A 57,671-nucleotide genomic window follows, 5' to 3' on the forward strand; every position below is an offset into this window, starting at 1 on the left:
GACGGGCACGATCACCGATGCGAGCAGCCTCAGTGTTGACAGTGTGAGCAGTGACAGCCAGGCGGAAGGCAACACGCTGACGCACACGGTGACGCTGAGCGGATCGAGCGTGAACGCCGAAACCTTCGCGTTCAGCATTGCGGGCAGCGGCACGAACCCGGCGACTTCGGGCACGGACTTCAATGGCACGCTGACGTTCAGTGCGGGCGTGACCGACAATGGCAATGGCACGATCACTGTCGATGCGGGCGTGAGCTCGTTTACGGTGACGGTGGCGAGCACCGAAGACAGCGACGTTGAGAATGATGAAACCTACACGCTGACAGTAGACGGTGAGGCCGCGACCGGCACGATCACGGATGACGATACAGTGCCAGAATTTCTTTCTGGTTCGGATGTGTCAGGTAGTGCGCCTAACGTTGATAGTTACGATTTTGCCAGCTTGCCTGAAGGAAGTACTGCTGGAACAACGGTGGGAACAGTTGTGGCCGAAGACTTAGATGGCGGCACTCTTAGTTATCGCTTCAGTAATGGCACGCAAACCGATGGCGTATTTACAATTAATGCATCGAGCGGTGAAATCACATTAAATCAAGATATTGATGATCCGGATCTAGGTGAATTTAATCTAAATGTTGTTGTATCTGACGATGGGTTTGTAACAATCGGTGATACGGCGAGCGTTGCTATTAATTTAGTGAATAGCAATGACGACCCCGACGCAGTAGACGATGACCTAACAACCGCTGAAGATACCCCCATTACATTGACGGCTGCTGATATTGTCGAAACTAACGATACAGACCTCGATGGCGATAATTTGGTCATTATCGGTGTTAGTAATCCTGTTAATGGCACCGTCGTACTCAACAATGGCATTGTTACTTTCACTCCAACCGAAAACTTTGTAGGTGATGCAACCTTCGAGTACACAATCAGTGATAATAATGGTGGCACTGACTCTGCCACTGTAACTATTGCAGTTACGCCCGTGAACGATGCCCCAACAACGACTAACGGTTCAGTAGAAACCGATGAAGATGTTCCCTATGTTTTCTCGCTATCTGACTTCTCATTTGATGATGTCGATGATGGTGACTCTATCGCGTCAGTGACAATTGAGACGGTTCCAGGTGAAGGTGTTCTTCAATTTTTCGATGGCAGTAATTGGGCTGCGGTAAGTGCAGGGCAAGTTGTTTCGCAATCGGATATTGCAGACGATAACTTACGTTATGAACCACTCGCTGATGCTCCCACCGGGGCGGATAGCGGTACAGGCAATGGAAGTTTTACTTACAGTGTTTCTGACGGTTCGGAAAGCAGTAACATTGCTACCATGACTGTTTCTGTTAATGCTGTAGCTGACGATCCAAACTTGACCTTGGCCGATGCAGGTATTGACGTTTCCAATGAGGCGAATTTCGACTTGCCAACGGGCAATGGTCTTGTATTAGATCGTTTTAACAATGTACCAACTGTTGACACGACCATAGCGGCAGACGCTGATGTGCTGGAAAGTGCATTGAGCGGACTTACGCCTGATTCGACTCAAGTAGTGAGCGAGCTGGGCGATGGAACAACCAGTGGTGATTCAGAAAATATTCCCCTTGATGGGGCGGTGCGCTTAACCGGGTTGATTTATCTCGAGCCAGGTGACTATGAAGTGGAAGGCTACCAAGACGATACATTGCACATTGAAATTGGTGGCAACATACTGTGGTCTGCGGGGTATAACACTTGGGGTAGTTACACTAGCGATACGCTTACGGTTACCGAGTCTGGCTACTACACTTTCGAACTTTACGCCTACAACGGTGCAAATTCGGAAGAAGGTTGGGTAAGCGCGTTGATTGCTACCGATGGTGGCAGCGCACAAACTCTGGATAATTATTCATTGTTTACCGATATTCAAGCGGTTACCGATGCCGGCGGTCAGTATTCTACGTATAGCGATAATGGTGGTGATGGCGGTTACTACCCAGTGCGTTTGAACGAAGGCTTGGAAGATACGCCAATACAGTTGCAAGACATTAGTGCATCTTTGAATGATTTGGATGGCTCTGAGTCTCTGGCTGTGGTGATCTCTCAAATTCCTGCCGGCTCAGTGTTGTCCGATGGTTCAAATGACTTTACTGCAACATCGGGCGCAACCAGTGTCGATGTTACCGGTTGGGATTTAACCTCTCTGACGATAACTGCGCCTTCCGGTTACTTTGGCAGTTTTGACCTTACTGTCTCTGCAATTGCAACCGAAAGCTCCAACGGTGACCAGGCGACTGTTGATGAGGATTTCACTGTCGTAGTATTGCCAGCACCGGATGTTTTGGTGCCTGATGCTGAGGACGATACTTATACCGTTGCCGAAGACGATGTGTTAACTGGTAATGTCAGTACAAACGACACTCAGAGTGTTGATGCCCCTAATGTATACACTGTAGAAGCAGGCGACGGCCCAGCGAACGGTGTAGTAACAATGAATACTGATGGTACCTTTACCTATACGCCCAATTCGGACTTTAATGGCAGTGATAGTTTCATCTACACCGTAACAGATAGTAATGGCGATTCAGACACAGCAACGGCCGGTATTACTGTAACGCCTACCAGTCCTGCTATTGATGCGGTAGATGATTCCGTTATTATAAATGGTGGCTCGAGCTTTACAGGAAGTGTCGCTGGTAATGATCTGCTCGGGGAAACCCCTTCCAACTTTACGATAGCTACCAATGTTTCAAGCGGAACCTTGGTGCTGAATAATGACGGCAGTTATACCTATACACCCACTACAAACTTTAGTGGATCGGACAGCTTTACCTACACAATTGTCGATGCCGACGGTCAAAACGATACAGCCACGGTAAACATAACTGTCGTTGAATTGAATGATAATGCGGGAACCGTGTTCGAAGAGGCATTGCCGAGCGGAAGTAATAGTGCAAGCAACGCAGAAGTTACCAGCGGTAACTTGTTAAGTGATGATCAATCACTGCCGAGCAATCTGAGCCTTGCTGTCAGCATTCCCGCCGGTTCGGTTGACAATAGCGTTGCCGGGCAAAGCACCATTACGACCGCTGAAGGAAATGTGCTGGTTGTCAATACAGACAATACGTCAGCAGGGTTTGGCGATTACACTTACACATTGGTTAATCAACTGAACCACTTGTTAGCAGAGAACGACTTTGCTTCGGGAACGGATGGCTGGACTGGCTCTGGAGTATCGAACAATACTGGAAGTTTACAAATAGATAGGGATTCCATCGCCACCCAAACGTTTAACTTTGACGATACGCTTGGTGGTCAGCAAGTTACCTTGAGCTTTACGTTAAATGTGAGTGGCGGTTGGGATACGTCGGGCGGATCACAAGATTACTTTAGTGTTTCTGATAACAGCGGAGTGATCTATTCAGCTTCTCCGGCAGATGGCAGTACGTCTATTGTATCTGTGCCCGTTACGTTAGATGCGAATGGCGATGTTACTTTGCAGTTGAATGTTAATACAACGGCAGACGCTGAAGTTGCGACTATCGATGATCTTACAATTATGGCTCCGCAATTGACTGATACCTTTACTTATACCTTGACGGATGGTACAGGATACTCGGGAAGTGCAAACCTGAATGTGGCCGTTGTGGACGATTTGGGGGATACACCAAGAGACTATGACGAGTCAATAGAGATTAATGAGAATCAAGATATCGGTGTTGGATTATTCAATCTATTGGATAATGCATCGCCGGAAAGTGGTGCGACAGTTAGTTCGGTGAATGGAATTAGTATCGTTAGCGGCGGCCAGAATATTACCAATCAATTCGTCATTATCGAAAATGCCACTGCGTCTGAACCCGGGAATTATCAATTGGCGCATATCGACGGTTATCGCGTTGGGGATTTGATTGTGAATTCCGATGGTAGCGTGAGTTTTACCAATACCAGCGAGCATGTATTTGACTTTTTGGCCGCAGGTGAGAGCGCGACAATCAATATCGACTATACCGTTGCGGTCAATGGTACTGATCTGGATGAATCGTCAAACGCTCAAATTGAAATATCCGGTGTCAACGATGCCCCTGTCGCTGTCGACGACAGTGGCTTAGTCGAGGGAGCCTTTTCGTCGCAGTTCTGGATATATGAGGAAGGTGCAGGGAATCCGAACCTTGAAACCATCGCTCAGGTATTTAACTACGCCAATAACAATACCCCAGATGCGGTGTTTACCACTACAGAGTTGAATTACGGCGAAGCTGGTGGTGACTTGGGTGCTAACGGCAACTTAGCAAGCTGGATTGGCGATGATGCTGACTCTCTGGTATGGCAGACGGCTTCAGGTACACAAGAGCGAACGGCTGAAGACTCTATTGTCCGATTTAATGGTGTGTTTAATGTTACAACTTCCGGAGTACACACGTTTAATGTTACCCACGATGACGGATTTATTATCCTAGTTGACGGTGAAGCGGTCATGCTGGCGGACTTTATTACGCCTCCTTCAGAAAGGTCGGCAACGGTGACTTTGAGTGCCGGTACTCACAACGTAGAAATTTACTATTGGGATCAGGGCGGCCAGTACGTGTTTGATGCTGAGCTTGATGATCCCTCGGGCAATAATATTTGGGTGCCGGGTAATATTGCGTATACTGCCGGTGGTATTGAAGCTACTCAGAATACCGACGTTACTGTCAATGTATTGGCCAACGATTGGGACATTGATGGCTCCAATACATTGTCCGTACAGTCGGTTGGTACTCCTGGCAATGGTTCAGCTGTTGATAATGGGAATGGTACTATCACGTACACGCCTGCCGAGAACTTTGTAGGTTTGGATAGTTTCCAGTACACGATAGTCGATAGTAATGGTGCTACCTCCAGCGCCACGGTCACGATTGATGTCCAAGCTCTGGATGTATTGCCGGTACTTGACCTCGATGGCAATGACAGTACGGCTACCGGTAACGATTTCGAAACCAGTGTGTTGCCTGGTGAATCAACGGCAGTTGCTGATACTGATTTGTTGTTAAGCAATGAGTCTGAGCTGCAGGGTGCTATATTTACTCTGACAAATCCCGCAGACGGCGACTCTTTGTCTATTGATGCATCGGTATTGGTGGGTACCAACATTACAGTGACAGAATTTGCGGCTGACGGCACGTTTGTTTTGTCCGGTAATGCCAGCGTGGCTGATTATCAAGCTGCTATTTCTCAGGTGGTTTACAACGCTGGAGATGGCACCGATTCTTCTGATCGCGTTATTGAAATAACAGTAGAGGATGCCAGTGGTACCAGCAATACGGCCTCTGCGACGGTTAATTACTCCTCTGCTCCTGCGGCGGCGCCGGCAAGTGCATTTGCTGCGTCAACAGATAATGTGGTTGAAGGAACCTCAGGTGATGATGTGCTAGAGGCTACCGCTGCCACAGATACCTTAAGTGGTCTGGCCGGTGCCGATACTTTTGCCTGGTCTCTGGGGGATGAGGGCACCGCTGGCACTCCGGCATCGGATACCGTCAGTGACTTCAACCTGTCTGAAGGCGATGTGTTAGCTCTGGGTGATTTGCTACAGGGTGAAAATAGCGGCAATTTGACAGAGTACCTGCACTTCGAAACAACAACAGATGCTACTATTGTTCATATCAGCAGTACCGGAAGCTTTGATGGCAGTAACTACACCAGCGCTACGGATCAAACGATCACCCTTGAGGGAGTTAGCTTGAGTGGCAGTGATACGGAGATCATCAATCAGCTGCTTACCGGTAATCACCTAGATGTGGAATAGTAGACGCATATGTTTGTAAGGCGGGATTTCAGTGGCGCTATTTGTGCCATTAGCAAAACCGAGTCGGTCGACTGTTTTGAAGCGGTCGGTTCCGACTCGGCGGAACTTTTGGCCTTTTTGCGTGAGTTTCAGCCGGAGGTGGAGCAGTCTCTGGCCGAATCCGACTTGCAAATGGCGCGGGTCATGGAGGATGTGGTTAATGTGCTGATCGATAAATCGGTGATTTGCTTCACCGATTTGCCTGAGGCGGCGCAAAGTAAATTAATGCACCGTAAAGAAATGCGCGGGCACTTTCAGGCCATTTCTTTGTTGGATGATGACGACGATATAAAATTCTGATCTCAAATTAAAAACCAAAGCCCGTGTTTGCCAGAACACTGAACACGTGTTTTTGGGTTGTCACTGTTTTACATAAGCTAGTCGACACCTGGGCCGGTTACGACGTCAATATCCAGCTCGCCCAGCGTCTCTATTTGGGCCGTGTTGGTTACGCCCTCTGCGATCATAACCATACCCAGTGAATGTCCTATGCTACTCAAGCTTTTAATAAACGCATGGTTGATCGAGTTTGTTTCGGCGTCTCGTACAATGGCGCTGTCTAATTTCAAATAGTCCAGGCCAATGCCTTCCAGCTCTTTAATTTGGGTAAATTCTAAACCGACGTGTTCTAAACCAACCTTGCAGCCACGCTCCCGTAGCTCCCGGCTCAACTCTTTTAATAAAGGCATTTGTCGAACTGCACAACTTTCCGGAAATTCTATGTGCAACATGGCGACTTGAATCGGATTTTGCTGTGCAAGTCCAATGATCTGCGCTCTAAATGTAGGGCTAAGTAGTGCATTTTCGGAAACGTTAATAGCCGTTACCTCTTGATTTTGACGTATCTGTGCGACCGCTGCACGCGCCACCTGCCAATCTATTTCTTCGAGTATGCCAAGCCGCTTGGCCCAGCCAACAAAGTAACCGGCGGTTTGCCAGCTGCCATCTAGTTGCAAGCGTACCGGGCGTTCCCAGTGAAAAATTTCACCAGCTATGCTGCGCACTGCAAATCGTCCGAGTTCAACCCCAGGGTTGGCCAGCGCTTTGGTAAGGCTAACGCGCCAATCGTTAAGATTGAGCTGTGCGCCGACGCCCCTTGGCCCGTCAGCGTTATACAGCACAACAGCCCGATTGCCTTTTTGCTCGGCATTGGCAAGCAGGCCGTCGAGACGTGAGAGTAATTGACCGCGACTTTCCTGGTGAATATGTGTGCAAGCAATAGCCAGCCCTATTTTTACCTCTTCGCTCTCATATCGGGTTATGCATTGATACAGCGCTTTGGAAAGGTCTTCACTGGTATTTTTAATGGAAGCCGGCTCAAAACTAACAAAGGCAAAGTCGGTCCCGTTGAGCCTGCCGGCATAATGAGGCGAGTCTTCCATTTTGTGATATAACAAATTTGCTATATCGACGATGAGTGCGTCAACCTGGTCGCGGCCCAACTTTTGGTTGAGCGATATTAAATCCATTAAGCGTAGCAGATAAACAACGGCATTCTTTTCACTGTCCTCACGGGTTAGTGTGCTATCCAGTAAGTTAAGAAAATGTTCCCGGTTAGGCAGTTTAGTAAGTTCGTCTTGTTGAGATTCTTGTCGCAGTTTTTCCAGCTTTTCCGTTTCTTTTTCTAACATGGCCTTAACGCTGGAGGAGAGCGTGTTCATCGCTCGCACTAACCGGCGAAACTCTCGTGTACGAGGCTCTTTTGACATGACAAAGCGGCGCTGGCCAATCGATTCGGCCTGATTCACCACGTAACCCAGAGGCCGTGTGATCAGTTTGAGAATAACGGTGCCAATACCACCAAATACAATTGCGGCAAATAATAGCCACTGCAGAAGTTTTTTACTGGATTGCCATAATTCTTCTTTGGCGTAACGCGAATGACTAATGACTTCGATGGTCGCGAACTGTTGCCAGCCATCTTGTATTTGCGCATGCCCGGGTGACACCTCTATGTTCAGTAGCTGGTCAAACCATTGGGGTATAGGGCTTTTTATATCCCCTTGGTATTCACGTTCAACCAATAGGTCGCCGTTCGGGTCAATCAGCCGAATACTTTGATAGTGGCCTGAGTCGAACTGAGCAGCCACTAACAGCTCGAGCGTCACCAGATCTTTATCCATTTGCGTAATTGACAGCGCGAGTGAGGTCGCGTTATCAATGTTTTTCAACTGCAGCTGTTGCTCTAGATACTGCTTGGCCGCGAAGGTGGTAATAAAAAAACTACCGGTCAACGCGAGAATAAGAATCAGGCATATACCTATCCATAATTGTTTTATCAGTGACATGGTGAGTGAGCTCCCACGGTTTTTCGGTTAGCCGATTGCATCATTGATTGAAGCCTTCTTCTTGCATACGCTGTAACACATCGCGCCAGCGCGAGAGGCGCGCGGTCGGGTCAGTATTGGATTTTTGCCCGCCCAACCACAAACCTTCGCTATTAAAGCTAAAGACGGGGGTCAGGTCGGCTCTTTCATTGGCGGGCAGTATTTTGGGGTTGAGATTGTCGAGAATCAAAGGAATAGCGTCGGGGTTGGGAAAGTAGCCGAGTACCATATGGGCTTGTAGAATGCCGCCGGTGGTGGCCTTCACGTATATCAGGCGCAAATCGTTGGCGGGTATTCCCATCTCAAGCAGCGAAAAATACTTTGCAATGCTGTAGTCCTCGCAATCGCCACCGCGCATTCCCATGGTTTGCAAAGGTGTCGCCCAGTAGTCTTTTGCTTTCCACAGTAGTCGGTCGTCAGTGTAGGTCAGGCCGCGGTTAAAAAAATCGTTTACCACCGTCAACTTTTCGGTCGTAGTGATATCGGTTTTTAGCAATAAATTGGTCCAGGCGCGCAGGTAGGCGAGCCCATCCTCACCGTAGCGGGACTTCATGGTTTGCTCTAGACGATCCGCTTGCAACGCAACGACAGTTGTAGCCAATAAAAAGAAAGCGGCGGAAATGGTAACCGAGAGGTTGCGACTCAAGACTTTGAACGTGCTGCCAGTACCCAATGGCCAACTCACCCCGGTGAGATTGGTATTAAGTAAAGAATTAGGCTGCCTATTCAAACGTGGTGTCCTGCTCACTGCATGTCATACCCCAGTATAGCAGGATGAGCCATGAGTTGAGTTGACTGTGCAGACCAGATTATTGCGAAAATAAGGTTGCGAGGTCACCCAGAAGTTGGCCCTTGGGTGGGGAGAGCTCTAGCCCGTTTTTGTTAGTGCAGAGTGCGTCGGGGCTTTGCGGGCGGTGCCGTATCTATAGATTTAGCGCTAGCTGGGGCAGGGCGGTCAGTTGCCGCCTCTTGAATTTGCATCAACTGACGTTTGAGGCGAGATACAACGCGCCCCATAATCTCAGTGGTCTGTTCAAGCTGATCCAGGGTAAACAAAAGCTCTTCCGGATCGACCTTATTGATGTTATTCCCCATGAGTTTTACCCCTTGTGACTAAACGAGGCCTGATTGTAAACAAGCCCCGTAGTCGCAGTTTAATCCCAGCTCAGTGCGCCGCCAGTTTGATATTCAATCACGCGGGTTTCAAAGAAGTTTTTCTCTTTGCGCAAATCCATGATTTCACTCATCCAGGGGTACGGGTTTTGTGCACCCGGGTACTGTTCTTTAAGTCCCAGCTGCGCCAAACGGCGGTTGGCGATAAAGTGCAGGTATTCTTCCATGGTGGCGGCGTTCATACCCAGAATGCCACGCGGCATAGAGTCGCGAGCGTACTTAATTTCCAGTTCGGCGCCCTCCAGAATCATCTGTGTCACTTCTTGCTGGAATGATTCCGTCCAAAGCTTGGGGTTCTCTAGCTTAATTTGGTTGATAACGTCGATACCAAAGTTTAAGTGCATGGACTCATCGCGCAGAATGTACTGAAACTGTTCCGCCACACCGGTCATTTTATTACGGCGGCCCATGGACAAGATTTGGCTGAAACCACAGTAGAAGAAAATGCCTTCGGTGACCACGTAAAAAGCCACTAGGTTGCGCAGCAATTCCTGGTCATCTTCTATAGTGCCAGTGTTAAAGGTTGGATCGCCTAAGGATTGTGTGTGCTTAAGGCTCCAGGCCGCTTTTGCCGCTACTGACGGTAATTCGCGGTACATGTTAAACACTTCACCTTCATCCATACCCAGAGATTCAATACAGTACTGATAGGCGTGTGTATGGATCGCTTCTTCAAACGCTTGGCGTAAAATGTATTGACGGCACTCAGGGTTGGTGACCAGACGATAAATCGCCAGCACCAGATTATTGGCAACCAGTGAGTCGGCCGTGGAGAAATACCCCAAGCTGCGCATGATTACGCGGCGCTCGTCATCGGTTAGGCCATCTGCGCTTTTCCACAACGCGATGTCGGCTGTCATGTTCACTTCCTGCGGCATCCAGTGGTTGGCGCAGCCGTCCAGATACTTCTGCCAGGCCCAGTCATACTTAAAGGGCACCAGCTGATTGAGGTCAGCGCGGCAATTGATCATGCGCTTGTCGTCTACCTCAATACGTTCAGCGCCCATTTCCAGCTCTTCTAAACCGGGGGCAACGTCAAGATGCTCGAGCGATTCACGTGCAGCTTCGAGTGCTCGTGATGCTTCTTCCGCACTGGCCTGTTCAGCCGTTTGCGCAGCGGCAGGCTCTTCCACCTTGGGTGGAGCTGCGGGCGCAGGTTTACTTGGTGCAATGCTTTCTTCGGTATTAAAATCGTCCCAACTCAACATGATGATACGGTCCTTTCGGTGAGTGGCTTTTGGTATTTGTTCCGCGCCCGGTGCCTAACAACGGGCGTTTTCAATCGTTGTTATGTTTACTGACAGGCTTCGCAGTCTGGGTCGTCCAGTGAGCAGGCCTGGGGCACCGGCGCGGCGCTAGCACCCGCGGCGGGCTCAGACGCACTTGCCGAAGCGGCACCCGCAGTGCTTCCACCTGAAGAAACCGCGTTCAGAGAGCCGGTGTTAATGGTGGACTTCTCGGTAGAGGTGGCCGCCAGTGCGCGCAGGTAGTAAGTGGTTTTTAAACCCTGGAACCAAGCCATACGGTAGGTAACATCCAATTTCTTACCATTGGCGCCTGAGATGTACAGGTTGAGGCTTTGCGCCTGATCGATCCACTTTTGGCGACGACTGGCTGCTTCCACAATCCAGCGCGGCTCAACCTCGAAGGCTGTGGCGTACAGCTGCTTGATTGCGGCCGGAATACGGTCGATTTTCTGCAGTGAGCCCTCGTAGTATTTGAGATCGTTGACCATTACGCTGTCCCACAATCCTTCAGCTTTTAGGTCGCGCACCAGCGCCGGGTTTACCACGGTAAACTCACCAGACAGGTTCGATTTTACATACAGGTTTTGGTAAGTCGGCTCGATGGACTGACTGACACCGGTAATGTTGGCAATAGTCGCAGTAGGTGCAATGGCCATAACGTTCGAGTTACGCATACCCTGAGATTTCACCTTATCGCGCAGTGTGTCCCAGTCGAGGCGTTGGCTGCGATCAACTTGAATAAAGTCAGCGCCGCGCTCACTGGCCAGGATTTCAATGGAGTCAATGGGCAACTGACCTTTGCTCCACAGTGAGCCTTCGAACGTTGAATAACGTCCGCGCTCGGCGGCCAGATTGGAAGACTCTTCAATGGCGTGATAGCTGATGGCTTCCATTGATATATCGGCAAACTCGACCGCTTCTGGCGAGCCGTAGGCGATGTGCTGTGCGTAGAGCGCGTCCTGGAACCCCATAAGGCCAAGGCCAATAGGGCGGTGACGCAGATTCGATGTGCGAGCACTTTCCACTGAGTAGTAGTTGATGTCGATGACGTTATCGAGCATCCGAATGGCGGTTTTTACAGTGGCTGCCAGTTTTTCCCGGTCGAGCTTACCGTCGACAATGTGTTGAGCCAGATTCACCGAGCCCAGGTTACAAACGGCAATTTCTTCGTCGGCCTTGGTGTTCAGGGTGATTTCTGTACACAGGTTAGAGGAGTGCACAACACCGGCGTGTTGTTGCGGGCTTCTTAAGTTACAGGCGTCTTTAAACGTAATCCATGGGTGGCCGGTTTCGAACAGCATGCCCAGCATCTTGCGCCACAAATCCAATGCGCGCAGTTTTTTGTGCAATTTGATTTTGCCTTCGGCCGCTTGTTGCTCGTAGTACGCATAGCGCTCTTCAAACGCCTTGCCGTACAAATCGTGTAAGTCCGGCGCGTCGCAGGGTGAGAATAACGTCCACTCCTTGTCTTCGAACACGCGCTTCATAAACAGATCGGGCACCCAGTTTGCGGTGTTCATGTCGTGGGTGCGGCGGCGGTCATCACCGGTGTTTTTGCGCAGCTCGAGAAATTCTTCAATGTCCAGGTGCCAGGTTTCCAGATAGGCACATACCGCGCCCTTGCGCTTGCCGCCCTGGTTTACGGCTACGGCAGTGTCGTTTGCAACCTTAAGAAAGGGAACTACACCCTGTGAGCGGCCGTTGGTGCCTTTGATGTAGGAGCCCAGCGAGCGCACCGGAGTCCAGTCGTTACCCAAGCCACCGGCAAACTTCGACAACATGGCGTTGTCTTGCATGGCGCCATAAATGCCGTGCAGGTTGTCGGGAATGTTAGTCAGGTAACAAGAGGACAGCTGCGGGCGCAGGGTGCCTGCGTTAAACAGAGTCGGTGTCGAGCTCATGTAGTCAAACGAGCTGAGCAGACGGTAGAACTCAATGGCGCGCTCTTCACGGTTGTCTTCTTCAATGGCGAGGCCCATGGCCACACGCATGAAAAAGACTTGCGGCAGTTCAATGCGTACATCGTTGCTGTGGATAAAGTAGCGATCGTACAGAGTCTGTAAGCCTAAGTAGGTAAACTGCAAGTCGCGCTCGGCCAGCAGTGCTTTGCCCAGCTTATCCAGATCGAAATTAAGCAGGTCAGCATCTAGTAGCTCCAGCTCTACACCTTTACTGATGTAAGCGGGAAGGGCGCGAGCGTATAAGGTTTCCATATCGCCTTGAGTGGCGGCATTGGCAATGCCCAAGAAGCCCAGCGCTTCGGCGCGGAGCTTGTCGAGTAGCAGGCGAGCGGTGGCGTAGCTGTAGTTAGGCTCTTTCTCCACCAAGGTGCGCGCGGTGATGACCAAAGACGTGTTGACGTCGTCGAGCGAAACACCGTTGTATAGGCTGCGCATAGCTTCGTCGAGAATGGCTTTTTCGTCTACGTCTTCCAGGCCAGCGCAGGCCTCGCGTACCACCGTGCGTACCCGGGCCATATCCAGCAGGGCGCTGGAGCCATCGTCCAGAGTGATTTGCAGGGCAGGGTAATCGGGGTCGGCTTCAACGTCTGTTACTTCTGGTTTCTTCTCGGCACGGATGCGCGCGTGCTCTTCGCGGTAGAGCACGTAATCGCGCGCGATTTTTTGCTCGCCAGAGCGCATCAGTACCAGCTCGACCTGATCCTGGATGTCTTCAATGTGCACAGTGCCGCCAGAGGGCATACGGCGCTTAAACGTTGCTGTAATCTGCTTGGTGAGGTTGTCTACGGTTTCGTGGACACGGCTTGAGGCCGCGGCTGTGCCGCCTTCGACTGCCAAAAACGCTTTAGTCATTGCCACTGCGATCTTACTCGCATCAAAAGGCACAACGGTGCCGTTGCGCTTAATAACGCGCAATTGACCTGGGGCGGTAGCCTCCAGGTCGTTGTTGGCCTCGGTAGAGGCGCCAGCTTGTACCTGAGCGGTCTTCGACTGATCGGTTTCTGTGTACATTAATGTCTCCGAGAATAATTCCCTGGTGGTGAAAGTGCGAGCGCTAGCACTCGATATCACTCGATATTGTTGTTTACGTTTTACAGCGCCAACGCTCTTCATGAACGTTGGTGACAGGTGTGGCCTGTCTACCAGATGATGGGGCGACACTTGCGGTTTTACCGACGGTAATCACCCAAGCCCCGTACTTCTTTACTGCTCAAACTCTCATTCAGTAGAGTTCTAAAAAATCTGGATCTTCCAACATACCCCGCACGATGGCGCGCTCAGCATGTTGGTAAACACTTACATTTGGGGCAATTTCAGACCTTTGGATGGTCGGATAGAGAAGGTATCCTTTCGACCGCGTCTGGTGGAGGAATTCGCCCCAAACCCAATATATGGGTGTTTTCAAATTTCGGGATACAAGATAATGCGGTTTACTTGGGAATGCAAGTGCAGAAACGAGCGGCTAAGCTGTGGATAAATTGTGGGTAGATTGATAAGTTGGCATCCACTAACTTCTCGGGCCTGTAACGAGCAGGGCGAGGCTGTTTTGAACCTATTGCGGTGGTTATAGAATAATTATTTATGACAAAGTTGCTGCTTAATAAGTTCGCCGTCGTGCCGGCGAAAGAATAAACAGCATGCCGTGGGGTGGTGGTTATAACGGTCGACACCCACGTGATTTTGCACTGCCGTCGCACTTGAGGGGCATGTTACACTGGGCCTTGCTTGGCGAGGGTGTTGCTCGCTGAATTTGTCGATTGGCTTTCCATGATTTTCTTCAGTTTATTACCCATTTTGGCGCCGGTGTTTATAGCCACGGGCGTCGGTTTTGTCTGGGCGCGTTTGGGGAAAGAGTACCCTTCAGATTTCATCGGTCGTCTGGTGATCAATATAGGTACTCCCTGCCTTATTATTGTCTCCATGGCGCAAACCGATGTGCAGTTGGCGAGTATTTATCGCGTCGCTCTGGCTGCGGCGGGTGTTTTCGTCGTCACGGGTGTCGGTTTTGCGGTTTTGCTAAAAGCTTTCGGCCAGTCTATCCACACTTACTTGCCACCTACAGTATTACCTAACAACGGCAATATGGGTTTGCCGGTGTGCCTTTTTGCGTTCGGTGAAGAAGGTTTGGCCCTGGCACTGGGCTATTTCTTGGTGATGATGTTGTTTACCTTTACCGCTGGTATTGCCGTGGTCGCAGGCGGTGGTCGATGGCGCGATTTCGCTCTGTCAGTTGTTCGCCAACCGGTTTTGTGGGCAATGGCCATCGCCGTTGCGGTGCTGATATGCAACTGGCAATTGCCTCTGTGGTTAAGCAATACCCTCGAATTACTGGGTGGTTTTGCCATTCCGCTGATGATGATTACACTCGGGGTCTCGCTGGCGCAGCTTAAAGTCAGACGATGGCACCGAAGTATAGTGTTTAGCATGATGAGGCTAGCAGGAGGCCTGTTGGCTGGTTGGTTATTGTGTTGGGCGCTGGACCTAAAGGGGGTGGAGCGAGGTGTGGTGCTGTTGCAGTCGGCTATGCCCGTCGCCGTATTCACCTATTTATTGGCGCTTCGCTATGAGCGCGACCATCAGGAGGTGGCGGCGATTGTTATTGCCTCAACCATTATGGCTTTTATAGGCATGCCGGTACTGCTGTGGTGGGTCTTGCCCCCTGCCTAAGCATGCTATAGGCTTGGCGCGGCATTGAGTAGACGGAGACCAACATGGCCGGTGTGCGCGAAATTATATTAACCTTTAGTTGTCAGGATAGCCTCGGACTCGTTGCCCGGGTTGCCACTGTGTTCGCCGAACGCGGCTTTAACATTACCGAGTCTTCCCAATTTGAAGACACGTCGGCAAAGCGCTTTTTTATGCGCACGGTTTTCGATTGCCCCGATAACGTCTCTATGACAGAGATCGAGGCATTGTTTGAGCCGGTGGCCATTGACTACAGCATGGATTGGCAAATCAGTGATACGGCCTGTAAGCCCAAAGTGTTGATTGCGGTGTCCCAGTGGGGGCACTGTTTAAGCAGTCTGCTCAATAGTTGGAAGGTGGGTTCTCTGCCCATCGATATTGTTGGAGTCGTATCCAATCACGAGGTGATGCGCCCGCTTACTGAATGGTATGAACTGCCTTTTCACTATCTGCCGGTTACGCCAGACACAAAACCAGAGCAGGAAGCGGCGATTTGGTCCCTGATGCAGACCACGGACGCTGATTGTTTGGTGCTTGCTCGCTACATGCAAATTCTTTCCGATGATTTGTGTCAAAAGCTGTCTGGCCGGGCTATTAATATTCACCATTCCTTTTTGCCTGGTTTTAAAGGGGCTAAACCGTATCACCAGGCGTATGAGCGCGGCGTTAAGCTGATTGGTGCGACCGCCCACTTCGTGACGGCGGATTTGGACGAGGGGCCGATTATCGAGCAGGCAGTGGAGCGCGTATCACATGTCAACGCCCCAGAGCAGATGGCGGAGATCGGTCGCGATATTGAAGCGGTGGTACTTAACCGTGCATTGCGCTGGCACGCTGAGCATCGTGTGCTACTGAACGGCACAAAAACGGTGGTCTTTTCCCGCTAGAAAAATAAGAACGCCAAGCCCTCAGGCTGGTTAACCGCTGTAAAAAAAGCCGCACTAAACAGTGCGGCTTTTTTATAACCCAGTTTAGTGGGGCATTGGGTTTTGGCTAGGGTCTTCGGGTGTCATGCGCTCGGGGTAGCGGATGGATTCCACCAGCTCCTGAATTTCAGCCGGGGCGGGTTTGGTGACACTCCAAATCGCCAATGCCACCAGCACATTTATACACATACCCAAGGTGCCAATACCTTCCGGAGAAATACCGAACAGCCAGTACTCGGCCGTATTGGGCAGTAAGGGCTCCATAAAAATACCCTTGAATACCACAATATAGGTAGCGGTAAAGAGCAGGCCTGTCACCATACCGGCTATGGCGCCTTCGCGGTTCATCGACTTAAAGAAAATACCCATAATAATTGCCGGGAAGAAGCTCGATGCCGCGAGACCAAAGGCGAAGGCCACCACCTCGGCGACAAATCCGGGTGGATTGATCCCTAAGTAACCCGCAACGCTCACCGCCACGGCGGCTGCTATTCGGGCGAACAATAGCTCCTGCTTTTCAGTGATATTGGGCATGAGATTTCGTTTCAGCAGATCGTGGGATATCGAGGTGGATATCACCAATAACAGCCCCGCAGCGGTGGACAGTGCCGCGGCCAACCCACCGGCGGCAATTAGGGCAATCACCCAGGCTGGCAATCTGGCAATTTCCGGCGTGGCCAAAACCATGATGTCGCGGTCAATGGTCATCTCATTGCGCTCATCGCCGCTGTAAAACAGTCGGCCATCTTCGTTCTTGTCTTCCCAGCTGACCAGGCCCGTGGCTTCCCAGCTTTCAATCCACTGCGGCGCTTCTGCGGCGGCAACACCTTGGGCGTCGGGCCCGTTGATGGTATCGATCATGTTGACGCGGGCAAAAACAGCAACGGCCGGTGCAGTGGTGTAGAGCGCGGCGATAAAGATCAGTGCCCAGCCCGCACTGCGACGGGCATCACGTACCTTGGGTACGGTAAAAAAGCGCACGATCACATGGGGCAGGCCAGCGGTGCCGACCATCAGTGCGGCGGTAATAAAGAACATGTCGATGGTGGATTTCTTGCCCTCGGTATAGGCGTTAAACCCGAGAGACTCACTGAGACCGTCTAGCCGTTCGAGCAGAAATTGCCCCGAGCCATCGGCCAGCGTACTGCCCATACCAATCTGCGGAATCGGGGACCCTGTCATCAAAATACTCAAAAAGAAAGCCGGAACCATAAAGGCAAAAATCAGTACGCAGTACTGCGCTACCTGAGTGTAGGTAATGCCTTTCATGCCGCCGAGTACCGCGTAGAAAAAGACAATGCCCATGCCGATAACAATGCCGAGAGTAATATCGACTTCCAAAAAGCGTGAAAACACCACGCCAACGCCGCGCATCTGGCCCGCGACATAGGTAAAAGACACAAAAATGGCGCACACCACCGCCACCGTGCGGGCTGTTTGCGAGTAATAGCGGTCGCCGATAAAGTCGGGGACGGTAAATTTGCCGAATTTGCGCAAGTAAGGTGCCAGACACAGCGCCAGCAACACATAGCCGCCGGTCCAGCCCATAAGATAAACACTGCCGTCATAGCCCATAAAAGAGATCAGACCAGCCATGGAAATAAACGACGCGGCACTCATCCAGTCGGCCGCGGTCGCCATGCCGTTGGCGATAGGGGGGACATGGCCGCCAGCAACGTAGAACTCTTTGGTGCTGCCGGCTCGGGCCCAGATGGCAATGCCGATGTAGAGGACAAAGGTGACACCGACAATAAGAAAGGTCAGGGTTTGTACATCCATGGGTTACTTCTCCTCTACACCGAATTTATGATCGAGCCGGTTCATGACTTTGACGTAGACAAAGATCAGAACCACGAAGGTGTAGATGGAGCCTTGTTGGGCAAACCAAAAGCCCAGTTTAAAACCACCGATTTGAATGCGGTTCAGTTCGTCTACAAACAGAATTCCGGCGCCGTAGGATACAGCAAACCATATGGATAGCAGGATCAGCAACCAGCGTATGTTCGCGCGCCAGTAGGCTTTGGCTGCGTCTTTCGAGGCAAAGCTCATAGGTTATTCCCCAATTATTGTTATGCGGGCAGGCAAATTGTAACCCATTACTTCAATGATGGGCTAATTCCCTAAGAAGGTATTTATCGACAGGCGAGCCACTTGCGGATTTGTCGAGAAGTTGAAGTCGGGCTCAATACGGCCTGAATGAAGGCTGGTGCAGCGATACAGCAGAAGCCGGTTAAATTTTGCCGGAAAGTAAGCAATTTGTTCAAACAATTCGGTATCGCCTTGAATATAGCCGGGCCCCGGACGTTTTTGTTCCACTTGCGCTTTTAGTGTGCTCATATACTGGCCATAACGCGTTTGGTCGACAAACTCGAACCCAGTTTGGCGGTGGCGAAAGAAGGCGGTACCGCTGTATTGATCCTGGTGTTGGTTACACAGAAAATATATCGAAGCAAGTTCCTTGGGGTTATTGGAGTCAAAGTGGGGAAGTTTTTGCAGCAAAAAGAGCTTTTCTGGCGGTGTGGTTACCAGTGAAAAGCTGGAGTCTGCCCGGCTGATGTCGCCGGGTTTTACCGCAAAGTATTGTTCGAGCAATTCAGGCAGTATGGACTGCATAGCCAGTGTATAGAGTTCTGGTGCCGGGCAGCGAACGCCAGGGTAGAATTTATGCTCAGTGGCAAAGTGGCTTTTGCTAGCCGTGTCGATCAATGGCAGTGGATCTTGCAAAAAATTGTCAATAATAAGCACCGGCTGCTGTTCAGAGCCAATTTTGACGCACTCAATAACAGGGTTGTTTGACGGCTTTATTGTTGCGGACATATTGTGGGTGTTTTGTGTTGTAATGGGTTTTTAGTCTTCGCAAGTTACACTAGCAGGCTGTTGAAAACCACCTTACGTACTCAGACTCTCAGGCTGGTTCGTAATCTAGGCGCTACTTTGACGGTGTGTGCCCACCCATCGAAAAGTAGTAACGACGAGTGCGGGCCAGCCTGGAAGTCCCGCAGGGCGAGGCCTGAAGCGCACATCTGTCGCACCTTGCCTCTAGCAAAGGGAGCCACCCTGTCCGTCTAGACAAGGCACGACATCTGCACGCTTCGGGTCTCGCTGTGCATGCAAGGGGTTTCACAACAGCCTGCTAGATAGCCGGTAATTTATAGATTTTTATAAAAGGGTAGACACATGAAAACACTAGTGGCTTTGGCGCTACTGATAGGGGCCGTAGGTGCTTGGGCAGACAAGCCAAAGAATATAATATTTGTTATTGGCGATGGTATGGGTATGGAGTATTTAACGGCCTATCGCCACTACAGTGATAACCCGGCGACACCGGAATTGGACTCTACCTGGTTTGATCAGCACCTGCTCGGCACGGTAAGCACACATCCAATAGACATTACAGATGTTACTGACTCTGCATCCAGCGCTACGGCAATGGCCGCGGGTGTTAAAACCTACAACGGCGCTATTGGCGTAAACGCGAACCGCGAACCGGTAGAAACCTTGCTTGAGAGAGCCAAAAAGCGTGGCTACCAAACCGCTATGGTTGCTACCAGTCAAATTAATCACGCAACACCAGCAAGCTTTTCCGCTCACGTGGAGAGCCGCAATCAGTATGACGATATAGCTGATCAGTATCTTGACCGTCGTTTCAACGGCAAGCCCTGGGTGGACATATTAATAGGCGGTGGTCGCAAATATTTTGAGCGTGAAGAACGAAATTTAGTCCACGAATTTCAATCGCTAGGCTACCAATACGCGGATAATTTTGATGAGCTGAACGATTTGACGTCATCGCCAGCCCTTGCATTGCTGGCGGATAAAGGCTTGCCGTTTGCGATTGATGAAAAGCCGCATAACCGCCTTGAGGTTATGACCCAAAAAGCGCTGGAGCTACTGTCTCCGGACCGGCCATTCTTTTTGTTGGTCGAGGCCAGCCAGATAGACTGGTGTGGACACGCCAATGACATCGCCTGTGCTATGGCTGAAATGACTGATACCGAGATGACTTTGAAGTTTATCAGTGAGTATGTCGCAAAACGTCCCAATACCTTAGTGGTGGTGACGGCTGATCACAGTACAGGTGGTTTGAGTATGGGCGCTGACCGCCAATACTTGTGGCGAGCTGAAGTGGTGCGAAATATCCAGGCCAGCTCCGGCGTCATCGCACAAGCGCTTATTGATTCGGGAGATGCCTGGCAAGGCCGTTGGCAGGAGCTAACGGGTATACCGTTAAACGAGAAGGCAATTGAGGTAGGGCAAAACTTGTTGGGCGTCGTCGCAAACGCGGCGACCACAAAAGAACGGAACGAGGCAGTCAGTCAGTTGGAACAAGCGGTGCGCCACGGTATTGATTTAGCCAGTGTTACCGGCTGGACCACCGGTGGCCACACGGGTGGTGACGTGGCGGTTATGGCCTTGGGGCCTGGTGCGGAATCATTTGCGGGGCATCAGGATAATACGGATTTGGCGAAAAAATTGTTTGAGGTTTTGCAATAATAACGGGGAACGGGGAACGGGGAACGGGGAACGGGGAACGGGGAACGGGGAACGGGGAAGCTTAACTCGATCCCCATTGCCGAATTCACGCGCAGTTGTACGTCTACGCCTGCTCGCTTATGTCTCCTTCTCCTCGGATTGACGCACCCAGTCAGCGACGGATTGGTCATTGAGCGTGCTGGCCGTTGCGGCTTCTAACTCAGTTATCAGTTCAGTAACGGCTTTATTTTTTTGCAGTGAAGAGGGTAGGTCGGCCTCTTGGTAGCGTACCGCTCGTAGTACCTCGCGCAAACTTATGTGGTCCAGTGAGCGTCCTGGCACCAGTTGGTTGGCTGATGGGCCTGCATAGGTGACAAGGTTGTTTTTAAGTAACTTACTAATGATGCGCTGAATAACCTCCGGGCCAACCGATAACTTAGACTCCATGTCGGTAATGGGCACGCCGCCGCCGTCGCGGTCAAATTTTTGGGCTACGGCGTGCATAATAGCCAACCCCGTCATTTCATCAACACGCGCGGCGGGTGGGTTAATACGCGAGCGGGTAATTTGCTGTGCGTGTTGCGAGTAAAAAGCCACAGAGGCGCCGATCAACAAAATAAGCCAAGCTAAGTAAAGCCAAATCAACAGCAGAATACCCACCGCAAAACCCGAATAAATGGCGGTGTAGTTACCTGAATTTGAAACAAATAACGTGAAGCCAAAGATAGACGTTTGCCAAATGATACCGGCCACTAAGCCGCCTAAAAATGCGTGACGCAAACCTACTTTGGTGTTCGGTATAAATGTATAGAGGAATGTAAACAGGCCGATAATAATCAAATAAGGCATTAGCTTGCTGAGGGTGCCAAACACTACGCCCAGCGGTGCGAAGGAGATTGCCTGTTGCACTGCCGAGCTGTTGACTAAAGCGGCCGTGGCCCCCATGGCAGAAAACACCAATACGGGCCCGATCATCACGACACTTAGGTAACTGGCAAAACGTTGGGCAAGGGAGCGGCTTTCACTGACACGCCATATCTCGTTAAATGATCGCTCAATTTTCTGAATCAGTGACACCACCGTAAAAATGAGCAAGCCGAGCCCCACCGAGCCCAACACCCCGACTTTGATATTATCGACAAAGCCCAGAATATTCTCTACTACCATGGGGCCGCGCTCACCCAAAGGTGCGGCCAGCACATTCTGCAATACGGGCTCAAGCTGGTTATGGACGCCGAAGCCCTTGAGCACCGAAAAGCTTAAGGCCAGAAACGGTACCATAGACAGCAAAGTCGTATAGACAAGGCTCATGGCATGGAGAGTAATGTAGCCTCGGGCGACGTCTCGTATGACCGCCACGAGAACCCGGGACAAATGCCAAAAGCGCTGGTGAAGTACCGAGCGATGCGCGGTTTCAACGTGCCACAGCCAGCGGTCGAGCTTTTTGAACACGGCCTCAATGCGACTACCTGCGGGCGCTGCCGGGCCCTGCTCGGATTCGTTGGTCATTTCTGAGATTCCTTTTTTCACCAATAACTCCACAATAGCGAACCGGTGTGGTCGCTGGCAAGCAGGAGGCATAAAATATGTTTGTCAGTTGAAGTATTTCGATTACTATTCGCCTCCTCAGACGCATCGTCTGTTCTGTGGAGCGCTAGCCGCCTGTGATTTCTTTTAATGCTTTTCGCACTCTGGGTCTGAATAACGTTCACTGTCTGAAGCCCGAGTATTTTCTGCAGCATAAAGACCTTTTACGCACTGCCGACTGGGTGCTCTTTCCGGAGTATTGGCAAGTGAATGCTTTGGTTTTCGGCTTGGGTTGCCACATCTTCCCAAGCTTATCGTCGTACTTGCTGGGGCATAACAAAATTGAGATGACCCGTGCTTTCGAGGTTATTGCACCCACACATACGCCTTTCACTCTGATTGTAGCCAATACGGACACCGAAGCTGCGCGTGTGTTTGATACCATGGATTTGCCGTTCGTGGTCAAGCTTGCTAAGTCCAGTATGGGAGAGGGGGTTTGGAAGGTCGAAAGCCGGCAAGACTTTGAACGCTACCGCGCCTTAACCGACATTATATACGCGCAGGAATATTTACCCATCGATCGTGATATGCGAATTATCTGGGTGGGAAATCAGGTGGTGGCGTCATATTGGCGTCACCAATCGGAGCAGGGCTTTTACAATAACGTGGCCCGCGGTGGCATTGTGGATCATGCTCCCGTGCCATTGCAGGCAATAACTCTGGTTGAGCGAGTTGCTACCGGCTTGGGGCTTAATTATGCAGGCTTTGATGTTGCTATGGTCGGTGACCACCCGTACCTACTGGAGTTTAATCGTCTATTTGGCAACAAGGGCATACCCGGTGGCGCTGCTGTTATCAATCAAGCCCTCGCGGAATATTTGCTTAAAGCAGAGCCGCCAGGGCTAGTTGAAGGAACCAAAAGCGAAGGGTTAAACGTTTTGCCCCTTGCCTGAGTCAGGTTGTGGCTGCTTGTTCTCTTTGGGCTCTTTAATGAGACTGAGGATGGTCCAGCCTTCGCCTGTTTTGACTGGGTCAGATTCAATAAAGGGCTTTAATTTACCTTTGTCCGTTATCGCGAACAAAAAGACTGCATTGGTATCTTGCTGGCGCAAATCGTCGATGCTAAAGGCTTCGGTAAGTTTTGTGGCCTTTATTTCGGCCCCGGTGTGGATAAGGCTTGCCAATTTCGAATAGGTCATATCTTCGCGGAACAGGGATGTACCCTTGAGTTGCGCGGCTACCTGGTGTTTTTCGGTTTTGCTTGAATCACTGCTGGTACGAATCGTGAAAACACGGTGGGCGCCAAATTCATTGCGAAAATGCATACCGGCAATCACGTTTAACTCCTTCAAAGGCGATAAAGCCAGTAAGTTGCCGATGCCAGTGAGTTCTAGCCTGTCACCGGCAAACTCTGAAACGGGGTTGCCGTAAAAGGTTTTCATGCCAGCCATGCGAGCCGCACTAATATTCTCCCAGTTTGAATCACTGAGAATAACCGGTAAAGATTGCTGTTGTAATGCTTGGGCGATTGTGCGGGCGACCGAGTTGGCACCTAAGATCAGTACGCCGCGAGGCTCGGGCTCGACAATACCCAGCATTCGGGCCAACGGTCTGGACGTGGCACTTTGAAAGATAACGGTGCCTAAAATAACGGCGAAGGTCAGAGGCACTAATATCTCGGCATCGCTAAAGCCCTGTTCGGTGAGGCGCAAAGCAAACAGTGCGGAAACGGCGGCTGCCACAATCCCGCGCGGGGCAATCCAACTTAGAATAATACGTTCGCGCAAACTGACGGCTGAACCCAGCGTCGCCAAGAAAACCGAAATGGGCCGGGCGACAAACTGAATAACCACCAACAATATCAGTGGGCCCAACGCCACTATGCCAATCAACTGGTCTATGGGGAGTCGGGCGGCAAGAATAATGAATAGCCCGGATATAAACAAAATGGTTAAATTTTCTTTAAAATTAAGAATGTTATGTATGTGTACGCCGCGCATATTACCGAGCCACATGCCCATCACCGTCACGCCTAACAGGCCTGATTCGTGCGCTAAATGGTTACAAAAGCTGAACACCATAAACAATAGGCTTAAGGTGGCGAGATTTTGCAGGTATTCAGGCAGGCGTCGACCGGCCAGAATTTTTCCTAAAGCGTAACCGGCGGCGGCACCAATGGATAATCCAACCACAATAATTTCGGTAAACAGTAGCAGACTTTGGCTGAATGCTTTGCCTTGAGTTTGCGACACAATAAACTCATACACCACAACCACCAGCAGGGCACCAATGGGGTCAATGACTATGCCCTCCCAGCGCAGGATGTTTGCGACCCGCTCTGAAGGACGTACGCTGCGCAACAGGGGGATGACAACCGTGGGCCCGGTAACAACCATAAGCGCACCAAACAGTACCGATATTTCCCAGCTTAAGTTGAATAAATAGTGCGTGGTGACTGCAACGATTACCCAGGTTACGGGGGCGGCTACGGTGATCATTCGTCTAACGACGGTGGACATATGCCCAAGCTCTTTAAAGTTCAGCGTGAGGCTGCCTTCAAATAAAATGACCGCTACCGCCAGAGAAACCAGCGGAAAGAGCAAGTCGCCAAACAATTCATCCGGTGATAGCACACCACTGACCGGCCCTAGTATTAAGCCGGCGATCAGTAGAAAGAGAATGGCGGGTAAGCGCGCCAGCCAGGCGCCCCATTGGCAAAACAAGGCGGTAATACCAATAACGGCTATTGCCAGAGCGGCATCGTGCATAAATCGTCCCTTTCAGTGTGAAATGAGCTCCCTTGCGGGTGTTGCTACTCATCATAGCGGATAGCGTCTAAAATGGCGAAAGGCATAGAACGAAAGGAGCGACGTTATGGTTGACCGCGAAGCCTTTATTGCTAACTTCCCGATTACCGTTGATATCAATGTACAGTGGGGAGAAATGGACGCGTTTGGGCATGTGAACAACGTGGTGTATTTACGCTACTTTGAGACCGCCCGAATTGCTTATTTGCGCCAAGTGGCCGCACGCGGAGTACTGGATTTGGGCAGATTGGTGCCGGTTTTGGCCGAAACCCAGTGCCGTTACCTGCGCCCGGTTCGCTTTCCCGACACAGTGGTGATTGGCTGTACCGTGACTGAAGTGCATGAGCATGGTGTTACCCAGGATTATGAAATTTTCAGTACAGAACAGAGCAAAGTAGTATGCACCGGTATTGCCCGTATTGTATTGCTGGATAAGCAGTCTCAGCGCAAAGCGCTGGTAGCGCCAGAGTTGCACGACGAAATTAAATTGCTTGAGGCAAAGGAAAAATAAAGGGGGGGGGAGTGGCGTATTTGATAATGAAAACCAGCGGAGCCAGCGCTGAAGAAGTCGATGGTTTGGTGGCGGCACTTGAGGGGGAAGATATCGCCTGTTATGTGACCGATTCCGGGCGCTGGAAAATCGGCGTCGATGGCTTGTGGCTGGTTAATGAGGCGGAGCGAGAGCGCGCTATAGCGGTTTGCGAAGAATTTGAAAGGAGTTTTGCTCAACAGTCGATGGAGCAGCATCGGGCTATGCGCGAACGCGGTGAAGCTCTAAACTTTTTAGGTCATGCCATGGCGCATCCCATAAAGACAATCGCCGGTATAGCGGCGATTGTCTTTATACTGGGTTTATCGCTGCTGCCCTTTATACGTGGGCTTTAGTCGAGCGGACTTTGCAGCTAATACCAGCAAGAGCGAGTAAGGCCAATAAGCTTAAGCCGAAGCTTCCGCCACCACCGCCGCTGCTCGAACCACCACCGTCGTTGCCACCGTCGCTGTCATTGCTTGCAGTGGTGGGCGTTGGATTTAAACCGGCCGCAGTGTCTGGTGCTGCGTCGAGTACGACAATATTTTGGATCATCACCAAGTAAGTTTCGTCGATCGTGATGCTATCGCCAGAGGCGAAGTCGCGCAGCGGTAAGTCACTAAAAGTTCCATCCAGCTCGGCTTTGTCAAGATCGGCGATAGCGTCCACTATAGCCATACCGTTGCCAGTGACTTCTCCGAAAACCGTAAAGCCACCATTTTGGTTGTCTAAATTTGCGCTGTTATCGGCAAGATTGAAAAACCACTGATTGGTTGCGCTGTCTGGGCTGGTGGGTGTTTTGGCCATAGCGATCGTGCCGCGCACATTGGCAAAGACTGGCTCGTTACCTACCGGATCGTTGGGGGTGATATTTTGCGGGTAAGTAAAACCCTCTTCGAAAGTGTACCCGCCGCCCTGAACAATAAACCCTGGTACTGAGCGATGAATAAATGTATTTGCATAATCACCCGAGCTTACATATTCCAGAAAGTTAGCGACGGTTTCCGGAGTGCTTTCATCGTAAAGATTAACTTCAAAGTCGCCCATTACAGTCTGAAACTGCACCGTGGTGGCCAGTGTAGCACTCGCGCACAGAGATAAAGTGGCGCCGGCTAGCGCCTTAACGGTAAACGTCATAGTGGTCCTCGTAGAGCCTGTACTCGGCTGTTGTTATTGATGATTTTATCGCGACCGCGACAATAACAGATTTCAGGCGCCAATTTTGTAAGAAAGTGTAGGGGCGGCAGGCCGCCGCTTGAGGTCGGATGTCCGAGGACCGACGCTGTCATCAGACATCAGACATCAGACATCAGACATCAGACATCAGACTCCATCACCCCTGATACGCCGCCAACAACACTTGCAGCGGATGCGGCAGCCTGACATCACTTAAGCGCTTAGCCTGCGACCGGCACGAGTAGCCCGTCGCGGTCAACTTCCCGTCGAGCTCCGGGTTTTCCACAATCGATTGCCAGCTCTGTGAATAGATTGTTTTGGACGTTTCGACGTTGGCGGCTTCATGGCCGTAGGTACCTGCCATGCCGCAGCATCCGGTATCCTTCAGTGCGAGCTCTTGCCCCAGTGCCTGGTAGACGGTCTGCCAGTCTGTGACAGACGCCGCGGCATTGGTTTTTTCTGTGCAGTGAGCCAATAAAATATAGTGGCTCTTACCAAATTCTGGGCTGTAGGGGGTAAGGTTTTGCTGCGCCAGCCACTCCTGCACAAGTGCTACTTCGGGTGCCTTGTCACCCAGAACTTTTTGGTACTCGCTGCGATACGCCAAGGTCATTGACGGTTCAATGCCCACTAACGGAATGTTGGTTTTTGTCAGCACATTGAGCATGTCGGCATTGTTATTGGCCGCTTTCCTAAACGCCTTCAAAAAACCATGCACGTGCAGCGGTTTGCCGTTGGGCTTGAACGGGGCCAGCATCGGGTTAAAGCCTAAAATTTTGAGCAGCTTTAAACTGTCGAGTACCAGTTGGGTTTCGAAGTAACTGGTAAAGGCGTCTTGTACCAGAATAACCGTTTTCGCTTTAGTCTCTTCGTTCAAGGTGGCAATATTTTGTGGCGTCGCGTAGCGTACACTTGCCGCTTGCAGCGCGCGGTCTAGATTCACGCCGGTTAATAAAGGGCTGTCCACCATGCCGGCAACCTTGGCCAATATCTTTTGCATAAAGACCGGCTTCATTAGCCCGTTGTAGAGCCAGGGCACGCGAGCCAAGGTTGGCATTAAGTATTCCAGTGAGCCGACAAAGTAGTCCTTCAGCGGGCGCAGGTAGCGGCTGTAATACAGCTCTAAAAACTTCGCGCGGAACTCGGGTACATCCACCTTGATCGGGCATTGGCCAACGCAGGATTTACAGGCCAGGCAGCCCTGCATGGCGTTATTGACCTCGTGCGAGAAGTCATACTTGCCTTGTTTTTTGCCTATGCTATGGGCAATGCGTGACGGCAAACTAAAAATAAACGGGCGGCTGCGCACCTGTTGGGTTAACTCCACGGCATTGACCTGACGTTCACTCAACTGTTTAAGCCATTCGCGCATTAACGAGGAGCGACCTTTAGGGGAGTGTACACGTTCGCGGGTGGCCTTCCAGGAAGGGCACATAGCGTCATTCGGGTTCCAGTTGTAGCACAGGCCATTACCGTTGCAATGCATACCCTCGCTGTACCCCTCCCAAACCTGCACGGGAATTTTTCGATCTTGCTGGCCGCGGGTGACCACGCCATCGATGCTCAGCAATTCGCTGTCGTTGTTGGGGGTGGCAATTTTACCTGGGTTTAATTGATTAAAAGGGTCAAAGGCCGCCTTCACTTTTTGAATCTCAGGGTAGAGCTCACCAAAAAATTGCGGTGCGTATTCCGAGCGTACGCCTTTGCCGTGCTCGCCCCAGAGTAAGCCGTTGTATTTCTGCGTTAGTGCGACCACCTTGTCGCTGATCTCGCGAATCAGTTTTTCCTGCTCCGGATCTTTCATATCAATGGCCGGGCGCACGTGTAAAACACCGGCGTCGACATGGCCAAACATCCCGTAAGCTAAATTGTGGCTATCCAGTAGCTCGCGAAACTCAAAAATAAAGTCGGCCAGGTTCTCTGGGGGCACCGCCGTGTCTTCCACAAACGGAATCGGGCGCGCTTCACCGGCGGCATTGCCCAGTAGCCCTACGGCTTTTTTGCGCATGCCCCATATTTTATTCACCGACTCTGAACCCATGGCAATGGTATAGCCAATGCGGCCGGTGTTGGTTTTGTCGGCCTCGCTCATGGCGTCAAGCATACTGGTCAGGCGTTTGATGCCCGCGTCCAATTCCTGTTGGGAGTCGGCGGTGTACTCCACAAGGTTAATACCCTTAATGTCTTCGCCGGCAACCGGGGGGAAGAACTCGCTAACGCTGTGCCAAACAATGTCATTCATGGCCAGGTTAAGCACTTTCGAATCCACCGTCTCAATCGAGGTGGGTAAAGCTTGCATCAGCTCGGTGGCATCGCGCAGAGCAGCGTTAAAGTCGCGGTAGTTGACGTTCACCAAGGCCGCACATTTAGGAATGGGTAGCACGTTCAACTTGGCTTCGGCAATAAAACCCAAGGTGCCTTCGCTGCCGCATAACACGCTGTTTAAATCAAATTCGCCGGTTGGCGTGCGCACATGGGCTAAATCGTAACCGGTCAGGCAGCGGTTTAGCTTGGGAAACTTCGCTGCAATCAAGTCGCGTTGGCTGCGTTCGATGTCATCTACCGCGCTTACCACCGCGCCAATGCGGCCTGGGTTTTGCCTGGCCGTTGCCAGTGCGGTATCGTCTAAGGGGGCAGAGTCACAGACTCTGCCGTCCAGCAATACCGTTTTAAGGCTCAGTACATGGTCGCGGGTTTTACCGTACAGGCAAGAGCCCTGGCCCGAAGCGTCGGTATTGATCATGCCGCCAATAGTGGCGCGGTTGCTGGTGGAAAGCTCTGGCGCAAAGAACAGGCCGTAGGGCTTAAGAGCGGCGTTTAGCTGATCTTTGACCACTCCGGTTTCGACGCGCACCCAGCGCTCTTCTTCATTAATTTCCAGTATTTGGTTCATATGGCGGGAGATGTCCACCACCAGCCCGTCGGTCAGCGATTGCCCATTGGTGCCGGTGCCACCGCCGCGCGGGCTCAAGGCCACCTGGCGGAACTCGTCGCGCTGCGACAGCTGTGCGATTAACACCAAATCATCAATATTGCGGGGGTAGACCACTCCCTGCGGCAACACCTGATAAATCGAGTTATCGGTCGACAGTACCGTGCGGTTGGCATAATCCGGGTTCAGGTCTCCGGCAAACCCTTGATTTTTAAGGGTTTCAAGAAACTGTAAATAGATTGATTGAACCGGTGAGGTTTCGCGTATACGGGGGATCATAGGCCACTGGTACTACTGGAAGAATGAATCGGCGTATTTTACTGGCTCATGAGCGTCAGAGCCAGTAGAGAGTACGCGCTGTCGAAGGTTATGGATGTGGGTTCAATAGAAAATCGTCTAGAAAAGCCACTGTCGCAATACAGTTAACCTCTAGAGCATTTATCGCGGTAGGCATTGCCACTCGGGCGACTGGCTTGCCCAAGCGTTTTGCAAGGCGCGCGAGCCGGCCTATATATAAAGTTGCCGAAATGCATGACGGAGAAATAAGCGGTTTAACGGGCGGCGTAGGCAATCACCATATAGGTCCACATCGCCAATAGCACCAGGTTGCTGAGCAAAAACACACGCATGCGCCAAATCACATTATTTCTGCCCAAATGAATTGCAGCCTGAACAACTCGGCACGCCACATAGAGCCACGCCAGCACTGCCATAATAACGCCCGTGCTATGCAGCGCCAACGCAGCCAAGCACACAGCGTAAAACAGCGGAGGAATCTCCAGTAAGTTGTTGTAGCAGCGCTGGGTGATGACCATACGCTCAGGCAGCTCGCGGGCTGGCTGGTCGTATGATTTGAAATACTTGATGGAGACGTCTTTGTTATGGACTGCCTGAATACGCGCTTTCAGCATCATCAGCGCAACAAAAAAAGTGAGTAGTACTAAAGCCGCCATTGGGTAAAGCATGTGAGAGCCTCTTGTTTTTTTATGATAGGGAAAATTAACCCTGCTATTTACAGTTTAATGGCAAGAGCGTAGCGCAGGCTGTGTGATAGACCTAAAATCTATACGAAAATTGGTCGTGAAACCACAGTACTGGTGGTAAAGCGGGGTGGGCACTATAATAGCGGCCATTCTGAGCGCAGCTGCCGCACATGGTTAAAAAATGAGCGCTCAACAGGAGACATCCGGACCCATAGGACTGAATAAGTATGATTATTAAGCCAAAAGTACGTGGTTTTATCTGTATCAATGCCCACCCACAAGGTTGCGCGGCAAACGTTAATGAGCAAATTGAGTACACCAAAGCTCAAGACAGCGTTGACGGTGGCCCCAAGAATGTATTGGTGATTGGGTGCTCCACCGGCTACGGCTTGGCTTCGCGTATTACCGCAGCTTTCGGCAGCGGTGCTAAAACCTTAGGTTTGTGCTTTGAAAAGCCACCTACTGAGCGCAAAACGGCCTCGGCGGGTTACTACAATACCGCGGCTTTCCATGCCGCCGCTGAAAAGGAAGACCTGTACGCTCGTACCATTAATGGTGATGCGTTTAGCAACGAGATTAAAGCCCAGGCCATTGCCGCCATTAAAGAAGATTTAGGCAAGGTGGATTTGGTGGTTTATTCGCTGGCCTCGCCGCGTCGTACCGATCCCACCACCGGTGAAACCTACAACTCAGTATTAAAGCCCATTGGCGAGGGTTACTCCGCCAAAAACCTCAATACCGACACCATGAAAATTGGTGAGGTTACGGTGGAGCCCGCCTCGGAAGAAGAGATTGCGCATACCGTGAAGGTAATGGGCGGCGAAGACTGGGAAATGTGGATGGATGCCCTGGCTGAGGCCGATGTACTGGCCGATGGCGCCAAGACAGTTGCCTACACCTATTTGGGTGATAAGTTGACCTGGCCTATCTACGGCAAGGCAACCATCGGCAAAGCCAAAGAAGATTTGGACCGGGCTGCCAGCGCGATCAGCAGTCATCTATCCGGCAAAAACGTTACTGCCACGGTTGCCGTGTTAAAGGCGTTGGTCACCCAAGCCAGCTCCGCTATTCCGGTTATGCCTCTGTACATGTCGATTTTGTTCAAGGTGATGAAAGAGAAGGGCACCCACGAAGGCTGTATTGAGCAGTTGCAGCGCCTGTTTACCGAGTGCTTGTATAGCAGCTCGCCGCGTCTTGATAACGACGGCCGTTTCCGCGTCGATGACAAGGAGTTGGACCCAGCCACTCAGGCTGAGGTGGAAGCCATTTGGCCACAGGTAACGGAAGAAAACCTGATGGCGCTGACCGATTACAAAACCTACAACGAAGACTTCCTGAAGTTATTTGGTTTTGGCTATGACGGCGTTGACTACGAGGCAGAAACCTCGACCTTGGTTGACCATAACTTCTAAGCTTAACTAAAGGCGCGACCCAGTGGATAAATTGTTGCTGCATGGGCGGGCGTTGTTGGGCTTTTCATTGTTCACGCTGGTGACTTTGGTCATCGGCGTGCCCTTAATGAGCTTGGCGATTGCCAAACTGCTCCTGCAAAAAACACGGCTTCGCCCTCGCTTGACGCGCTGGTTGGATAAAACCGCCACTGCGTGGATCAGTTGCAACAATGCGCATCAGCGTTTAACCACTGGTACCCATATTGACGTAGACGGCCCCGAACAATTTGGTCGCAGGCAGTGGTTTATGCTGGTGGTAAATCATCAAAGCTGGGTGGATATACTGGTTTTACTGCGTGTTTTTAATCGTCGCATTCCCTATTTTAAATTTTTTATGAAGTCGTCGCTGATTTGGTTTCCGGTGATTGGTCTTGCTTGCTGGGCATTAGATTTTTTGTTTATGAAGCGCCATACACGAGAACAAATTCAGAAAGATCCGTCCCTTGCCGGTAAAGATTTAGCCACCACGCAACTGCAATGCGAGCGCTTTAGCAATAAACCGGTCACCATTGTTAGCTATGTAGAAGGCACCCGGTTTACCGAAGCCAAGCATGATCAACAACAATCGCCCTACCGGTACTTGCTGATTCCCAAGGCGGGGGGCTTAGCGTTTACCCTAACCGCTATGTCGGGACGCATTAAGACTCTGCTTGATGTGACGATCCATTACCCGCAGGGGCGGCCCACGTTTTGGCAGTATTTAGGTGGTCAGGTAAAAAAAATAAATGTCGTTGTACGCGAGCGGGACGTGAGGGAAGAGCTACTGGGAAACTATGTGTCAGACGAAGACTACCGGCGCCACTTTCAAACGTGGGTCAATCAAATCTGGCAGGAAAAAGACGAACTCCTTGAAAGTCTGTCTCAAAACGAGAATTCCAAAGCATTATGAATCGAACCCATTTTTCCCTGTCTCTGTTGCACCCGCGCTATTGGTTGTTTTGGCTAGGCGCTTTGTTGTGGGTATTACTCGCGCAATTACCTTACCGTTGGCAGATGTGGTTGGCGCGGCGGCTGGCACCGCTATTATTTTTGAACAAAAAGCGAATTGGCTACGCCCGTACCAATGTTGCGAAATGTTTTCCGAATTTATCGGAGCAAGAGCGAGAGGTATTTCTTAAGAAAAATGCTGAGTCTATGGCAATGGCGGCACTGGAGACCGGCATCGGTTGGTTCTGGTCGTCGAATAGACTTAGAAAAATTCACTCCATTCAGGGTGCTGAGCACCTGCAACGAGCGGCCCAAGAAGGTGTTGGGGTTTTATTGTTAACAACACATTTTAGCACCCTGGATATTGGCAGTGCCTTTTTGGGGTGCCATATTGAGTTTGATGGATTGTATCGCCCGCATGGCAATGCCGTGTACGATTACTTGCAGCGTAAGGGGCGCGAGTCCTACTGTGAAACCGGTTTGGCAATACCGCGCGATAGTGTGCGAACCATGATTGCCAGAATGCGCAAAGGTCGCGCGGTTTGGTATGCACCCGATCGTGATCTTGGCCCCAAGAATAGCGTGTTTGTGGATTTTTTCGGTGTGCCTACGGCGATGATTACGGCCACGTCTAAAATAGTTGCACTGGGTAAGGCCAAGGTAATCCCCTTTACCCAGTACCGTCGCGAGGATGGTTCCGGCTACGATTTGATTATTCATCCACCGTTTGCGGACTTTCCCAGCGGGGATGATGTGGCCGATACCCAACGCATCGCTAAATTCATGGAGTCTGAAATCCAAAAGTACCCAGAGCAGTACTTTTGGGCCCAGCCTCGCTTTAAGACTCGCCCTGAGGGCGAGCCGAGTTTTTACGAGTAGCCTGCTAGTTTAACTGATCTTTTACATCAAGCAGGAGCGCGCGGGCGGAGCAGGCCCCCATTTCGAAGGGGTTAAAGTCCGGTGAGCCTTCAATCTTGTGGTTAAGAGTCACCGGCAAATAGGTTGGCGATGTCTCTGGATACCTTTGCAAAATCCCAAAACTCTTCCTCAACCGAGTTAATACTGATGGCAATAACGATGCGGCTTTGGGGAAGGACCATAAGCCAGCACTGCGCGCCGCGAGATACACCGCCATGATTAAAGTTAGTGGCAATATGGTCGTCGCCCACATGTTTGCGCCAGCCAAGAGCATAGTTTTGCCCATTGGTTTCACCGCTATTGAGTTGCTGTGGCTGCCAAAACAGCGCTTGCGTTTGGGCCGAAATAAACCCGGGGTTGAGCCAGGCGCTCCCCAGTCTTACCAAATCTGATGGTGTTGATACAAAGCCGCCCCCCGCTAAGCGGTGACTTAAATCGACACGTCGCCAAGGGCGAACTTTCGATCCCTGCGAGTGATAAAACGTAGCCATATGTGAATTTTCATCGCGGTCGGACAGAGTGTTTTGCATAGCTAACGGTGTAAATACTTGCTGTTGTATGACCTCTAAAAAATCAAGTTGCGCGACCGCTTGAATAACACTGCTGAGTAAAACGGTGTTGTAGCTCGAGTATTGAAAACGCTCGCCAGGCTTTGCCAGTAGCGGGGATTGATCAAATACCTCCAGCGCGTCAAATACATCGGAGTAGTGTTTGTTGAGTGCGATCACGCGGTACAAGCCTTGCCATTCCCGGGTTTTCTTGTAATCGGGTATGCCGCTCATATGCGACGCTAATTGCCTTGGGGTTATTTCGGCCCAGCGAGGATTGGGTAGATTAGGTATGTACGTCGATATCGGGGCATCTAAATCAATCCGGCCCTGATCGACCAGTCGCGCCAGCGCTGTCATGGTGACGGGCTTTGAGGTGCTGCCGATTCGAAACCGGGTGTCTGGTGTTACCGGCCGGCGGGTTTTAAGGTCGGCCCAGCCGGCCGTGCCCGCCCAAACAAGGTCGCCATCGATCGCGACCGCCGCCGAGATACCGGGGCTGGCAAGTGTGCTGCGATGCTGCTCCAGAGCTTGCAGCGCGTTATTTGCCGCCTCAGTGTAAGCGGGGTTGTGGATTTGCTGTTGAGCTGGAGCCGTTGTGGGGACCTCGATATACCCCCAAAAAGGCATAGGCATGGCGCCTTTGTGGGCAAAGAATAGGTAAATGGGGGATGTCAGCCAAACCGTGCCTATCAGTAATAACGACAGGCCAAAAGGTAAAAGAGCTTTGGCTGGTAAGTGCTTGAGTTTATTCATGAAGCCTCCTGTTTGGGAATGGCTTCACAATGCACTGCGAGCTCAATAAAGGCTTGCCGATTAATAAAAAAAGCTTGCCGATTACTGCAATTGACTGGTTTTTAGTCGAGTTTGGCGGTATTCACTGGGAGTGCAATCGAAGCGCAATTTAAACGCTCGGTTAAAAGGCCCGATGGAACCAAAACCGCAGTTTAATGCAATCGTCAAAATGGGGGTGCTGCTGAGCTCTGGATTACTGAGTTGGACGGATGCGTCTGTTAGGCGGTGCTGATTCAAAAAGTCGGAAAAGTTACGGTAACCCAGCTCGGTACTGATGTACTTGCGCAGTTGATACTCGGAACAGTTTAGGTGATCAGCCAGAGCGGCGAGGTTTAAGCCGGTCTGCTGGTAGGCTTTGCTGTCGATAAACTGGTCAAGCTTTTGGCGCAGCGGATGGGGAGCCGTTTGGGGCTGAGTAAAGACGGCCGCGGGGGCGAGAGCTTCGCTCAGGCGATTATTTTTCGCATAGACGGTATAAGTGACCAACGCTAGCACGACTAACACGGCATTGGTGGGCGAGTAGAGTCGGTGGTGCCTTATGAATTCTGGTGCAAGCTCGACGCCCGCCAAAAACACGAGGTAGACGCACACAAGGCAGGTGACCTGAATACGAGCCCGGCGACGCTTATCGAGTAAGTCGTCCTGATAATCGTGAATGGCTAAATATACAATATGCAGCGCCAATACAATAACCAGTACATGATTGATCGTATGAAATAGGCCGACGCCTTGTTGTATCACAAAGAAGTAGGCGAACCACGCAGCGTACAGAGTCAGTAGGCCTTGGAGCCACAGGGGCAGGCGCACTAAAGAGAAGTGGTCCCGAAACGAGTAACTTGCCAACAGCCACAGGCAATAAATTAGCCCGTCCGTTAACAGCAACAGGAGCCCTCGCCAGTGGCCGTAGAACTGATCGGGCAGCGGCGCGGTTAACCACAAATAGGCCACCATACAGCTTATGGTCGCTCGTTGGCTGATGCGAATTGCGTGTGGTTGAGTGCTCCCGTGGGCAAGCCCCATGTGCAACAGTTGTCCTGTCGCAATGCCGCGCAGAATGAAGTCGGCCAGTTCGAGCGAGGTAAACGTCATAGGTGCAGCCGGTCGCCAATATTAACGGGCGTCAGCGGAAGGCTTCGGCCCCTTTATTGATGCCTTCGTAGGCCCGAACGCGCAGGTTGGCGTCAGGGTGCTCAGCGCTAAGCTCGGTGGCTATATGTTGTGCCAAACACTCAACAGTGGTGTCGGTGTTAATGATGTAGCACATGGAGCGCGGAACCTTAAGGCGAAAATGCCCCTGTGGTGCGTCATAGGCAAAATCGTAATAGGTTTGGCTGGCAGTGGTAGACGTGTGAACAATGTCTTGCTGGGTGCCGATGTAAATATCCCGCCAAAGTGCTGCCCACTGCTGTTCTAGCTGGGGCGCCTTGTGACCGTTAAGCCAAATATCAATGCGCGAGCGATGGCCATGGGCAATGCGCTGACAGTTGCCATCGTGCTTCTTAAGACCGTGCGAGTAGTGGTAATAGGCCCCATCAATGGTTTCTGTGGAAAAGTCTAATTCTAGCTTTTCCAGTGGGCTGTCGAAGGCTTGCATCAGCTGCGTAGCGCACCACCCGGCCACGGTTTCCGGTTCTAAGGTGGCGGCGTCTACCAGAGCGATGGCCTCCGCCGGGCAGGTGAGTTCAATGGTCTCGCCGCTGTCGAGTTGCCATTGAATATCTAAATTCCCTCCGGTTTGGATCAGGCGCAGGCGGTCTGACTGAGCGGGAACCGCCAGACGGTGATCCAGCTCACAGTCTAGCCACTGTCGGGCCACTTTTTTAACTTGGCCAAAATCACACACCATACTCTGCTCGTCGAGTTCACCGTGTAAGCGAATATTCGCCAGCCAGGTTTCGCCGACAATACCGCGAGCCGGGTCAAGAAAGCTGAAATCCACATTGGTGAGATTGTCGACAAATAAAAGCATAACAAGCGAAGCCTTAAAGGCAGTGTAAAAGGGCGACCATGATACCAGCAAACGTGTCAATTCTCAGCGTTGTGATGCAATATGCAAGCGCGCGGCCTATTTAATCGTTTGAGCCCTTTGTGGTGAACTTAATATGCCAAATTGGCCTACCACTTGCTGCTGTGTATGCCACACTGAGTATCGCAGAGGTTGTTTGGGGCTGCCTGCGGACGTCAGGGGGTCAATCACAGGGAACAGGAGGTTGTGATGAACATGCTCAACGAAGCGGCAATTGTGTGGGGTGCGCTGCCACTGTTAATTATTTTCTGGGGTATTCCGCTGCTGGACGTTACATACTCTCGACAAGTATCCGGGCGTGAGAAGTGTGTTTGGCTGGTGGCATGTGCACTTACCAGCTGGCTCGCTTGGACGGCTTTTTACCTGTTGGCTCCGGTCAAGCGAGCGGGCTGAAAAGCCCTTAGCTCAAGGCTTTCAAGGCGCCGTCGTAGTCCGGCTCATCGGCGATTTCGTCGACCAGCTGGGTGTAACTGACTTCGCCGTTTTCATCAACCACGACAACCGCGCGTGCAGTGACGCCCGCCAGTGGACCTTCCGTGAGAAGCACTCCGTAAGTTTCGGCAAAGTCACAGCGAAATGCGGAACCTGTGACCACATTACTCAATCCTTCAGAGCCACAAAAGCGTGCCTGGGCGAATGGCAAGTCTTTCGATATGCACAGCACCACGGTGTTATCCAAACTGCTGGCTTGCTCGTTAAAGGTGCGTACTGATTGCGCGCAGGTAGGGGTATCCACGCTTGGAAATATATTGAGCACTACGCGTTTGCCCTTATATTCGCCCAGGGTCAATTCGCTTAAATCCGCTTTTACCAATGCAAAATCCGGTGCTTTACTACCAACGGTGGGCAATTCTCCGTTAGTGTTCAGTGGGTTGCCTTTCAAAGTTACGCTCGCCATGATGGGTCTCCTATTAGATTGGCTCGTTAGCCTATAGTTGTTGCCAATGTCAGTAAATTCAATGTTGGACGTAAAATAATGCCAAATAAAAGTGGTTTGGGTTGGGGCATTCGCTCCCTGACAGCGCTTGAACGCGCTGGCGACCGGTTGCCGCACCCCGTGGCACTGTTTGGCTGGTTGATGGCCTTTATCGCGGCAGGCTCCTGGTTCGCACACCGGCTTGGCTGGCAGGCGAGTGTGACCGGCAATGTAGAGCCGATTGTGGCGCGCAGTCTGCTATCGGCTGACGGTGTGCGTTGGGCGCTGACCCATGCCGTGGAGAACTTTATTGGGTTTGCTCCGGTAGGCGCGGTCCTGGTGATAATGCTGGGGCTCGGTGTGGCGGAGCGCTCGGGCTTGCTAAAAGTTTTGTTGGTGCGGTTAGTAGCCGCTGTTAGCGAGCGTTACCTCGCTACGATTGTGGTGCTGACGGGCATATTATCTAACCTCGCGTTTGACGTTGGTTATGTCGTGCTGATTCCGCTTGCCGGCGCTTTGTATCATGCCGCCGGGCGACACCCATTGGCGGGTATTGCGGCCGCTTTTGCCGGGGTGTCTGCCGGTTACAGTGCCAATATTGCTTTGGGGCCCGCCGACGTTATTCTCGCCGGCATGTCTACTGAGGCGATCGCATTAGTCCACAGCGAAAGTTATGTCAGTGTGGGGGCGAACTACTATTTTCTGGCCGCTTCAACGCCTCTGTTGGCGATTCTGGGCGGCTGGGTGACCGACAAAGTAGTAGAGCCCTATTTAGGGCCGTGGAGTGATGCCGAGTTGGGGCCAGACGCCGTTGTCGTCGCGCCCGCTGCGGATGGCAATGGCCAGGCTTTGCGCTGGGTCGGTGTCTGGACGGTATTGTTTGCGGTGCTGGCGCTACTGCTGGTGGTGCCCAGCGGGGCACCGTTTAGTGCCGGTGCTGCCAGTGATGGCTCGCCACTGCGCGCCCTAGTGCCCGCCATAGCCCTGTACGCGGCTTTGGCCGGTTTGATTTACGGCAAGGTCAGTGGTCAGTTTCAAAAGCCCGGGGATGCCACGCGAGGCATGGAGTCGGCAATGGCTAGTTTGGCCGGTTACTTGGTGCTGATGTTTTTTGCAGCGCAAGCGGTTGCCTGGTTTGGCTGGAGTAATCTGGGTGTATTGGTGGCCACTGCCGGAGCGCAATGGCTGCACGCGTTTGAAGAGCAGCCCATTCTGTTGTTGATGCTTTTTATTGTGATCAGCGCACTGATTAACTTATTTGTCGGTAGCGCTTCGGCCAAATGGGGCCTTCTCGGCCCGGTATTTGTTCCCATGTTATTTTTCTTAGGGGTAGCCCCGGAGAAAACCCAAATGGCCTTTCGCATTGGCGACAGTGTGACCAATATCATTACGCCCCTTATGCCCTATTTCGGTGTGGTATTGGCTTTTGCCGCCAGGTACCGACCGGGGATAGGTGTGGGTGGAATGTTGGCGATGATGGTGCCGTATTCAATTACGTTTTTTGTCGGCTGGAGCCTGTTTTTTACCGCTTGGCTGGCACTGGCGTGGCCACTGGGTTTTTAAGCTTCTGTCTTCCGCTCTTGCAATGTGCAGGCAACTTGCGGATAATGCGCGGCCTCGGCAGTACGGGGTTATACCCCATGCTATTGCCGCTGCAGTGGTGGCCCTGCCGGTCCCCTCGCAATGATCAACCGTGAACTCCGCCAGGCCCGGAAGGGAGCAACGGTAGCGGTGGTATCATGTGCCGGGGTGTGGCTGGTGGGGTCCCCTCCAATCTCTTTTCTTCTGTTGTTTCCTCCCCGTGTCTATTTACGCCCGGTATCGCTATAATCGGCTCTTTGGTTGCAAGCAATAACGAGGAAGGCATGAGTTATCAAGTCCTGGCACGCAAGTGGCGCCCCCGCACGTTTCGCGATTTGGTGGGGCAGGAGCATGTGCTACAGGCATTGGTTAACGCTCTCGACCACGATCGCTTGCACCACGCCTATCTTTTCACCGGCACTCGCGGTGTCGGCAAAACCACCATTGCCCGTATTCTCGCCAAATGCTTAAACTGTGAAACCGGCGTAAGCTCGACCCCCTGTGGCCAGTGCGCGGCCTGTGTGGAAATTGCGGAAAACCGTTTCGTCGACCTGATTGAGGTGGATGCGGCGAGCCGCACCAAAGTGGAAGATACCCGCGAGCTGTTGGAAAACGTCCAGTATGCGCCGACTCGCGGACGCTATAAGGTTTACCTGATTGACGAAGTGCATATGCTGTCCACGCATTCGTTCAATGCGCTGCTGAAAACACTGGAAGAGCCACCACCACACGTCAAATTTTTGCTGGCGACGACAGACCCACAGCGCTTGCCGGTGACGATACTGTCCCGGTGTTTGCAATTTAACCTCAAGAATATGACGCCTGAGTTGGTCACCGGCCACCTCAAACATGTGCTGGAAGCCGAAGCGGTTCCCTTTGAAGAGAGCGCTCTGTGGCAGCTGGGCCGAGCCGCCGACGGCAGTATGCGCGATGCGCTCAGCCTGACCGATCAAGCCATCGCCTTTGGCTCGGGCAAAGTGACCGAGGCCGAGGTGCGGTCCATGCTCGGCACCATCGATCGCAGCGCGGTTTACGATATTTTGCGCGCCCTGGCGGCGGGCGATGGGAAAGCCGCACTGGCAGCCGTGGCGCAAATGGCCGAGCACGCGCCGGATTTTGCCAGCGCCCTGGCCGATATGTTGTCTATTTTGCACCGTATCGCCATAGGCCAGGCGTTGCCAGAGGCGGTGGATAACAGTCAGGGAGATCGGGATCAAGTACTTGAGCTGGCCAGCCAGCTGCCCACCGAAGACGTGCAGTTGTTTTATCAAACCGGTTTGCTTGGCCGTCGGGATTTACCTTTGGCGCCAGCCCCCAGAGCAGGGCTGGAGATGGTTTTGCTCCGAATGTTGGCATTCCGTCCGCAAGGTGTTACCGACGTGCCGACTAAACGTTTGGCGGCGCCCTCTGCAACGAATACTGCGCCGTTGGAAGCAAGCACTGACTCTAAGCCTGACGCGCCAAGCGAAAATTTCGCCGCTGCCGAGCCGACACCGAGCGCCGCCGCGGCACAGGCCAGTGCGCCGGCAGTAGAAAATACTCCAGCATCGTCACAGGCAGAACCTGCGGCGCCAGCAAGTGACCTTGCGCCTCAGAGACCTACGCCGCACCCGGCAGATGATCCGCCACCTTGGGATGACGTACCCCAATATGCGCAACAAAGTGGTGCAGATGAAACGCAGGCTCCTGTAGAGCGGCCCGAAAAGGCTCCAGAAGTGGCGCCAGATAGCGAGCCCGCCTCCGTTACGCAACAATCGCCAACGGCCGTGCCCGCTAAGCAAGCGGCCCCTGTAGAGCCAACCCCTGTGGAGGTGGCTGAATCACCCGCAGCTCCAGCTGCAGAGTCGTCGGTAGCTCCTGCGCCACAGCCTACCGTCGCAAAACCTATAGAGCGAGTGGCACTGGATGCAGTCAATCCTGTCTTATGGCCACAAATATATTTAGGACTGGATGTTGGCGGCGTCGTCCAGAATACCGCGGCCAACTGTGAGCTGGTTGGCCGTCAGGGCAACCAATTGCATTTTGTGTTGGATGAAAATAACAGCAGTTTGTACGGGGATGGGCAGCAGCAGCGTCTCGCCGATGCCTTAACCGATTACTTCGAGCAGCCTGTGCAAGTCATTATTCAACCGGGTCAGATTGATACCGAAACCCCGGCGCAAATTGCCCAGCGCAAACGCAGTGAACGATTGGCGCAAGCGGTTGAAGCGGTTAAATCTGACCCCATAGTGCAGCAACTGATTGAACATTTTTCAGCTACTGTCGACGAACAATCGGTCGAACCGGTGGACACTCATTAATTGGGCACAGGCCCGGAGGTAAAGCATGTTTAAAGGCATGGGCGATATCATGAAGCAGGCCCAGCAAATGCAAGAGCAGATGCAACAGGCCCAAGAAGAACTGGCGAATTCTCAGGTGGAAGGTCAGGCCGGAGCGGGGATGGTTAAAGTGGTTATGACTGGCCGGCACGATGTGAAAAGCGTCACCATCGACGATAGCTTGATAGGTGAAGACAAAGAAATGCTGGAAGACCTGTTGGCGGCGGCAGTGAATGATGCGGTGCGACGCGTTGAGACAAATAACCAAGAAAAAATGTCAAAAATGACCGCCGGTATGAATATGCCGCCCGGTTTTAAAATGCCATTTTAATAGCCAGGTAACAATATTCCTTAATGTTTAGTCCTCTGATTGATGAACTGATGGCGGCGCTGCGTTGTTTACCCAGTGTGGGCCCGAAGTCTGCGCAACGTATGGCGATGCAACTGTTGGAACACGACCGCGCAGGCGCGTTGAAGCTGGCCGATTGTCTGGTGCGCGCGGTTGAAGGTGTTGAGCGTTGCCAGCGCTGTCGAACGCTCACCGAGCAGGAGCTTTGTGGCGTGTGCAGCAACACGCGTCGCGACAATACCCTATTGTGTGTGGTAGAAACGCCGGCCGATGTGTTGGCCATTGAGCAGGCTGGCAGTTATCAGGGTAAGTATTTTGTGCTGCTGGGACATTTGTCACCCATCGACGGTATAGGCCCGGAAGATATTGGCATTGACCAATTGCTGATGTTGCTGGATCAGGAGCCGATAACGGAAATTATTTTGGCAACCAACCCCACCATGGAAGGTGAAGCTACCGCTTATTACATCAGTGAAAAAGCGCAGCGCGCCGGTATAACGGTGACGCGAATCGCTCACGGAGTGCCGCTCGGCGGTGAACTCGAATACATAGATGGTGGCACCTTAGCTCATGCATTCTCCAGCCGGCGGGCGATCACTTAACTCTAATGACCTAGCCGATTCTAGCGGGTACACGGGCAGCACAACACTTATGCAAATACCGACACAACCCATTTGGGTCGAAGATGCTAACACTTTGCGTGAACTCTGTCGCAAATGGTCGGAGCAGGCCGCCATAGCGGTTGATACCGAGTTTATGCGCAGCGACACTTTTTATCCTATTGCAGGGTTAATTCAGGTAGGTGACGGTGAAGGCTGTTATTTGATTGACCCTGTGGCGATTGATGATCTGTCCGCATTAGCGCAACTGTGGCGCGACGAAAGCGTGACCAAAGTACTTCACGCTTGCTCAGAGGACTTAGAGGTGTTTAATGTGCGGCTGGGGGCTGTGCCTTCGCCTTTATTCGATACGCAAATCGCGGCGGCGTACGCGGGGTATGGTTTTTCATTGGGCTACGCTAATTTAGTGCGAGAAATGCTCGGAGTAGAAATACCCAAAGGAGAGACGCGTTCTGACTGGTTGGCGAGACCGTTAAGCCTGGCGCAAAAAGACTATGCAGCACTCGATGTGGCGCATCTGCTCATTGTGTACGGAAAATTGTTGCAGACCCTCAGGCAACAAGAGCGTTTGGACTGGGTTAAAAGTGATTGCGCCGAATTGGTGGCCGCTGCGGGCGAACCGGTCGATGCTGGTTCGGCCTATCTGAAAGTAGGGCTGGGCTGGAAACTGCCAGAACGGGGTGTAGCAGCACTTAAGCTATTGGCCGAATGGCGCGAAGTAGAAGCACGCGCTCGCGACATACCCCGCAATCGTTTAATGAAAGAGCAGCCCTTGTTCGAAATAGCGCGACGCCTTCCGGATAGCATGGGCCAGCTGCAAAGAATTGAAGGCATACCGAGACGAACTTTACACGACGATGGCGATTTTTTGCTGGGTTTAGTGGCGCGCGCGTGTGCACTTGACGAAGATGAATTGCCGAATTGTCTAACGCCGCCCTTGGGGCGTGAATTTGGCAGTGCCATTAAAGCGATGAAAGCGTGGGTCAGAGTGCGCGCAGAAGAGCTTGGCGTTCCCGCCGAGATACTGATTCGCAAAAAAGAATACGAACACATTATTCGCTCTGTAGCTCATGGCACTCCCGAGCTGCCGGGTCGCCTGAACGGCTGGCGCGCTGACTTGATTGGCCAGAGTTTATTGAAGATTGCGATTGAGCAAGTCGCGGAGGTTTCGTGAAAATAATTAGTCAAATATACCGCAGCAGTAAAGACAGTGGAATGTATCTTTATTGCAAAAAAGAGGACGGCTTAGCTAAGGTGCCTGAGGCTTTAATGCAGCAATTTGGTAAAGCTGTGCCGGCTATGGTGCTGGTGTTAACGGAAACTCGCAAGCTGGCGCATGCTGATATCAGTAAAGTGATGGCAGCACTGCAAGAGACCGGTTATTTTTTGCAATTGCCTCCGGCAAAGAACGCGGATCAAGAAGCCGCAGCGGTAGCATCGCAGAATTCTAAGTTGTTCTGATGGCAGATCAGGTGTTCTGGCAGCGCAAGTCTCTTGCCCAGATGACGTCGCAGGAATGGGAAAGCTTGTGCGATGGTTGCGGTAAATGCTGTTTGCACAAGCTGGAAAACGAAGATACGGATGAAGTTTTCTATACTGACGTAGCCTGTCAGTTGCTGGACCACGACAATTGCCGGTGTCAGGACTACCCCAACCGCCGTGCGCGAGTGGCCGATTGTCTCGTATTGACCCCGGAAGATGCCGAATATTTTCACTGGTTACCCGTTACCTGCGCGTATCGCTTGATAGCCGCGGGTGAGGCTTTACCTGATTGGCATCCGTTGCTTACCGGTGATCCAAATTCCACCCACAAGGCGGGCATGTCGGTAGCAGGCAAGGTTTTGGCAGAAGAGTCAGTTGCTACTGACGATTTGGAAGAACACATTATTCACTGGGTAATTTAGTATGGAAAATTTAACCATGGCCTGGCTTGTTTACGTAGCTTCTGGCGTTGTTTTGGGATTGTTTGGATGGCGCATTACCCGGGGGCTATCACGCTATTGGCGACATTTTTTGATTGTGTCTTATATCGTGTTGGTATTTACGCCGTTCAGTCTTAATTTACCTGATCAGCCCGATGCTTATGCTCCCGCGTTGTTTATTGCTGTGCTTAATAGTCTGTTCCAGGGGGTAGAGGCTGGCTTGGATGCGGCTGTGACTTTGGCACTGATATGGGTGGGAGCACTGATTTTGTCGTTAATCTATTTGTTAATTAGTGGTCGCATAATGGCTCGCAAGCGAACCCGGTCTGGCCCCGAAGCGACCGCTGAGCCCGTGGAAGGCTAACTCGACACCTTTGCACAAATTCATCACACTGCTATAAATGAAAGGACAGGTTTTGTCTTAATCGGAGGTGCTATGGGTATTCGGATGTGGGTCTTGGCAGTTGTCTGTGGTTGGGGGATTGCCCTAGCTGCCATTGCCCAAACGGAGGAGCCCAAAAGCGCAGATGTTCGGCTGTTGGTCGATATCTCAGGCAGCATGAAGCAGACAGACCCGAAGAACTTACGAGTGCCGGCGCTGGAGCTTATGGTCAACCTTTTGCCAGATCAATCGCACGCTGGAGTCTGGAGCTTTGGCCAACAGGTCAACATGCTGGTACCGTTTGCTCAAGTGGACGATGCCTGGCGCGACAGAGCAAGGCGCAATACCGCTAAAATCAACTCGGTTGGCTTGTACACCAACATAGGTGCGGCATTGGAGAAAGCAACCGCGCTCGCCCCGCAAAACGGCAATGCCAGCTTAGTATTGCTGACCGACGGTAAGGTGGACATCGATAAAAACGCCTCACTTAATCGGCGCGAACGCCAGCGTATTTTGTCCGAGTTGCTGCCAGACCTAAAAAGCAAAGGCTTTACCCTCCACACTATTGCCCTTTCTGAGGACGCCGATACCCAGCTGCTACAGCAATTGTCTCGCGATACCGATGGTGTTTACTCAGTGGCTAAATCGGCCGATGAGTTGATGCAGTCTTATTTATTAATGTTCGATCAAGCGGTACCGGCCAAACGTTTACCGCTCACGGGTAATCAATTTAAAGTCGACGATTCGGTGGATGAATTTACCGCACTGATTTTCCGCCAGCCCGACTCCGAGCCCACCCAGCTTATCGCTCCTAATGGCGATCGCTACAGTGCCAGTGCCTACCCAAAATCAGTGTCCTGGTATGGCGCCGACAGTTACGACTTAATGACGGTTAGCAACCCGATGGCAGGCCAGTGGCAGGTGCTAGCCGATGAAACTCCACAGAATCGCGTAACAGTGGTTAGTGACCTGGAGTTACGGGTAAATGCGTTGCCCAACAACCTGGTGGCGGGGGATGAGTTGGAGCTCCAGTTCGGGCTCTATGAGCAGGGCGAGGTGATTACCGACCCGGATTTTCTGGGATTGTTGACCGCGCACGCTGAAATTTCCCCTGTTGCTAAACCGGGTCGTTGGCAGGTGAGCCTGGCCACTGATCGTTTGCCGGCCGATGGAATATTTAGGAAAAATATTCCCAAGTTTAAGCAGCGCGGCGACTTTGATATTTCCGTGGTGGTCGATGGTAAAACGTTTGAGCGAGAGTTTAAACATCGCGTTAAAGTCGGCTCGTTATTTCAGGTGCAAATGCGTAAGCGCATAGATGGCAACAAGGTTCACTACGATATTGTGGCTGCGGGAGATCAAGATCTAATACAAACCGAGCTGAGCGCTGTGGTCGCCCATATTAAGGTGTCGGAGGGAGATAATGAGCTTGAGCCAATGCAACAAACGGAGATTGGCCGTTGGGAATTGACGGTTTCGCCCACCCAGCCGGCGCGCTATGTCATCGAACTACAAGCCAGTGGCGAGGATGTTGATGGTCAGGCGTTTGATGAGGTGCTGCCAAGTTTGTATTTTTCTTACCCTGCAGAGGGTGACCCGGTGGAAACCGAGGCCGATAAAGAACTCGAGGCATTAGAGGCATTGTTGGCCGAGGAGCAAGCCGCACTAGCGCAAGAGAAACGAGAGCCAGAGCCCAGCCTGGAGTCAGAGCCGGAAACTGAACCCGAAGCGCCTGTGCAAAAACCTGCAACGGCAACGCAAGAGGCTGTGCAGCCAGAACCTCCCGTAGAACAGCCCAACGATGAGCCCGTGCCCGAAGAAACTGAGGGTCTAAATTGGCTGATGATTAGCGCTATTGTCGGAGGCAACTTGTTGTTGTTTGGAGTGATTTATTTTGCCTATCGCCAGTTCAGTACCAAAGGTGTGCAGTCAGAACTGGATGAGTTCGAACAGGCTCTGCAGCAGGGCAGCGCGACCCAAAGCGCGGACACCGCCCCGGCAACGGCGGAAATGCCCGCTATGGTCGGCGATGATGACCCCTTGGCGGCACTGGATGCGCTGACTGATAGCGCTCCTTCCGAGGGCGATATGTTTCCGGTAGACGAGGCCGGCAAAACTAAGTCGGGCGAAGATTTACCTATGGACGATCTCGGTACTGATGACGATAACAAGTAATGCAATTTGTTAAGCAGCCGGTTGATGCGTACCCGGCCATTACCAAGCAGTATCGACGCTGGGGTGAGCGCGCAAAATGTGGCAAGCGCGACCTTGTCTATACGTTGGCCGATGCAAAAGGGCAGTGGATTGCTGCGGCTCGGTTACTGCCGGTTGAAGGCGATACCTACTTGTTGCGAAATCTCACCGTCGCCCCCAGCTTGCGGCGCCAAGGTATCGCTCGTTTACTGATGCAGCGAATAGTCACAGACGACTCTATTCAATCGCTGTACTGCTACGCGCTGGAATACTTGGAGGCGTTCTATTTGAGTGTGGGTTTTGCGACAAAAACACCGGAACAAGTACCCAGTGCAATAGCGCAGCCTTATCAACGCTACCGCGCGAACGGGAAATCATTTGTATTGATGGGCTTTGAATTACCAAGAGGATTGACAGGTGTGTGAACTGTTGGGGATGTCGGCCAATGTACCCACCGACTTATGTTTCAGTTTTACCGGCCTGTTGCACCGAGGTGGCGGTACCGGCCCGCACCGCGACGGTTGGGGTGTGGTATTTTATGAAGGCAAAGGTATTCGCGCGTTTCGCGATAGCGCGCCAAGTGTAGAGTCGGAAATTGCCAAGCTGGTCAGCCAATTCCCCATGAAAAGCTGTATTGCCATCAGTCATATTCGCGAGGCGAATGTCGGTGTTGTCAGTTTAGAAAACACACACCCGTTTGTACGCGAGCTGTGGGGGCAGAACTGGACGTTTGCGCACAATGGCCAATTGGCGAATGTCGATGACTTGCCGCTGGGGGAATTTACTCCGGTTGGCACCACAGACAGTGAGCGCGCGTTTTGCTGGTTACTGGCGAAAATAAAGTACCGCTTTGGCGATCCGGACACTATTGCTGAAGACCGGGTTAATTACTGGCGCCAACTTAAGCGCTGGTGCGATCATTTAAAGGATATGGGGGTGACCAATCTCTTATTCAGTGAGGGTCGATATTTATATGCTTATTGCTCCACCAAACTCACCTGGATCACTCGCAGAGCTCCTTTTGGCGAAGCACAACTGAGCGATGCCGAAATGACCGTAGATTTTGGCGAGCACACCACCTGCAACGATGTGGTCACCGTGATTGCCACAAAGCCCCTGACAAATAATGAATCCTGGACGCAGATGGAGCCTGGTGAATTTATTGTCTTTGATCAGGGCGAGGTGGCATTCAGTTTGAGTTAAGGTGCTGTGGAGTACACTGACTAGGTTTTAATGTATGGGTCAGGAGATGTTATGTGGCGAAAAGGATTATGCATTGTTGGTTCGGTACTTTTAGTGGCCTGCGGCGGTTCAGGCGGCGGCTCTGGAGAATCTATTGGCTCCTCTTCAAGCTCAAGCATTAGTTCCGTTGTTAACTCTTCCTCAAGCTCCAGCAGTAGCAGTCTGCCCGAAAGCACCACTTTCGAGATAAGTACTGTGGTGTTGGGTGATGGTGCGATTGACCCTAGTGTTGTCGAAGTGGATGCAGGCGAAGTGGCGCAGTTTACCGTATCTCCCGAGCCTGGGTTTGCAGTCGAAAGTATTTCCGGCTGTGACGGGAGCTTGCAGTCCACGGTATTTACCACGCTTGCTCTGCAAGAACCGTGTGAGCTCGCGGTCACTTTTGCTATGAAAGCGCTAGTACCGCCGGAATTATCGGTTGCGTATTTGCCGAATAACCGGTTGGAATTTACCTGGAGTACTACAGGGAATGCCTACTACCAGCTGGTCGAGCTCGACAGCGTGGGTGAGGAACACCTTATCGCTGAAAATTTAGCGGCCGATAGCACTCGCTTTGTTAAAGAAATATTAATTCCCGCTCAGTTAGGTTCAACCTATCAATTGCTGAGCTGTACTGGTCAGATGTGCGCCACATCAGAGCCAGCGCCACCGGTTGGTGATGCGGTTGCCTCTGTTCAATATTTGCAACAAGAGAAAAGGGACGAATTTTACTCGAATGGGTTTGGTCAGAACGCAAAGGTTGGGGCAGTGAGCGGAAATATTTACACCCCTTCCTACTACATACACAATCATATTATCAGTTTTCTTCCGTCTGACTTAGTTGTATCTGCTAAAAATGACGTCAATAAACAGGAGCGAGTGCAGCGTATACCTGCTGGTTTTATCCGCGGTTTAGCAATAGATGAATCGGAACAAAATATTTTCCTCAGGGCTACCCCTGGTATCAGTTCTTGGGCTGGCGTCGTGTACCTATATTGGTATAGAAATATAGACGGCAATTGGCGTCGTTCTGAAAATCAGCTTGACTTGGATAAGCAGATAACCAGTGTCTCAGTTAGCGAAAATGGCAAGGTGTTAGCGCTGGCTGTAAAAACGGCCTATGGCAACTCTAACGAGTTTCCAGAGGTTCGGTTATACAGTGTGGGGGAAGAGTTGACATTTTTGACCGCTCTAAAGCCTGAAAAACTGGATTATCAGGATAAATTTGGCGCTGCTATAGATCTGTCGGCCAATGGCGATACGGTAGTGATTGGTGCTCCGGGTGAGGACAGTGCGTTGGTTAATGGTGAGCCGGCGCCACAGGATGACTCCCAAAATCAATCCGGCGCTGTTTATGTGTTTAAACGTGACGGAGACAACTGGGTTCGGCAGACAATGCTCAAATCACCGGAGCCTCAAGGCCAGTGGTGGGACTGTTTTGCTCAAACTTGTGCTCATCGCGCGCCGCGTGATGATGCGAGTGGCGATTCTTTTGGTGCAACGGTTGCGGTCAGTGATGATGGAGGTCTTATTGCGGTCGGCGCCCCCCTGGAAAATCAAGGGCAGGGTGGTGTACATATTTTCCGTGCGTCGTCACCGTCGAGTTGGAGCCATCAACAAAGGTTGCAGCTCGACGACGCCGACAGCAAAATATGGAGTTCTGCTGATGAGTACACGGGTGGTGACAGCTTTGGTTATAGTTTGTCGCTTAGCGGCGAGGCCAATTACCTAGCGGTGGGTGCGCCGTATGAAGAAAGCGCCGCGACAGGTTTTCAGGGCAACTCGACCGACAACTCCAAACGCAACTCTGGGGCTGCTATGTTGTACAAGCTTCGGTCGGGGAGCTTTCAGGCTTTGGCTTATATAAAACCCACTAACCCCGAGACGTTGTATTTTGGTCAGTCGGTTGATGTGACGGACGCCGGAACCATGATTGTTGCAGCAAAGAATGGTGTTTACGTTTATTAGTCAATTTAGATCAATTAAATTTTCTTATCTGGCCGATATGCGAAATTGATTGGGTTGTGGCTGGGTACCTTGCTAGTATGTCATTGAAATGCTAAATGCAGTTAAGGAGACAACAATGGATATTGATATCGGTATTAACCAAGCGGATCGCAAAGAGCTTGCTGAAGGGCTGTCTCGCGTGCTCGCTGACACCTATACCCTGTACCTAAAAACACATAACTACCACTGGAATGTGACCGGGCCCATGTTCCAGACACTGCATTTGATGTTTGAGAATCAGTACACCGAGTTGGCGATTGCGGTCGATGATCTGGCAGAACGTATTCGCTCGCTTGGCTATCCTGCCCCCGGTACGTATAAAGCCTATGCGCAACTGTCTTCCATCGAAGAGGAAGAGGGTGTACCTACGGCTAAAGACATGATTGCGAACCTTGTGGCAGGCCAGGAGGCGGTGGTAAAAACCGCACGTGCACTCTACCCAACTGTCGATAAGGCCAGTGATGAGGCGACCGGTGATCTGCTGACCCAGCGTATTCAGCTGCACGAGAAAACCGCCTGGATGCTGCGTTCGCTACTCGAAGAGTAAGTTCTACCTGCTCTTGATACCAGCGGCCCGGCGCGAGAGCGCCGGGCCGCTTTTTATAGGAGCCGTTCCCACCTAATCATGCCGCCAATAACAGGGTACAATAGCGCCCCTGAAATTGGAGAAAGTATGTCTGAGTTACCCATCAACCTTGAACGCCCGCTACAGCAAACCATGCTGCGTGATAGCTTTCGTCTGCAACGTAAGGCACAGGATATCCGTCAGCGCGAAAAACAGGGCAAGCCCATTGATCAAATGGTTGAGCGTTGGCAGCAGGAGTGGGAAAGCTCAAAGTCATTGGTCGACAAGCGGGCTCAGGTCGTTCCGCAAACTATTGAGTTTCCGGAGAATCTGCCGGTAAGTGGCAAGCGCGAAGAAATTGCCCAGCTGATTAATGACAATCAGGTGGTCGTGCTCGCCGGTGAGACTGGTTCAGGCAAGACTACCCAGCTACCCAAAATTTGTTTGCAGTTAGGGCTCGGGGTGCGAGGTATGATTGGCCACACCCAGCCCCGGCGAATTGCCGCCCAGACGGTGGCCGCTCGAGTGGCTGAGGAATTGGGCTCGAACATTGGGGAAACCGTTGGCTATCAGGTGCGTTTCACCGAGCAAGCCCAGGACACCACATTGGTCAAGGTGATGACTGATGGCATCCTGTTGGCCGAAATTCAGCAAGACCCAATGCTCAACCGCTACGATACGCTGATCATCGATGAGGCTCACGAGCGCAGTCTTAACATTGATTTTTTGCTCGGTTATCTTAAGCAGCTCCTCCCCAAACGCCCCGACTTAAAGCTTATTATCACCTCGGCCACCATCGACGTTAATCGCTTTTCTAGTCACTTTAATGATGCCCCGGTTATAGAGGTTTCAGGGCGGACCTACCCTGTGGATGTTTGGTATCGGCCCATGATCGATAGCGACAACGAGGATAACGACAGCCATCAGGCGATTATTGATGCGATTACCGAAATTGATCAACACGAGCGCAAAACGGGCAAAGGCCGTGGTGGCGACATATTGGTGTTTTTAAGTGGCGAGCGCGACATTCGCGAGGCCGCTAAACGGCTGCGACACGCCGATTTTCGTCACTTCGAAGTGTTGCCGTTTTATGCCCGCTTGAGCCTGGCCGAACAAAATCGTGTGTTTTCGTCCCACCGGGGGCGCCGAATTGTGCTGGCGACCAACGTGGCGGAGACCTCCATCACTGTGCCGGGCATACGTTACGTCATTGATACGGGGGTGGCCCGCGTCAGCCGTTACAGCGTCCGCACTAAAGTGCAACGCCTACCCATAGAGCCAATATCCCAGGCCAGTGCCAATCAGCGTAAAGGTCGATGCGGCCGTGTGAGTGATGGTATTTGTGTGCGCCTATACAGTGAGGAAGATTTCTTAGGCCGCCCAGAGTTTACCGATGCTGAAATCCTGCGTACCAATCTGGCCGCGGTTATCTTACAGATGCTGCAACTAAAAATTGGTGATATTCATCGGTTTCCTTTTGTCGATGCGCCTGACTCGCGACTGATTAACGACGGCTTTAAGCTGTTGCAAGAATTGCACGCGGTTGACGGCAAGCAGCGTGTTACACGCGATGGTCGGCGCTTGGCGCAACTAAGTGTCGACCCCACATTGGCCAGAATGCTGTTAGCGGCCAGCGATTTAGGTTCACTGGATGAAGTGATGATTGTGGTGAGCGCGCTGTCGATTCAGGACCCGCGCGAGCGCCCGGCCGAGAAACAACAAGCGGCCGATCAAATGCACAGACGTTTCTGGGATGAAAACTCAGATTTTGTGGCATACGTAAATTTGTGGCGATATTACGAAGAGCAACGCCAGGAATTGTCGCAAAACCAACTGCGCAAACTGTCTAAAAAAGAATTTTTGTCTTACCTGCGAATGCGTGAATGGCGAGACATACACCGCCAGTTAAAACTCACTGGGCAAAAATTAGGGTTGACCTTCAACAAAGAGCCGGCTGATTACACCGCCGTTCACCAGGCGATGGTAACCGGATTACTGGGTAATATTGGTTTTCACAACGAGGGGCGCGAGTACCTTGGTGCGCGCAATCGTAAGTTTTCAATTTTCCCCGGCTCGTCGCAGAACAAGAAACGGCCCAAGTGGATGGTCGCCGCTCAGCTGATGGAGACATCGCAACTATTTGCTCACGATGTCGCCAAAGTAGAGCCAGAATGGTTGCTGGAGGCGGCTAAGCACTTGGTTAAACGCAATCATTTTGAGCCACACTACGATGTAAAGTCTGGTCAGGTGAAGGCATTTGAGAAGGTGACACTGTACGGTTTAACCCTGGTTGAACGCCAGCGGGTAAACTACAGCCAAATTAACCCACAGGAATGCCGCGAAGTTTTTATTCGATCGGCGTTAGTGGAGGGGCGTTACCTCAAGCGCGGGCACAAACCACCGGCTTTCTTTCGCCATAATCAATCGCTGATTGAAGAGCTGGAAGCGCTGGAAGCCAAATCACGGCGACGCGATATTTTGGCTGAAGACGAAGTAGTGTTTCAGTTTTACGATGAACGTATACCTGGCGAAGTTATTAATCGTGCCGGTTTTGAGGTGTGGCGCAAGCAGATCGAACAAACCCAGGCAGACGTATTAAAGATTCCGCGTGAGCGACTTATGCAGCGCGCGGTAAATGACATCAACGAAGCGCAGTTTCCCGATGAGCTTGAGTGGCAGGGCATGCGCTTTCCACTTAGCTATCATTTTGAACCCGGTCACGACGACGATGGTGTGACAGTCAACGTACCGGTGAGTTTGTTGCACGAGCTGCCCGAGCATCGCCTGGATTGGTTGGTGCCGGGCATGCTGCGCGACAAATGTATTGATTTAATCAAAAGTCTGCCCAAATCCTTGCGTAAGCATTTTGTACCTGTGCCCGATGTTGTTGATAAAGCGCTCAGTGCCATGAGCGTAGACAACACCCCGTTAACCGAGGCTTTATCTTATCAATTAAAACGCCAAACCCTGATTGATGTGACTCAGGGGGACTGGCACAAGGCGTCGATTGAAAATTTCTTTCGGTTCAACATTCGGGTGGTCGATGACCGCGGTAAGGCAATCGCTGCCAGTCGTGACTTACATGACTTGCGCGCGCGCTACAAAGAGAAAGTGCAAAGCAATATTCGCGACGCCGCCGATGATATGACGCGAGAAGGTATTACGCGCTGGGATTTGAATCTGCCGGAAACGGTCGAACTAAAACGCAAGGGTATCAGTATTCGGGCTTATCCCGCTCTGGTTGATAAGTCGACTTCTGCTTCTATGGAGGTGTTAGATAATCCACGCCAGGCGCACTATCAATCCTTGGCTGGGGTTAGTCGGCTAATTTTGTTGGAGTGCCGTGAAACCGTTAAGTACCTTAATAAAGAGCTGATGAAGGGTAAGGAGCTAGGCCTGACAGTGGTGCAGCTTGGCAAGCGCGATGCGGTGGTGGATGATATCTGCATGGCCGCAGCCTGCCAGCTGGGCTTGCCAGACGGAGAGCTACCGCGCAATGAAGAGGATTTCAATACGGCGGTGGCGCGGGTTAAGCCGGATTTGGTGGAGCGAACGCAGCAGTTGGCGGATGTGTTGGTCAAATCTTTAACTCGTGTCGTCGCGATAAAAAAACAGCTTAAGCACAGCAAAAATGCGCTGGCAATGGCCTTGGCCGCTGGGGATGTCAGTCATCAGCTGGATGGCCTGTTTTACGGCAAGATGGTATTTAATACGCCATATGAATGGTTTTGCGAGTACCCCCGCTACTTAGAGGCTATTCAAATACGTTTAGAAAAGGTTGTACTTAACGCGCAGAAGGATCGCATACAGATGGCGGAAGTGGAGGAATTTGAAGCGCGATTGGCGGAATATATTGATAAGCACGGTGAGTACCAATTGCATGAAAACCCGCTACTCGCTCGTTATCGCTGGTCTTTGGAGGAATTGCGGGTTTCGCTGTTTGCTCAGACCTTAAAAACACGGTTTCCGGTATCGGGTAAGCGCCTGAATAAACTTTGGATGGAAATTACCGGGCAAAAATAGGTACATTTCACACAGATTTGTGCGTTCAGTGTAACAAATCCTACATTTGATCCTCTATAGTGTGAGTGCGGCTTATACGGATCCCTTTCCTGCCGCTGCACACTCATCAAATAAATGAATGGAGATGGTCAGATGAATAAAAGCTTTAAATCCCCTCTCGCGGCGGCTGTTGGCGCTGCATTTCTTGCCAGTGCTGCGATGGCGCCAGTAGCTTCTGCTGCTGAAAATCCTTTTGCTGCTGAAAGTCTGGAAGCGGGTTATAAATTGGCCGGCCATGACGCTGAAGGCAAGTGTGGCGAAGGTAAGTGTGGCGAGAAAAAAGCCGAGAAAGAAGGCAAATGCGGCGAAGGCAAATGCGGCGAGAAAAAAGCCGAGAAAGAAGGCAAATGTGGCGAAGGTAAGTGCGGCGAGAAAAAAGCCGAGAAAGAAGGCAAGTGCGGCGAAGGTAAGTGCGGCGATAAAAAAGCCGATAAAGAAGGCAGCTGCGGTCACTAATGACAGCACATCACTTCGATATATCCGGTGCGGGTCTGGGCCTGCGCCGGAGCTTGCTCGGCACCTTGGCGGAGACGACACCCGCGGACATCGCTTTTATGGAAGTGGCACCGGAAAATTGGATTGGTGTTGGCGGTCGGCTCGGCAAGCAGTTTCGCGCTTACACTGAGCGCTTTCCCTTCGTTTGCCATGGCTTATCGTTGTCTATTGGTTCGCGTGACCCACTCAATGAAGACTTGCTTCGCTCCGTAAAGCAGTTTATGGGTGACCATGATATTCGCGGTTACTCGGAACACTTGAGCTATTGCAGTGACGATGGTCAGCTCTATGATTTACTGCCCATACCCTTTACGGAACAAGCCGCACACTATGTGGCTGAGCGTATTATGCGCGCGCAAGATATTCTCGGTGAACGCATAGCAATAGAAAACGCTTCTTATTATTGCGCCCCTGGCGCGGAAATGTCCGAAAGCGACTTTATTAAGCTGGTTTTGGAAAAAGCAGACTGTAGTTTGCTGCTCGATATAAACAACATCATCGTTAACAGTGTTAACCATCGCTATGATGCAAACGAGTTTTTGCGTTCCCTACCGCTTGAACGCGTAGCCTATTCTCATATTGCCGGCCACTATCACGAGGCAGAAGATTTGCGTGTTGATACCCATGGCGCCCCAGTTGAGGATTCAGCGTGGCAGTTACTGGATGCTTTTTACCAACTTGCCGGTCCGGTGGCTACACTGCTTGAGCGCGATTTCAATATCCCCCCCAGGGATGAGCTAATGCAGGAAGTGGCAAGGGTACGTCGTAGTCAGGCTCCCTACTGCAATGCCCCCAGCCCTCAGCGCGAGGAAGCTATGCGTGGCTGATTTTCAAGCGATACAACACGAATTTAGCAATCATCTGCGCAACCCCAGTGGGAGTGTGGCGCCCGCGGGCATTGAAGACCGACGCTTAGGTATATACCGCGATTTGGTCTACAACAATATCGAGGGCTTTATAGCCGGAGGGTTTCCGGTATTGCGAGAAATCCTGGATGACGAGCGCTGGCACAGTTTAGTGCGTGAATTCGTACATAAACATCGCAGTATCAGCCCTTATTTCCTTGAAATCAGCCAGGAGTTTTTAAGCTTCCTTCAGAATGAATTTGTCTCTGGCGAGCACTACCCTGATTTTATCTTGGAGTTAGCCCATTACGAGTGGGTTGAGTTGGCCCTTGATGTCGCACAGGGAGACCTACCCGATAGGGATCCGACGCTCTCGTTGATGGAGGCGCCTGTGCAGGTGTCACCGTTGTTGTGGTGCCTGAGCTATCGCTATCCGGTGCACACTTTAGGCCCTGATTACCAGCCTGAGTCTGCCCCGGACGTTCCGACCTTTCTGCTTGTCTATCGAAACCGCGCCGATACCGTGGAATTTATGCTGAGCAATGCTATCACCATACGGCTGATTAAAATTATACAAGATGGTCAGTCGTCGGGGCACACGGCGTTGCGTCAACTCGCCGCGGAGATGCAACACCCCGATACCGCGCAATTACTGTGCTATGGCGAGAGTCTTCTTAATCAGCTATGCCAGCGCGATATTCTTTGGCCTTTCCTGCCAGATTTGTAGCAGATTCAATAGGCGCCGGGGCTGCCCTAAAGGTTTACGGCAACACCTTGATTTTACTTCTATATTTACAGTGAAGCTTACACAAAAACGCGAACTGACTGCGTTATCGTGAAATACGGCTAAAATTAAGTGTCTGTAACATAAATGAAACAATTACCTCGCAAGATACGCGCGCTGTCATGTAATTGTCATTTAAAATTCACCAAATATACATAAAAACGTCATTTGGTGTGGGCGGAGAAAACCAT

Annotated in this window: 46 protein-coding genes and 1 other RNA gene; 30 read left to right on the forward strand and 17 right to left on the reverse strand. The window is 51.6% G+C overall.

Going from position 1 to position 57,671, the window contains the following annotated elements; genetic code table 11:
* Window positions 1-43: 43 nt before the first annotated feature.
* Together QWI17_RS13805 and QWI17_RS13810 are read left to right on the forward strand one after the other, a co-directional pair.
* Entirely contained in the window at window positions 44-5,770 is a 5,727-nt protein-coding gene (locus QWI17_RS13805) for a tandem-95 repeat protein (RefSeq protein ID WP_302723104.1), read from the forward strand.
* Window positions 5,771-5,779: 9 nt separating this feature from the next.
* Window positions 5,780-6,109: a hypothetical protein gene (locus tag QWI17_RS13810; protein WP_302723105.1), complete on the forward strand. Its 330-nt coding sequence runs from the start codon at window positions 5,780-5,782 to the stop codon at window positions 6,107-6,109.
* A gap of 77 nt (window positions 6,110-6,186) precedes the next feature.
* Here QWI17_RS13810 and QWI17_RS13815 read toward each other — a convergent pair whose 3' ends face one another.
* The 5 genes from QWI17_RS13815 to QWI17_RS13835 all read right to left on the reverse strand — a co-directional run bounded on the left by QWI17_RS13815 (window position 6,187) and on the right by QWI17_RS13835 (window position 13,528).
* Window positions 6,187-8,097 carry a bifunctional diguanylate cyclase/phosphodiesterase gene (locus QWI17_RS13815; protein ID WP_302723106.1) on the reverse strand — a complete coding sequence of 637 codons (1,911 nt, stop codon included), beginning with the start codon at window positions 8,095-8,097 and terminating at the stop codon, window positions 6,187-6,189.
* Window positions 8,098-8,137: 40 nt separating this feature from the next.
* Window positions 8,138-8,866, reverse strand: a complete 729-nt coding sequence (locus tag QWI17_RS13820) for a transglutaminase-like cysteine peptidase (RefSeq protein WP_302723107.1) — start codon at window positions 8,864-8,866, stop codon at window positions 8,138-8,140.
* Between the two features lie 152 nt (window positions 8,867-9,018).
* Window positions 9,019-9,231 carry a hypothetical protein gene (locus QWI17_RS13825; RefSeq protein ID WP_302723108.1) on the reverse strand — a complete coding sequence of 71 codons (213 nt, stop codon included), beginning with the start codon at window positions 9,229-9,231 and terminating at the stop codon, window positions 9,019-9,021.
* 59 nt (window positions 9,232-9,290) lie between these two features.
* Window positions 9,291-10,517 carry a ribonucleotide-diphosphate reductase subunit beta gene (locus tag QWI17_RS13830; protein WP_302723109.1) on the reverse strand — a complete coding sequence of 409 codons (1,227 nt, stop codon included), beginning with the start codon at window positions 10,515-10,517 and terminating at the stop codon, window positions 9,291-9,293.
* An 86-nt stretch (window positions 10,518-10,603) separates the two neighbouring features.
* Window positions 10,604-13,528 (reverse strand): ribonucleoside-diphosphate reductase subunit alpha, encoded by a 2,925-nt coding sequence (locus tag QWI17_RS13835; protein ID WP_302723110.1) that lies wholly within the window; start codon window positions 13,526-13,528, stop codon window positions 10,604-10,606.
* Window positions 13,529-14,254: 726 nt separating this feature from the next.
* Between QWI17_RS13835 and QWI17_RS13840 the strand changes: the two genes are divergently transcribed.
* Window positions 14,255-15,184, forward strand: a complete 930-nt coding sequence (locus tag QWI17_RS13840) for an AEC family transporter (RefSeq protein WP_302723111.1) — start codon at window positions 14,255-14,257, stop codon at window positions 15,182-15,184.
* Window positions 15,185-15,228: 44 nt separating this feature from the next.
* Entirely contained in the window at window positions 15,229-16,089 is an 861-nt protein-coding gene (purU, locus tag QWI17_RS13845; protein ID WP_302723112.1) for a formyltetrahydrofolate deformylase, read from the forward strand.
* Window positions 16,090-16,173: 84 nt separating this feature from the next.
* On the opposite strand, the gene QWI17_RS13850 is transcribed toward purU, so the two are convergent.
* From QWI17_RS13850 to QWI17_RS13860, 3 genes are all read right to left on the reverse strand, one after another.
* Window positions 16,174-17,907: a sodium:solute symporter family protein gene (locus tag QWI17_RS13850; RefSeq protein ID WP_302723113.1), complete on the reverse strand. Its 1,734-nt coding sequence runs from the start codon at window positions 17,905-17,907 to the stop codon at window positions 16,174-16,176.
* Between the two features lie 3 nt (window positions 17,908-17,910).
* Window positions 17,911-18,177, reverse strand: coding sequence for a DUF4212 domain-containing protein (locus tag QWI17_RS13855; protein WP_302723114.1), 267 nt, complete (start codon window positions 18,175-18,177; stop codon window positions 17,911-17,913).
* Window positions 18,178-18,240: 63 nt separating this feature from the next.
* Window positions 18,241-18,945, reverse strand: a complete 705-nt coding sequence (locus QWI17_RS13860) for a DUF6445 family protein (RefSeq protein ID WP_302723115.1) — start codon at window positions 18,943-18,945, stop codon at window positions 18,241-18,243.
* A gap of 360 nt (window positions 18,946-19,305) precedes the next feature.
* Here QWI17_RS13860 and QWI17_RS13865 point away from each other — a divergent pair, with 360 nt between their 5' ends.
* Window positions 19,306-20,622, forward strand: coding sequence for an alkaline phosphatase (locus QWI17_RS13865; RefSeq protein WP_302723116.1), 1,317 nt, complete (start codon window positions 19,306-19,308; stop codon window positions 20,620-20,622).
* Between the two features lie 117 nt (window positions 20,623-20,739).
* Here the strand turns inward: QWI17_RS13865 and QWI17_RS13870 are convergent, their stop codons facing one another.
* Complete coding sequence (locus QWI17_RS13870; RefSeq protein WP_302723117.1) at window positions 20,740-22,110, reverse strand: YihY/virulence factor BrkB family protein; 1,371 nt, start codon at window positions 22,108-22,110, stop codon at window positions 20,740-20,742.
* A gap of 155 nt (window positions 22,111-22,265) precedes the next feature.
* On the opposite strand from QWI17_RS13870, the gene QWI17_RS13875 reads away from it, so the two are divergent.
* The gene (locus QWI17_RS13875) at window positions 22,266-23,081 is read left to right on the forward strand and encodes an ATP-grasp domain-containing protein (RefSeq protein ID WP_302723118.1); all 816 of its coding nucleotides are present in this window, start codon (window positions 22,266-22,268) and stop codon (window positions 23,079-23,081) included.
* Here QWI17_RS13875 and QWI17_RS13880 read toward each other — a convergent pair.
* On the reverse strand, window positions 23,058-24,896 hold the full coding sequence (locus tag QWI17_RS13880; protein ID WP_302723119.1) for a cation:proton antiporter: 1,839 nt from the start codon (window positions 24,894-24,896) through the stop codon (window positions 23,058-23,060). The genes QWI17_RS13875 and QWI17_RS13880 overlap by 24 nt on opposite strands.
* Window positions 24,897-25,002: 106 nt before the next feature.
* On the opposite strand from QWI17_RS13880, the gene QWI17_RS13885 reads away from it, so the two are divergent.
* Both QWI17_RS13885 and QWI17_RS13890 read left to right on the forward strand, forming a co-directional pair.
* A complete protein-coding gene (locus QWI17_RS13885) occupies window positions 25,003-25,446 on the forward strand; it encodes an acyl-CoA thioesterase (RefSeq protein ID WP_302723120.1) in 444 nt (147 codons plus the stop codon).
* 11 nt (window positions 25,447-25,457) lie between these two features.
* On the forward strand, window positions 25,458-25,820 hold the full coding sequence (locus QWI17_RS13890) for a DUF6164 family protein (protein ID WP_302723121.1): 363 nt from the start codon (window positions 25,458-25,460) through the stop codon (window positions 25,818-25,820).
* Here QWI17_RS13890 and QWI17_RS13895 read toward each other — a convergent pair.
* From QWI17_RS13895 to QWI17_RS13905, 3 genes are all read right to left on the reverse strand, one after another.
* Window positions 25,804-26,601, reverse strand: coding sequence for a peptidylprolyl isomerase (locus tag QWI17_RS13895; RefSeq protein WP_302723122.1), 798 nt, complete (start codon window positions 26,599-26,601; stop codon window positions 25,804-25,806). The genes QWI17_RS13890 and QWI17_RS13895 overlap by 17 nt on opposite strands.
* Before the next feature lie 196 nt (window positions 26,602-26,797).
* Window positions 26,798-29,851 (reverse strand): D-2-hydroxyglutarate dehydrogenase YdiJ, encoded by a 3,054-nt coding sequence (gene ydiJ / locus QWI17_RS13900; RefSeq protein WP_302723123.1) that lies wholly within the window; start codon window positions 29,849-29,851, stop codon window positions 26,798-26,800.
* 272 nt (window positions 29,852-30,123) lie between these two features.
* The gene (locus QWI17_RS13905; protein ID WP_302723124.1) at window positions 30,124-30,537 is read right to left on the reverse strand and encodes an MAPEG family protein; all 414 of its coding nucleotides are present in this window, start codon (window positions 30,535-30,537) and stop codon (window positions 30,124-30,126) included.
* A 245-nt stretch (window positions 30,538-30,782) separates the two neighbouring features.
* Between QWI17_RS13905 and fabV the strand changes: the two genes are divergently transcribed.
* Genes fabV through lpxL form a run of 3 tightly spaced genes read left to right on the forward strand, consistent with a single transcriptional unit; the run spans window position 30,783 to window position 33,812 of the window.
* Window positions 30,783-31,967, forward strand: coding sequence for an enoyl-ACP reductase FabV (gene fabV / locus QWI17_RS13910; RefSeq protein WP_302723125.1), 1,185 nt, complete (start codon window positions 30,783-30,785; stop codon window positions 31,965-31,967).
* Window positions 31,968-31,989: 22 nt separating this feature from the next.
* Window positions 31,990-32,895: a 1-acylglycerol-3-phosphate O-acyltransferase, YihG family gene (yihG, locus tag QWI17_RS13915; RefSeq protein ID WP_302723126.1), complete on the forward strand. Its 906-nt coding sequence runs from the start codon at window positions 31,990-31,992 to the stop codon at window positions 32,893-32,895.
* Window positions 32,892-33,812, forward strand: coding sequence for an LpxL/LpxP family Kdo(2)-lipid IV(A) lauroyl/palmitoleoyl acyltransferase (lpxL, locus tag QWI17_RS13920; RefSeq protein ID WP_302723127.1), 921 nt, complete (start codon window positions 32,892-32,894; stop codon window positions 33,810-33,812). The genes yihG and lpxL overlap by 4 nt, the downstream gene beginning before the upstream one ends.
* Window positions 33,813-33,913: 101 nt before the next feature.
* On the opposite strand, the gene QWI17_RS13925 is transcribed toward lpxL, so the two are convergent.
* The 3 genes from QWI17_RS13925 to QWI17_RS13935 form a co-directional block, all read right to left on the reverse strand.
* On the reverse strand, window positions 33,914-35,155 hold the full coding sequence (locus QWI17_RS13925; RefSeq protein ID WP_302723128.1) for a serine hydrolase domain-containing protein: 1,242 nt from the start codon (window positions 35,153-35,155) through the stop codon (window positions 33,914-33,916).
* Between the two features lie 81 nt (window positions 35,156-35,236).
* Window positions 35,237-36,283: a helix-turn-helix transcriptional regulator gene (locus QWI17_RS13930; protein ID WP_302723129.1), complete on the reverse strand. Its 1,047-nt coding sequence runs from the start codon at window positions 36,281-36,283 to the stop codon at window positions 35,237-35,239.
* Between the two features lie 31 nt (window positions 36,284-36,314).
* On the reverse strand, window positions 36,315-37,163 hold the full coding sequence (locus tag QWI17_RS13935; protein ID WP_302723130.1) for a 6-carboxytetrahydropterin synthase: 849 nt from the start codon (window positions 37,161-37,163) through the stop codon (window positions 36,315-36,317).
* A gap of 246 nt (window positions 37,164-37,409) precedes the next feature.
* On the opposite strand from QWI17_RS13935, the gene QWI17_RS13940 reads away from it, so the two are divergent.
* Window positions 37,410-37,613 (forward strand): hypothetical protein, encoded by a 204-nt coding sequence (locus QWI17_RS13940; RefSeq protein ID WP_302723131.1) that lies wholly within the window; start codon window positions 37,410-37,412, stop codon window positions 37,611-37,613.
* Between the two features lie 7 nt (window positions 37,614-37,620).
* On the opposite strand, the gene tpx is transcribed toward QWI17_RS13940, so the two are convergent.
* A complete protein-coding gene (tpx, locus tag QWI17_RS13945) occupies window positions 37,621-38,118 on the reverse strand; it encodes a thiol peroxidase (RefSeq protein ID WP_302723132.1) in 498 nt (165 codons plus the stop codon).
* 78 nt (window positions 38,119-38,196) lie between these two features.
* On the opposite strand from tpx, the gene QWI17_RS13950 reads away from it, so the two are divergent.
* The 18 genes from QWI17_RS13950 to QWI17_RS14035 all read left to right on the forward strand — a co-directional run bounded on the left by QWI17_RS13950 (window position 38,197) and on the right by QWI17_RS14035 (window position 57,423).
* The gene (locus tag QWI17_RS13950) at window positions 38,197-39,699 is read left to right on the forward strand and encodes an AbgT family transporter (protein WP_302723133.1); all 1,503 of its coding nucleotides are present in this window, start codon (window positions 38,197-38,199) and stop codon (window positions 39,697-39,699) included.
* 104 nt (window positions 39,700-39,803) lie between these two features.
* An RNA gene (gene ffs, locus QWI17_RS13955) (signal recognition particle sRNA small type) lies at window positions 39,804-39,900 on the forward strand.
* Window positions 39,901-40,001: 101 nt separating this feature from the next.
* Window positions 40,002-42,017, forward strand: coding sequence for a DNA polymerase III subunit gamma/tau (gene dnaX, locus QWI17_RS13960; RefSeq protein WP_302723134.1), 2,016 nt, complete (start codon window positions 40,002-40,004; stop codon window positions 42,015-42,017).
* 25 nt (window positions 42,018-42,042) lie between these two features.
* Complete coding sequence (locus QWI17_RS13965; RefSeq protein ID WP_302723135.1) at window positions 42,043-42,366, forward strand: YbaB/EbfC family nucleoid-associated protein; 324 nt, start codon at window positions 42,043-42,045, stop codon at window positions 42,364-42,366.
* Between the two features lie 23 nt (window positions 42,367-42,389).
* Window positions 42,390-42,986, forward strand: a complete 597-nt coding sequence (gene recR / locus QWI17_RS13970) for a recombination mediator RecR (protein WP_302723136.1) — start codon at window positions 42,390-42,392, stop codon at window positions 42,984-42,986.
* Between the two features lie 49 nt (window positions 42,987-43,035).
* Entirely contained in the window at window positions 43,036-44,178 is a 1,143-nt protein-coding gene (gene rnd / locus QWI17_RS13975) for a ribonuclease D (protein ID WP_302723137.1), read from the forward strand.
* Entirely contained in the window at window positions 44,175-44,465 is a 291-nt protein-coding gene (locus QWI17_RS13980; RefSeq protein WP_302723138.1) for a YcgL domain-containing protein, read from the forward strand. Before rnd ends, QWI17_RS13980 begins: the two co-directional genes overlap by 4 nt.
* The gene (locus QWI17_RS13985; protein WP_302723139.1) at window positions 44,465-44,908 is read left to right on the forward strand and encodes a YcgN family cysteine cluster protein; all 444 of its coding nucleotides are present in this window, start codon (window positions 44,465-44,467) and stop codon (window positions 44,906-44,908) included. Before QWI17_RS13980 ends, QWI17_RS13985 begins: the two co-directional genes overlap by 1 nt.
* 1 nt (window position 44,909) lies before the next feature.
* Entirely contained in the window at window positions 44,910-45,290 is a 381-nt protein-coding gene (locus tag QWI17_RS13990) for a hypothetical protein (RefSeq protein ID WP_302723140.1), read from the forward strand.
* Window positions 45,291-45,362: 72 nt separating this feature from the next.
* Complete coding sequence (locus QWI17_RS13995) at window positions 45,363-47,483, forward strand: VWA domain-containing protein (RefSeq protein ID WP_302723141.1); 2,121 nt, start codon at window positions 45,363-45,365, stop codon at window positions 47,481-47,483.
* A complete protein-coding gene (locus QWI17_RS14000) occupies window positions 47,483-47,926 on the forward strand; it encodes a GNAT family N-acetyltransferase (RefSeq protein ID WP_302723142.1) in 444 nt (147 codons plus the stop codon). The genes QWI17_RS13995 and QWI17_RS14000 overlap by 1 nt, the downstream gene beginning before the upstream one ends.
* Window positions 47,919-48,704 carry a class II glutamine amidotransferase gene (locus QWI17_RS14005; RefSeq protein ID WP_302723143.1) on the forward strand — a complete coding sequence of 262 codons (786 nt, stop codon included), beginning with the start codon at window positions 47,919-47,921 and terminating at the stop codon, window positions 48,702-48,704. Before QWI17_RS14000 ends, QWI17_RS14005 begins: the two co-directional genes overlap by 8 nt.
* A gap of 51 nt (window positions 48,705-48,755) precedes the next feature.
* The gene (locus QWI17_RS14010) at window positions 48,756-50,690 is read left to right on the forward strand and encodes a hypothetical protein (RefSeq protein WP_302723144.1); all 1,935 of its coding nucleotides are present in this window, start codon (window positions 48,756-48,758) and stop codon (window positions 50,688-50,690) included.
* A 115-nt stretch (window positions 50,691-50,805) separates the two neighbouring features.
* On the forward strand, window positions 50,806-51,276 hold the full coding sequence (locus QWI17_RS14015) for a Dps family protein (protein WP_302723145.1): 471 nt from the start codon (window positions 50,806-50,808) through the stop codon (window positions 51,274-51,276).
* Between the two features lie 126 nt (window positions 51,277-51,402).
* Window positions 51,403-55,317, forward strand: coding sequence for an ATP-dependent RNA helicase HrpA (gene hrpA / locus QWI17_RS14020; protein WP_302723146.1), 3,915 nt, complete (start codon window positions 51,403-51,405; stop codon window positions 55,315-55,317).
* A gap of 132 nt (window positions 55,318-55,449) precedes the next feature.
* Window positions 55,450-55,812, forward strand: coding sequence for an HvfA family oxazolone/thioamide-modified RiPP metallophore (locus tag QWI17_RS14025; protein ID WP_302723147.1), 363 nt, complete (start codon window positions 55,450-55,452; stop codon window positions 55,810-55,812).
* The gene (locus QWI17_RS14030) at window positions 55,812-56,678 is read left to right on the forward strand and encodes an HvfB family MNIO-type RiPP peptide maturase (protein ID WP_302723148.1); all 867 of its coding nucleotides are present in this window, start codon (window positions 55,812-55,814) and stop codon (window positions 56,676-56,678) included. Before QWI17_RS14025 ends, QWI17_RS14030 begins: the two co-directional genes overlap by 1 nt.
* On the forward strand, window positions 56,671-57,423 hold the full coding sequence (locus QWI17_RS14035) for an HvfC family RiPP maturation protein (protein WP_302723149.1): 753 nt from the start codon (window positions 56,671-56,673) through the stop codon (window positions 57,421-57,423). Before QWI17_RS14030 ends, QWI17_RS14035 begins: the two co-directional genes overlap by 8 nt.
* Window positions 57,424-57,671 lie beyond the last annotated feature (248 nt).

Source organism: Gilvimarinus gilvus, from assembly GCF_030518155.1.
In the GTDB taxonomy this organism is placed as follows: domain Bacteria; phylum Pseudomonadota; class Gammaproteobacteria; order Pseudomonadales; family Cellvibrionaceae; genus Gilvimarinus; species Gilvimarinus gilvus.

Bases quoted from the DNA above. Each gene is read 5' to 3' on its own strand.
- QWI17_RS13865 (WP_302723116.1), top strand. From the start codon at position 19,306: ATGAAAACACTAGTGGCTTTGGCGCTACTGATAGGGGCCGTAGGTGCT.
- QWI17_RS13895 (WP_302723122.1), bottom strand. From the start codon at position 26,601: ATGACGTTTACCGTTAAGGCGCTAGCCGGCGCCACTTTATCTCTGTGC.
- QWI17_RS13950 (WP_302723133.1), top strand. From the start codon at position 38,197: ATGCCAAATAAAAGTGGTTTGGGTTGGGGCATTCGCTCCCTGACAGCG.
- QWI17_RS13885 (WP_302723120.1), top strand. From the start codon at position 25,003: ATGGTTGACCGCGAAGCCTTTATTGCTAACTTCCCGATTACCGTTGAT.
- QWI17_RS13860 (WP_302723115.1), bottom strand. From the start codon at position 18,945: ATGTCCGCAACAATAAAGCCGTCAAACAACCCTGTTATTGAGTGCGTC.
- recR (WP_302723136.1), top strand. From the start codon at position 42,390: ATGTTTAGTCCTCTGATTGATGAACTGATGGCGGCGCTGCGTTGTTTA.
- hrpA (WP_302723146.1), top strand. From the start codon at position 51,403: ATGTCTGAGTTACCCATCAACCTTGAACGCCCGCTACAGCAAACCATG.
- purU (WP_302723112.1), top strand. From the start codon at position 15,229: ATGGCCGGTGTGCGCGAAATTATATTAACCTTTAGTTGTCAGGATAGC.
- ydiJ (WP_302723123.1), bottom strand. From the start codon at position 29,851: ATGATCCCCCGTATACGCGAAACCTCACCGGTTCAATCAATCTATTTA.
- QWI17_RS13985 (WP_302723139.1), top strand. From the start codon at position 44,465: ATGGCAGATCAGGTGTTCTGGCAGCGCAAGTCTCTTGCCCAGATGACG.
- fabV (WP_302723125.1), top strand. From the start codon at position 30,783: ATGATTATTAAGCCAAAAGTACGTGGTTTTATCTGTATCAATGCCCAC.
- lpxL (WP_302723127.1), top strand. From the start codon at position 32,892: ATGAATCGAACCCATTTTTCCCTGTCTCTGTTGCACCCGCGCTATTGG.
- QWI17_RS14015 (WP_302723145.1), top strand. From the start codon at position 50,806: ATGGATATTGATATCGGTATTAACCAAGCGGATCGCAAAGAGCTTGCT.
- QWI17_RS13825 (WP_302723108.1), bottom strand. From the start codon at position 9,231: ATGGGGAATAACATCAATAAGGTCGATCCGGAAGAGCTTTTGTTTACC.
- QWI17_RS13935 (WP_302723130.1), bottom strand. From the start codon at position 37,163: ATGCTTTTATTTGTCGACAATCTCACCAATGTGGATTTCAGCTTTCTT.
- dnaX (WP_302723134.1), top strand. From the start codon at position 40,002: ATGAGTTATCAAGTCCTGGCACGCAAGTGGCGCCCCCGCACGTTTCGC.
- tpx (WP_302723132.1), bottom strand. From the start codon at position 38,118: ATGGCGAGCGTAACTTTGAAAGGCAACCCACTGAACACTAACGGAGAA.
- QWI17_RS13930 (WP_302723129.1), bottom strand. From the start codon at position 36,283: ATGACGTTTACCTCGCTCGAACTGGCCGACTTCATTCTGCGCGGCATT.
- QWI17_RS13880 (WP_302723119.1), bottom strand. From the start codon at position 24,896: ATGCACGATGCCGCTCTGGCAATAGCCGTTATTGGTATTACCGCCTTG.
- rnd (WP_302723137.1), top strand. From the start codon at position 43,036: ATGCAAATACCGACACAACCCATTTGGGTCGAAGATGCTAACACTTTG.
- QWI17_RS13810 (WP_302723105.1), top strand. From the start codon at position 5,780: ATGTTTGTAAGGCGGGATTTCAGTGGCGCTATTTGTGCCATTAGCAAA.
- QWI17_RS13815 (WP_302723106.1), bottom strand. From the start codon at position 8,097: ATGTCACTGATAAAACAATTATGGATAGGTATATGCCTGATTCTTATT.
- QWI17_RS13925 (WP_302723128.1), bottom strand. From the start codon at position 35,155: ATGAATAAACTCAAGCACTTACCAGCCAAAGCTCTTTTACCTTTTGGC.
- QWI17_RS13850 (WP_302723113.1), bottom strand. From the start codon at position 17,907: ATGGATGTACAAACCCTGACCTTTCTTATTGTCGGTGTCACCTTTGTC.
- QWI17_RS13990 (WP_302723140.1), top strand. From the start codon at position 44,910: ATGGAAAATTTAACCATGGCCTGGCTTGTTTACGTAGCTTCTGGCGTT.
- QWI17_RS13855 (WP_302723114.1), bottom strand. From the start codon at position 18,177: ATGAGCTTTGCCTCGAAAGACGCAGCCAAAGCCTACTGGCGCGCGAAC.
- QWI17_RS13835 (WP_302723110.1), bottom strand. From the start codon at position 13,528: ATGTACACAGAAACCGATCAGTCGAAGACCGCTCAGGTACAAGCTGGC.
- QWI17_RS14030 (WP_302723148.1), top strand. From the start codon at position 55,812: ATGACAGCACATCACTTCGATATATCCGGTGCGGGTCTGGGCCTGCGC.
- QWI17_RS13870 (WP_302723117.1), bottom strand. From the start codon at position 22,110: ATGACCAACGAATCCGAGCAGGGCCCGGCAGCGCCCGCAGGTAGTCGC.
- QWI17_RS13905 (WP_302723124.1), bottom strand. From the start codon at position 30,537: ATGCTTTACCCAATGGCGGCTTTAGTACTACTCACTTTTTTTGTTGCG.
- QWI17_RS14000 (WP_302723142.1), top strand. From the start codon at position 47,483: ATGCAATTTGTTAAGCAGCCGGTTGATGCGTACCCGGCCATTACCAAG.
- QWI17_RS13830 (WP_302723109.1), bottom strand. From the start codon at position 10,517: ATGTTGAGTTGGGACGATTTTAATACCGAAGAAAGCATTGCACCAAGT.
- QWI17_RS13965 (WP_302723135.1), top strand. From the start codon at position 42,043: ATGTTTAAAGGCATGGGCGATATCATGAAGCAGGCCCAGCAAATGCAA.
- QWI17_RS13940 (WP_302723131.1), top strand. From the start codon at position 37,410: ATGAACATGCTCAACGAAGCGGCAATTGTGTGGGGTGCGCTGCCACTG.
- QWI17_RS14025 (WP_302723147.1), top strand. From the start codon at position 55,450: ATGAATAAAAGCTTTAAATCCCCTCTCGCGGCGGCTGTTGGCGCTGCA.
- QWI17_RS14010 (WP_302723144.1), top strand. From the start codon at position 48,756: ATGTGGCGAAAAGGATTATGCATTGTTGGTTCGGTACTTTTAGTGGCC.
- QWI17_RS13995 (WP_302723141.1), top strand. From the start codon at position 45,363: ATGGGTATTCGGATGTGGGTCTTGGCAGTTGTCTGTGGTTGGGGGATT.